Genomic DNA, 57,671 nt, shown 5'->3' with positions numbered 1-57,671 from the left:
CAGGCCGGTCTTCCTGCCGACGATCCTCGGCGACAAGGTCTCCGCGCTGACCATCGTCTACTCGGTTCTCGCCGCGCTGCTGCACCGGGACAGGACGGGCACCGGCCAGCACGTCGAGATCCCGATGACCGACACGCTCATCGCCTTCAACCTCGTCGAGCACCTGTCCGGCCATGTCTTCGAACCCCCGGTGGGATCCACCGGGTTCCCGCTGTCGATGGCCAAGGGTCACCGAGCCGTGCCCACCAGGGACGGTCTCGCCTGCGTCATCCCCTACGGCCCGCAGAACTTCCGCGACTTCTTCGCCGCCGCGGGCCGCCCCGACCTCGCCGAGGATCCGCGCGTCAACGGCGAGGCGATCGCCGACGCCGACGTCGACGGGCTCATGGATCTCGTCGAGGAGTGCTCGCCGTCCCTGACCACCGAGGAGTGGGAGCGGGTCTGCGCCGAGCACAGCATCCCGATGGCGTCGGTGCTGGAACTGGACCGGGCGGGCGAGGACCCGTACGTCCAGGAAGGGCACTTGCTCGACGTGGTCGAGCACCCGACGGAGGGCGCGATCCGTACGGTGGGCATCCCGCTGCGTTTCTCCGCCACTCCCGGCTCGATACGGCGGCTCGCCCCGCTGCCCGGCCAGCACACCGAAGAGGTCTTCGGCGAACTCGCCACCCAGCGCTGATCCAAGAACCGGCCGCAGAACGACGGAAGAGCGAAGGACCCCTCATGAACCATGCCGCGGAGGTGCGGACCGAGACGTTCGGTACGTCCCTGCTCATCACCATCGACCGGCCCGCAGCGCGCAACGCGGTCAACGCGGCCGTCGCCACCGGCCTGGCCGCCGCCCTGGACGAGTTGGAGACGGACCCGGCCCTGCGTGCCGGTGTCCTGACCGGCGCCCAGGGCACCTTCAGCGCCGGAATGGACCTCAAGGCCGCACTGGCCGGGGAATCGCCGGAGATCCCGGGTCGCGGGTTCGGCGGGCTGACCCAGGCCGAGACCACCAAGCCGCTGATCGCCGCGGTCGAGGGCTGGGCGATGGGAGGCGGCTTCGAACTGGCCCTGAGCTGCGACCTCATCGTGGCCGCGGAGGACGCCGCGTTCGGCCTGCCGGAGGCCAAGCGCGGTCTGATCGCGGCCGGCGGCGGGGTGATCCGGCTGCCCAAACGGATCCCGCACCACCTCGCCATGGAGCTGCTGCTCACCGGCGAGCCGATCTCCGGTGAGCGTGCCGGGGCGCTCGGCATCGCCAACCGGGTCGTGCCCGCAGGCGAAGCCACCGCGACGGCACTGCAGTTGGCCGAGCAGCTCGCGGCGAACGCTCCCCTCGCGCTCGCCGCCGTGAAGAAGATCGTCCGCGTCGCGGACGGAGCACCCGAGTCCCAGGCGTTCGCCGCGCAGGCGCGCGAGATGGCCGCGCTGACGGCCTCCGCTGACGTGCGGGAGGGCATGACCGCCTTCGCCGAGCGCCGTACCCCGGTCTGGCAGGGCAAGTAGGCCCCAGGAAGGCCCAGTAAGCCAGGTAGGCCAAGGAAGAAGAGATCATGAAGCTACGAGACGTGCCCCGGCACATCGCGACCCCGCTGGTGAACCCGGCGTACCCGCCTGTCGTGCCGCAGTTCACCAACCGTGAGTACCTCAACATCGTCTACCGCACCGACGCCGACGCCCTGCGCGCGGTGGTGCCCGAGCCGCTGGAGATCGACGAACCGCTGGTGCGCTTCGAGGTCATGCGGATGGGCGACGTCACCGGATACGGGCCCTACACCGAGGCCGGCCAGGCGATCGAGGTCCGCTACGAGGGCGAGCGGGGCGAGTACCTCCACGCCATGTATCTGGACAACTTCCCGGCCACCGCCTCCGGCCGCGAAGCCAGTGCGTACCCCAAGACCGTCGGTTCACCCGCCCTGTACGCGGACCACGGCGCGCTCGTCGGCGTCCTCGACTACGGCACCCTTCGCGTGGCGACCGCGACGATGGGCTACAAGCACTACGCCATGGACGCCCAAGAGGCGGAGGCGCAGATCGCAGTGCCGACGTACATGCTCAAGCTGGTCCCCGGGTTCGACGGCGCGCCGCAGGTGGCACAGCTGGTGCGGAGCGAGATCACCGATGTCGTGGTCAAGGAGGCCTGGACCGGCCCGGCACGGCTCCAGCTGTTCGCGCATGTGCTCGCTCCCCTGGCCGACCTGCCCGTGCGCGAGGTCGTCTCCGCGAGCCATGTCCTCACCGACCTCACGCTGTCCCCGGTCAAGCCCGTGCACGACTACCTCGCGCGCTGAAGCCACACACAAGACGCAGAAAGAAGTCCTCTCATGAGTGAGTCGTTCACCACCGCGGCCGTGGTCGGCGCCGGGACCATCGGGCTGTCATGGACCGCGCTCTTCGCCGCCCACGGTATGGACGTCCGGGTCACCGACCCGCGCCCGGACCTCGCCGAGGCGGTCGGCACGGCACTGGCCGAGTCGGCACCGCAGCTGGCGGGGCAGGGCCTGGATGTCCGGGACATGGCCGACCGGGTGCACCTGGCCTCCGACGTCACCGAGGCCGTACGAAACGCCGACATCGTCCAGGAGAACGGTCCGGAGAACCTCGGATTCAAACGGGAGCTGTTCGCCACCCTGGTGCGCGAGGCCCCTGCCCACGCACTTCTGCTGAGTTCGTCCTCGGCGATCCCCGCCACGGCGTTCACCACTGAACTCCAGTACGCCGGCCGCATCCTGATCGGCCACCCGTTCAACCCGCCGCACCTGGTGCCGCTGGTGGAAGTGGTGCCCGGCGAGCGCACGGACGAGGAATCCGTGGCCCGGGCCGTGGACTTCTACCGCTCCGTCGGCCGGATCCCGGTCGTGGAGCGCAAGGAGATTCCCGGCTTCGTCGGCAACCGCCTGCAGAACGCGCTGAGCCGCGAGGCCGTCTACCTGGTCGAGCAGGGCGTGATCTCCCCGGCCGAGCTGGACACCGTCGTGGTGAACTCGCTCGGGCTGCGCTGGTCGACGGTGGGACCGTTCCTCGGCGCACATCTGGGCGGAGGCCCCGGCGGCTACCGGCACATGGCCGAGCACATCGGCGCGTCGATGAAGGGCATGTGGGATTCGCTCGGCCAGCCCGAGCAGGGCCCCGAGCAGACCGAACGGCTGATCGCAGCCGTGGAGAGCGCGTACGGGTCCCGCTCCTACGCCGAACTCACCCAGGAGCGCGACCGCAAGCAGCTCGCCGTGCTGTCCGCTGTGGACCACACGTCCAAGGACGGCGAGGAGCCCCCGTCGTAACCGGCGCCTTTCGTCGAAGGCTCACCCGGGAGCCCGGCGCAGGACGGTGGCGCCGTGCCAGCGGCAGACGGACAGGGCGAGTTGGAGCTCGAAGGCGTTGTCCTCCACCAGGACCCCGTACTTCTCGACGGCCTGCTGGACGCGGTAGTGGACCGTGTTGCGATGCACCGTGAGCTGTTCGGCCGTCGCCGTATAGCTGCGGTTGGTGACGAGGAAGACCCGCAGAGTCTCGCGCAGGGACTGCCGCCAGGGATCGTCCACCGCCAGGCCACCGAGGGTGTCGGCGACGAAGTCGGCCAGCTCGGCGGGCTCGTCGGCCAGCAGGGCCACGGGCGCCACCTGAGCGAAGGAGACCGCCCGGGGCGCGGCGCCGCCCGCCGCCAGCGCGAGGGCCTTCGCCCGCGAAGCGCCGCGGATGCTGCGGCGGAAGCCGTCAAGTCCGGGGCGGGCGTTGCCGATGGCGACCCGCACCGGCAGCTTCGCGCGGTTCAGTTCCGCCGCCACCCCGTCGGGGTCCGCTGTCGTGCCGGCCTTCACCGGGAACCAGATGCGCACGTCCGTCTCGTCGGTGGGTACGAGCAGAGGCACGCCCTGCGCGTGGAAGGTCCGCTGCAGCAGGGAGCTCAGGCGCTCGAGGATCCCCATGGCCTCGACGGCGCCGACCGGCCGGCTGACCCACCCCTCCACGGCGAGGTGGGTCCCGGCCATGCGGTAGCCCAGGACGGTCTCGGCCTGGGCAACGTTGGGGGAGGGGCCGTGCAGAAGCTGGGTGACCCAGTGCTGGCGCAGCGCGCCGCGGCTGCTCACCCAGCGCTCGCGTTCGTCCTCATAGGCGCGGGCGACCTGTTCGGAGACCTGGTCGACGTACGCCGCGGAGAGGCCGATCAGCGCGATGACCGTGTCCGTGGCGTCCCGGCCCAGCAGCCGCCTGGTCTCGTCGAGGGCCATCTCCATGAACTGCGCCTGGCCCAGACGGTAGGCGCGCAGCAGGGCCGACAGGGGGACGTCGCGCTGCGCGAGGCGGCGGGCGTAGGAGATGGCGGACGGCGGCGCGTCCACGCTGCGCGGGTCGATGCCGTTGCTCAGAATGTGCAGGCCCGTGACCATGTTCTCGGTGATGCTCGCGTGGAGCAGGCTGTGCAGCCGCTCGTCGTGGTGGAGTACCGCGATCTCCTTCTCGGTGTCCACGACGAGCTTCGCGACGAACTCGTCGCGGTGGGGCAGGAGGGTCTGCGCCACCCGGGCTATCGGGTCCTGGGGAGTGCTCACCTCTGCGCTCCTCTCCCGCACGAGTCTCACCGGCTGAGAGACCGTAGCGCGGACCGCGCGGCGTTGTAACCGCACAGCCCGTGGGCTCCGGGACCGGGCGGGGTGGCCGCCGAGCACAGATAGACGCCGGGGATACCGGTGCTGTACGGGTCGAGGGCCGGCCGTGGGGGCAGCGCCGCCTGGAGCGCCGTCTTGGCTCCCGTGACGATGTCGCCTCCGACGTAGTTCGGGTTGTACCGGGGGAACTCCGTGGTCGAGCGGACGAACCGGCCGACGATCCTGTCCCGGAAGCCCGGCGCGAACCGTTCGATCTGGTCGAGCACGGCGTCCGTGGCGTCCCCGCGGTAGCCGTGCGGGACATGGGCGTACGCGTAGACCGGGTGGACGTCACCGGCCGAGCGCCCGGGGTCGGCCAGGTACTGCTGGCAGACCAGGACGAACGGGCGCTCCGGCATCCGGCCCCGGCTGATCTGCGCCTCCGTGTCGACGACCTCCTCCAGGGTGCCGCCGAGGTGCACGGTGCCGGCCAGGCGGCAGGCGTCGTTGGTCCACGGCACCCCGCCCTCGACGGCCAGGTCCACCTTGTAGGCCCCGGGGCCGTGCCGCCAGCGCGCGTAGGCCCGCCGGACGCGCCCGGGCAGCCGGTCCCCGGCGATGGAGACGACGGCGCCCGGGGCGAGGTCGAGCATGACGATCCGGGCCGGGGGCAGTTCGTCGAGGGAGCGCACCCGCACCCCCGTCTCGACGCTGCCGCCGAGCTCCTTGAGCTTCGCGGCCAGCGCGTCGGTGATCGCCCGGGAGCCGCCGCGGGCCACCGCCCAGCCGTACCGGTGCCCGGCCGCGATGAGCATGAGCCCGATGGCCGGGCTCATGGGGCGGGTCAGCGGGTGGAAGGCGTGCGCCGCCACCCCCGCGAACAGCGCGCGGGCCTCGTCGGTCCGCCAGCGGCGGGCGAGCAGGGTGGCCGGCGGGATCGACCGCAGGCCGAACCGGGCGAGCCGGAACGGGTGGCGGGGCACGTGCGCCAGAGGCCGCATGACGTCCTCGGCCAGCGCGTCGTAGCCGGAGGCCAGCGGGCCGAACAGGCGGCGCCAGGCCGGGCCGTCCGAACCGAGCCGGGCCTCGGTCTCCTCGATCGAGCGGACCATCACCCCGGCGGCGCCGGAGTCCAGCGGATGCGCCAGGTCGACCTCGGGGAACAGCCACTCCAGGCCGTACCTGTCCAGACCCAGGGAGTCCAGGAACGGCGATCCGACCGCCATGGGGTGCACTGCAGAGCAGTGGTCGTGCAGCACCCCGGGCACGGTCAACTCGCTGGTCCTGGTGCCGCCGCCGATCTCCTCGGCCGCTTCCAGGACGGTGACCGCCACCCCCTGCTCGGCCAGGGCGACGGCGGAGGCCAGCCCGTTGGGACCGGCCCCCACCACGATCGCGTCACTCATGCGCCGCCGCCACCTGCGCGCCCGCGGGCCGTGGGCCGCCGTCGACGGCGTGGACGGGGATCGTCGCATCGCCGTCGGCCAGCCAGGGCTGCCGGGCGACCATCTCCTTGACGTCCACAAGTCCCTCCTCGATCAGGCCGGTTGCGGCATCCATGATGCGGTAGTGCTGGTGCCGGCGCTGAATGGGCTGCGATTCCAGGACGATGACGCGCAGCTCGCCCTCCTGGAAACCGCAGCGTTCCTGGACGGCCTCCAGCAGCTGCTCGTTGTGGAGGTGGCCCTCGCCGAAGTTCCAGCCCAGCACTCCGCCCGCCACATACTCGCCGTCGCGCAGGTCGTACGCCTCCGTGTCGTCCAGGGCGCGGGGGAGCAGGCCGTTGAGCGCCCGGCCGTGGGTGTGCATCGAACGCCAGGCCATGCCCTTGTGCAGCATCAGATCGGCGAGGTCCTCGCCGTAGAGCGTGACGAGCTGGTCCTTGGCCATGCCGGCGGCCTTGGTGATGTGCGCGTTGAGCTTCTGCTCGGTCCCCTTGCGGAAGCACCAGGTGCTGGTCGGCCAGTTCCCGGCGTAGTAGCGCATCGACGGCAGGAACGACACCAGGTGCGGCTTGACGTTGCCCAGTGCCGGAACGGCGACGGCGCACACCAGCAACAGGGCGGCCAGGAGCGGGGACTCCAGCGAGGACACCCCGACTTCGGCGTAGTGGCCGAAGAGGAACACCGCCGAGAAGACGAAGAAGACATTCCACTCCAGCGGGACGCCCATGGGGAAGGTCGACAGGATGTGGAGGTGGAAGACGACCATGATCGTCAGCGCGGCGGTCGTGGTGAGGCCCCCGTGGGAGAACAGCAGCACCAGGGGCACCGTGTACTCGATGACCGTGCCCGAGTGGGCAGCGAAGGCCGACAGCTTGGAGGGGCGCAGGTCGTCCGGGAAGTCGCGGTACAACTTGCGCTTGATCCACTTGACCCGCTGCAGCGGACTGTTGCTGATCATGATGGCCACCACGAAGGGGAAGTGGCGGTTGAGCTTGGAGGTCGCCGCGCCCCACCACAGGGCCAGCATCACCAGCTTGAGCCCGACGATCATGTCGATGAACGGGAAGAAGAACACCAGCAGCGTCAGCCCGTAGTGCTCACCGCGGGCGGCGAGGAAGACGGTCTTGTCACGCAGCCCGAGCAGCGCCAGGGAGACGACCAGCGGAACCAGACGGACCGGTTCGATCAGACCCACGGCGTTCTCCCGGGGCACGGGCCCTGCGGTCCCCGGGGAGCAGAGCAGCCACACGGCCGAGGCGATGACGGCCGCGTACAGCGCCACGTCGACCGCCGTACGGCGCGTGCCCCGGGTGAGAGGCACCCTGCCGGGCCACGGGGGGAGCCGGACGGTGCCGGGCCGCAGCCAGTGCAGAAAGGCGCAGACCGGCGGTACGAAGCGCAGGGTCAGCGGTCCGGATCCGCAGCCGAGGCCGAGCACCTCGTACAGCAGTGTCCAGATCACGACCTTCTGGTAGACGATCGGTTCGGTCCACCAGGACGCGACGTCACCGAGCGATCCGAGCCCGGGGGTCGCCGCGGTGACGGCCAGGCCGCCCAGCACATAACCCAGGATCTTGAGGACGTAGAGGACGTACACCGCCCCCGGAGTGCCGAAGCCGTTCTCGGCCCAGTGCTGGGCCAGTGGGCGGATGCGCTGCAGATACGGCCGCGAGCGCCATTCCTTGAGGTCGAAGTCGGCCAGATTGGGCGTGATGAATCCCATGACGAACCTTCATTTCTCGCCCGAGGGCTGGAAGAAGAGGAGGCGGCTCAGGCGGCCGGGGACGCGGAGGAGGTCAGCACCGTCCGGAGAGCGGGCTTGTCGATCTTTCCCACGGGGTTCTTGGGCAGGGTCTCCCGTACGATGACGCGGTCGGGGAGCTTGAAGCGGGACAGCGAGCCGCGGCAGTGCCCGAGGAGGTCCTCCGTGGTGACGGCCGCGTCCGGACGCAGTGCGACGAAGGCCACGGGCACCTCTCCGAGCACCTCGTGCGCGTCCCCGACGACCGCGGCCTCGAACACCCCCGGGTGGCCGTAGAGCACCGACTCGATCTCCTTGGGGTAGATGTTCTCCCCACCGCGGATGATCAGGTCCTTGATGCGGTCGACGAGCACCAGATAGCCGTCCTCGTCGAATCGGCCGACGTCGCCGGTGTGGAGCCAGCCGTCGACGACCGTACGGGCGGTCTCCTCGGGCTTGTTGAGGTAGCCGCGCATCACATTGGGGCCGCGGAGAACGACTTCACCGATGGACCCCTGGGGCAGCAGCCGGCCCGAGGAATCCATGATGGCGACCTCCTGGCCCGGCATGGGCAGACCCACCGTTCCGGGTTTGCGCAGGCCATCGATGGGATTCACCGTTGACGCGCAGGTGCCCTCCGACAGGCCGTAGCCCTCCACGACCGGGATCCCGTAGCGGCTCTCGAACCGTTCGATGAGCTCGGCCGGCATCGGCGCGGCCCCGCACGCCGCGGAACGGACGGAAGAGGTGTCGGGCCGCTCCGACTCGGGAAGCGCTGCCAGCATCGCGTAGATCGCCGGTACGGCCGAGAAGCGGGTCGGCCGTACGGCCTCGATGGTCCGGAAGAACGTCTCGGCCTTGAAGCGGCCGGAGATGGTGACCCTGCCGCCCGCGAGCAGCGGCGACAGCACGCTGACGACGATGCCGTTGACGTGGAAGAGGGGGAGGATGAGCAGACTGTGGTCGTCTTCGCCGAGTTGCGACACCTCGATCATCATCGTCGACATCGCCGAGAGATTGGCGTGGGAGAGCATGACGCCCTTGGGCTTTCCGGTCGTGCCGCTCGTGTAGATCAGCAGGGCCAGCGCATCGCGTTCGTATGGTGTCGCATCGGGCCGGGCGTCGGCCTCGTCCACCTCGCCGGCCTCGCCCGCCTCGGCCGCGGGATTGAGGGGGCCTCCGGCTTCTGCGGCCCTGCGAAGATCGGCCGCATCGACCGTATCCGCGGTCAGAGCCGGGCAGCCGTCCTGGACGATGACGAGCTTGGCGGCGGCGTCGGCGAGCTGATACTCGGCCTCGGCGGCGGTCAGCGCCGGATTCACCGGGGTCACCGCCGCCCCCAGCCGCCACGCCGCGAAGAGCGTCACCACCAATTCGACGCGATTGGACAGCATCACCGCCACCACATCGCCGCTCCCGATCCCGCGCTCCCGCAAACACGCCGCGGTCGCCTTGACCCACGCCAGGAAGCCGGCATTGCCCAGGCGCACCGAATCGTCGGCGACGCTCGGGGCATCGGGGCTCTGCGCTGCACGTACATCGGGCAGCTCCGCAAAGTGCATGTCGTCCTCCACCACAGTCCGTTTGCCGCGCTGTGATGAGAGACGGTACGAACGCGCGGCGTCGCGGGCCCATGGGCGCGGGCGACGACTCCGGCGACACCGGTTGTGCGCGGAGCACAGCCGCGGCGCGCGACCTGGGGTCTGCGGTCGCCTCGCGTGTGCAGTGCCGGGCTGAGCACGGCGAGCGGGAGGGCCGACCGCACAGTCCCCAACGCGGCTGGATGGAAGGCGCGTTGAGGCAGGCCCGAGTATTCTGTTGCGCGTTCGGGCGCCTGCTGGGGGAGGGGGTTGCGTGACGGGCCGTATGCCGGTGGTGAGCATCGAGTACAGCGACTTCCCGGCGCTCCATCGTGCCGCCGACGCCAACTCCCTCAGCGGGCAGCGCAGGTACCTTCGTACGACGAGGCTGCAACTCGGCTCGCTGGTGGCCGCCGCGCTGTTCGGACTGTTCGCCTGGCGGGCGGGGAACACGGACGTGGCCGCCGTCCTGGCAGCCGTGGCCTTTGCGTCCGCCCTGGTCAGCGAGGTGTATCTGCTGAAGGAGCGGCCCGACAGACAGTGGTACACCGGGCGGGCCGTCGCCGAGTCCACGAAGACGCTGACCTGGCGGTATCTGGTCGGCGGCTCACCGCTCGGCAAGGAGGCAGCCGACCGGGGGCGCGTCGACGCGCTGCTCCTGGAGCGCTTCGCCCAGATCGAGGCCGACGTCCAGCCGCTCTGGCTCATCCCGGACCGGGGTACTCCGGAGCAGATCACCGCGGCGATGAGGCGGTTGCGGGAACTACCTCTCGACCAGCGCCGCGCGCTGTATCTGGAGCACCGCATCAACAGCCAGCGCGACTGGTACCGCCACAAGGCCCGCTGGAATGCCCGCGCCGCCACCCGGTGGTCGGTCACCCTCGCCGTGCTGGAACTGGTGGGAATGGCAGCGGGGATCGCCAGGGCCGCGGGCCTGGTCGAGGTGGATCTGCTGGGGCTCGCCGCGGCGCTGGCGGCGGCGGGCGCGGCCTGGGTGCAGACCAAACAGCATCAGAATCTGGCGACGGCGTACGCGGTGACGGGCCACGAGCTGTCCGCGATCGTCGCCCGTATGCCCGAGGAGCCGACGGAGGAGGCGTGGGCGTCCTTCGTCGCCGACGCGGAGGAGGCCATTTCCCGCGAACACACACTCTGGCGGGCCTCCCACGGTGGCTAGGGGCCGCGCGGCGTGAAGCAGCCCGTCGCCGGGCGACGGCCCCGTCCCGGCCGGGAGAAAGAGGGGGAACCGTGAACGACGAGCAGCAGGCGGACCCGGGCCCGGGAGGCACGACTCCGCCGCACGCCTACGACGCGTTCATCTCGTACAGCCACGCGGTCGACGGAAGCCTCGCTCCCGCACTCCAGCGCGGCCTGCACCGCTTGGCCCGGCCCTGGAACCGGCCGCGCGCTCTGCGGGTGTTCTATGACCAGTCCAGTCTGGCGGTCACCGAGGACCTCTGGGGGAGCATCGAGAAGGCGCTGCGTGAGTCGGCCCACTTCATCCTCATGGCGTCTCGCGAGTCGGCCGCCTCGGAGTGGGTGGGCAGGGAGGTAGCGTTCTGGCGTCGCGAGCGCGAGCCCGGCACCTTCCTGATCGTCCTGACCGGCGGAGCGATCCACTGGGACGACAGCACGGGCGACTTCGACTGGGATCGTACGAATGCTCTCCCGCAGGCGCTGCGGGGCTGGTTCGCGGCGGAACCACTGTGGACCGACCTCAGCTGGGCGCACACCGAAGCGCAGCTCTCCCTCCAGAATGCCCGGTTCCGCAGCGCGGTCGGTTCACTCGCCGCCCCGCTGCACGGTGTACCCAAGGACGAGCTGGACAGCGAGGACGTACGGCAGCGCAGGACGACCATCCGCATGTTGAGCGCGGGCGTGGTCGTGCTGGTGCTGGCGCTGATCGCCACGCTGATCACGGGCTATCAGGCGGAGCAGCAGCGCAAGGAGGCCGTCAGTCAGCGCCAGGAGGCCCGGCGGCAGCGCGAGGAGGCCGAACGCCAGCGGAAGGCAGCCGAGGAGCAGCGGGGCCTTGCCTCGCTCCGAGCGCTGTTGGCGGAGGCGGAGACCCTGCGCGACAGCGACCCGAGGAAGGCGCTGCAACTGGGCCTGGCGGCAGAGGCGCTGAGGCCGACGGACGAGACCCGGGGCGGTCTTGTCACGACACTGATGCGGACGCGGTACCGGGGCACCACCGCCCTCGGGCGGCTCGACACCCTCGGTGACACGGCGCTCAGCCGGGACGCAAGGCTCCTGGCGGCGCCCGACGAGGAAGAGACGCTCCAGCTGTGGGACTTGACGCGAGCAGACCGGGACTCGCCCGTGGCCCGCCTCGGGGCCACGACGGTTGACACGGGACAGGTGGAGTTCAGCCGGGACGGAAAGCTGCTGGCCGTTGCCGAGAGCAAGCACGGCGTACGGATGTGGGACGTGAGCACACCGAGCAGGCCGCGTGAACGCGCCGCGCTGCCGGGCCCGGCAGAGGTAACGGGCGTGGCCTTCGCCCCCGACGGGCACAGCCTGGTCACGGTGGGCGAGGAGGACAAGAACGGACGGCTGACCGTATGGGACATCCGCGACCCGGACCGGCCGCGCGATCGGGTCTCCCGCACGGGCCTCGAGGACGCCACAGATGCCGTACTCAGCCCGGATGGGCGCACGCTGGTGACGACATCGGGAACGGTACGGGCGAGCGAGGAACCGGTGGATAAGGACTCGATCACCCACCGCAGCGGACTCACGGTGTGGGACTTCCGGAATCCGCAGCTGCCGGCGAGGCTCGGCAGGATCGACAACTGGGACGCTGGCCCGGTCTTCAGCCCCGACAGCGGCACTTTCGCTGTTGGCCACCGAGGCAGCGCCACGCTGTGGCAGAACAGCCCCGGCAGGGCTCCGCGTCACCTGGCCACGCTCAACGGGGCGCGGTCCTCCGTCAATGCACTCGCGTTCAGCGGGGACGGAGCGACGCTGGCGTCCGGACACGAGGACGGCAGGGTCGTCCTGTGGGATACCGCCAAGCCCTCAGAGCCCAAGCAGAAGGCGCAGTTGGAGGGGCACACCGACTGGGTCGAGGAGATCGCCTTCCTGCCCCGCCGCGACCAACTGGTCACGCTCGATCTCGACGGAGCGGTCATGCGTTGGCGGCTGTCTGCGACAGTCCCGTCCCGGTTGGCAGAACTGCCCCCCGCGGGTTACGCGGTCAAGGCAACGGCGCTGAGTCCGGACGGCCGCACCGTCGCCATGGGCGGCGTCGATGAGCAGGTGACCTTGTGGGACATCACCGACCGACGCAAACCCGTCCGACTCGCCATCCTGAAAGGACACAGCAAGGCCGTCACCACCGTGGGGTTCAGCCATGACAGCGGCATGCTCGCCAGCGGCGGGGACGACGGACGGATCCTCCTGTGGGACGTCACCGACCGCCGCCATCCGTATCGCACAGCCACGCTGAAGCGGCCGACCTCCGTAGGCTCACTGGCTTTCGCGCCGCGCGGCAGGACCCTCGCCGCGACGGGCAACAAGTTTCTCTTCAGCGATTGGGGCGACGGCTGGACGCTCGTGTGGGACGCCGGCCATGACCCTCCGAAGCCGCGCGGCCGCCTCGACGGCGGCAATCTGTCGACCACCCTCTCCTACGGCCCCGACTCCACCCTGGTCATGTCGGGCACCGCGACCTCGTTGATCGGCGCCTCCGACACGCATCAAGTGAAAGGTGGCGGGGGAGTGCTCAGCCGCGACGGCACGATGCTGGCCACCAGCGGGAGCGTGCTCGAGGGGTCGGACGAGAGCGTGGTGCTGTGGGACGCGCGCTCGAAGACCCACCCCCGGAAGCTGGCTGCTTTCCAGGGCGCGGATTCCGTTCGTCAGCTTACGTTCGGCTTCCACCCGGAGGGCAGGCTGCTGGCAGTCGGCACGGAAGAGACAGCCGCAGTGTGGGACATCGGGCAGCCCAGCCGCGCCGTCCGCGCGCTGACGCTGCCCTCCGACACGGAAGTTGTCGACGCTTTCCACTTCACCAGGGACGGCCGCACCATGGTGGCCGGTGCCGGCGACGGGGCCGAGGTCTGGGACCTCGGCGTGCTCCCCGCCGTAGCCGCAGATCCCCACGGCATGGCCTGCGAGATCACGGGGAGCGGCCTGACACGCGAGCAGTGGAAGCACTACGCGCCCGGGATTCCGTACGAGCAGACCTGCCTGGAGAAGTGAAGCGGCGGCGGCTGAATCAGGTCTCCCTGACCGCCCGTCTGAAAGAGACGCCGCCGGGCCCCCGGCCCTCAGGATGCGGAGGCGGGGGTTCCCTCCTGTTCCGCCTCCACCTGCTGGTTCCACTCGCGCTTGGACGCCTGCCAGCCGTCCTCGTCGTGCCCCCGCCGCCAGTAGCCGGAGATCGACAGCCGCTCGCGCGGCACTTCCCGCTCGACCCGCAGCAGGCGGCGGATCTCCTTCACGAACCCGGCCTCGCCGTGCACGAACGCCTGCACTTCGCCCTGCGGGAAGTCCAGCGCCCGTACGGCCGCCACCAGGGCTTCGCCCACCGGCGCGCCGCCCCGGAACAGCCAGACGACCTCCGCGCCTGGCGGAACGGCCAGCTCCTGCTGCTCCTCCGGCCCGGCCACCTCCACGAAGGCGCGGACCTGCGAGCCGGCGGGAATGCGCTCCAGCGCGGCGGCGATGGCGGGCAGGGCGCTCTCGTCGCCCACGAGGAGGTGCCAGTCGGCGGCCGGGTCCGGCGCGTAGCCCCCGCCGGGGCCCGAGAAGAAGATCTCCTCGCCGGGCTTCACGCTCGCCGCCCACGGTCCCGCCACGCCCTCGTCGCCGTGGACCACGAAGTCAAGGGCCAGCTCGCGCGCCTCCGGGTCCCAGCTGCGCACCGTGTACGTCCTCATCCGGGGCCACTGGTCGCGCGGCAGGTCGCGGCGGACCGCCTCGATGTCGAACGGCTCGGGGTACGCCACGCCCTCGATCGGGAAGAGCAGTTTGACGTAGTGGTCGGTGTACTCGCCCGCGCCGAATCCGGTCAGGCCCTCGCCGCCCAGCACCACGCGCACCATGTGTGGCGTGAGCTGCTGCGTACGCACCACACGAGCGCGGTTGAGCTTCGGTGCCTTACGAGCCGGACGATCTGCCACGGCGGCCTCCCCTGCCTCACACCAACGTTGGTTAGGTAGACCTAACCTAACAGGATCAATGCTGGAGCGCGGTGAGAAGCCGCTGCAGTGAGCCGCCGAGCCCCCAGCGCTCGGCCAGCGCCAGCACGGCGTCGGGGTCGCGCGGCGTGCGCGGCAGCGCGGGGTCGAAGTCCGGAAGCGGTACGTCCGAGGCGACCCGTACGACCTTGGGCGCGACCGCGATGTAGTCCCGCGCCTCGTCAAGGCGCTTGCGCTGCGCCGGGCTGATCTTGGCCATCCGGTTGCTGAGCGCGGCCATGATCCCCGCCAGATCGCCGAACTCGGCGAGGAGCTTGGCGGCGGTCTTCTCGCCGATGCCCGGGACGCCGGGCAGTCCGTCGCTCGGGTCGCCGCGCAGCAGCGCCAGGTCCGCATACCCCGGCCCGTCCACGCCGTACTTCGCGCGCAGCCACGCCTCGTCGACGGGCTGGAGCGTCCCGACGCCCTTCACCGGGTAGAGCACGCGCACCCCGCGCCCGTCGTCCACCAGCTGGAAGAGGTCACGGTCCCCGGTGACGATGTCGACGGGTCCGGTGGCACGGCCGGTCAGTGTGCCGATCACGTCGTCCGCCTCGTACGCGGGCACGCCCACGCGCGCGATGCCCACCGCGTCCAGCACCGCCTCGATCACCGGCACCTGCGGGGAGAGCGTGTCCGGGACCTCCTCGATGTCGGAGCCCTCCGGCACCTCCTCCGCGACCCGGTGCGCCTTGTAGCTGGGGATCAGCTCGACCCGCCAGTGGGGGCGCCAGTCGGCGTCCATGCAGGCCACGAGGTCGTCGGGGCGGTGGTCCTGGACGAGCCGGGCGATGAAGTCCAGCAGTCCGCGCACCGCGTTGACCGGCGAGCCGTCCGGTGCCCTGACCGAGTCCGGCACGCCGAAGTACGCGCGGAAGTAGAGGGAGGCGGAGTCGAGGAGCATCAGGCGTCGGGTCACACTCCGCATGATGCCGTACCGGCCTTGAGCTGGCGGTGCGGGGCGCTGCCGTATCGCCTCGGAATGCTTTTTCCTGCTTCGGCCCACGGTGCGCGACGAGGAGCAGGCGCTCGCCGAGATGCTGCGGGATCACTGCTCGCTCTGGACGGTGGGCTTGAGGAACGCCGCGGCGCGCCCAACTCTTCCCACCCCGCCCGCCCTTTCAAGGGCGGGCGGGGTGGGAAAAGACGACCGGGCGCGCCGCGCCGGTCCCGGCGTCAGGCCGCGAGGGACGACCGCACCTCGCGGGCCGCGGCCGTCATGTTCTCCAGCGCCGCGTCCGCCTCCTCGGGCGAGCGGGTCTTCAGCCCGCAGTCGGGGTTGACCCACAACCGCTCCGGTCGCACTGCCCGGAGCGCCTGCCGCAGCAGATCCGCGATCTCCCCGGCGGACGGGACGCGCGGCGAGTGGATGTCGTACACACCCGGGCCCACCTCGCGCGGATAGCCCGCCTCCGCCAGCTCGCCCGCGATGCCCATCCGGGACCTCGCCGCCTCCAGGCTGATCACGTCCGCGTCCAGGGCCTCGATGGCGGGCAGGATTGCGCCGAACTCCGCGTAGCACATGTGCGTGTGCACCTGCGTGTCGGCCCGGACCCCGGCCGTGGTGAGCCGGAACGCCTCGGTGGCCCACGCCAGATACCCGGCCCGCGCGGACCGCCGCAGCGGCAGCAGCTCGCGCAGCGCGGGCTCGTCGACCTGCACCACCGCCGTGCCCGCCGCCTCCAGGTCGGCGACCTCGTCGCGCAGGGCGAGGGCCACCTGCCGGGCGGTCTCGGCGAGCGGCTGATCATCGCGTACGAAGGACCAGGCGAGCATGGTGACAGGACCTGTGAGCATGCCCTTGACCGGACGCTCCGTCAGGGACTGGGCGAAGCGCGTCCACTCCAGGGACATGGGCGCGGGCCGCGACACGTCCCCGGCGAGGATCGGCGGCCTGACATAGCGGGTGCCGTACGACTGGACCCAGCCGTGCCGGGTCGCCAGGAAGCCGTTCAGCTGCTCGGCGAAGAACTGCACCATGTCGTTGCGCTCGGGCTCGCCGTGCACCAGTACGTCCAGACCCGCCTTCTCCTGGAAGGCGATCACGTCCCGGATCTCCCGCTCGATGCGCTCCCGGTACTCGTCCTCGGTGAGGCGGCCGGTCCGCAGGCCCGCGCGGGCGGCTCGGAGTTCGGCGGTCTGCGGGAAGGAGCCGATCGTGGTCGTCGGCAGCGGAGGCAGGCCGAGCCGGGCGCGCTGGGCGGCGGCCCGTACCTCGTACGGCTGCGGGCGCCGGGTGTCCGCAGCCGTCACCGCCGCGCAGCGCTCCCGTACGGCCGCGTCGCGGGTGAGGGCGGAACCGGCACGCGAGGCGCGCGCGGCACGGGCAGCGGCGAGCTGCGGGGCCACCGCGTCCCGGCCGTCGTTCAGGGCGCGGGCGAGGACCGCGACCTCAGCCGTCTTCTGCCGCGCGAAGGACAGCCAGCGGGCGACCTGGGGGTCCAACTCCCGCTCGGCTGCCGCGTCCAGCGGCACATGCAGCAGCGAGCAGGAAGGCGCGGGGTCCACCCGCCCGGCCAGGCCCAGCAGCGTCGCGAGGGTGCCGAGTGCCTGCTCCAGATCGGCGGCCCAGACGTTGCGGCCGTCGACCACGCCCGCGATCAGGCGGCGGTCCTGCAGACCTCCTATGGCGGCGAGCGCGTCCACATTCGCCGCGGCCGGTCCGGTGAAGTCCAGGGCGAACCCCTCGACCGGGGAGTCCGCGAGCACCGGCAGCGCCTCGCCGAGCCCGTCGAAATACGAGGCGACGAGCAGCTTCGGCCGCGCGGGCACGGCGCCCAGGTCGCGGTAGGCCCGCGCGGTCGCGCTCAGCACCGCGCCCGGCTGGTCCTGGACGAGGACGGGCTCGTCCAGCTGCACCCACTCGGCCCCGGCCTCCCGCAGATCCGCGAGCAGCGACGCGTACACCGGCAGGAGCCGGTCCAGCAGAGTCAGCGGCTGGAAGCCCGGTGCGGCATCCGGGGCGGGCTTGGAGAGCAGCAGGAAGCTGACCGGCCCGAGCAGCACGGGGCGGGCGGTGAACCCCGCGTCCCGGGCCTCGGCGAATTCCCCCACCTGCTTGCGTGAGTCCGGGGCGAAGACGGTGTCCTGGCTCAACTCCGGTACGAGATAGTGGTAGTTGGTGTCGAACCACTTGGTCATCTCCAGCGGCTGCACATCCGCCGTGCCACGGGCCATGGCGAAGAAGGTGTCCAGCTCGCCGAGTCCGGCCGCGCGGTGCCGGGCCGGGACGGCGCCAACGGCCCATGCGGCGTCGAGGACGTGGTCGTAGAGCGAGAAATCGCCGGTGGGGATCTCGTCGATGCCCGCGTCGCGCAGCTCGCGCCGGACACCGGCGCGCAACGCGGCCGCCGTGCGCAGCAGTCCCTCCTGGGTGATGCGTCCTGCCCAGTAGCCCTCGACGGCCTTCTTCAGCTCCCGGTCGGGGCCCTGCCGGGGGTAGCCGTGCAGAGTCGCCCGCACGCGTGCGGTGTGCGGGGCCTGCGCGGTCTGCGGCGATGTCGCGGTCTGCGCTGTCTGTGCCGTCTGCGCGGTCTGTGAGTCGGTCACGGAACTCTCCTTCGCGAGTTCGTCAGCGACCTCGGGAAGGCGGAGCACGCGAAGACGGGAACGCTCGTACGTACGCCGTACGCCCCTGCCGCCGCCGACCCGCCCTCGAGGTCCCGGTTGGCCGCACCCCACGGCGGGGCACGGGCAGTGGCAGGTCTTCGGACTCGCGGGCGCGCCTGATGATCTTGCCAGGCACCTACTGGCCGTCGCTTCCCGGACGCCGGGCGTCCAGTGCGTAAGACGGCGGTCGTTCCCGCTCACCGCTGCGGGGCAGTTCCGGATTCCCACCGGATTCCCTCTTGCGACGCTCCCGCCTGGGGGGCGGGGCGAACCAGCTGCACGGCCAGCGTAACGCCTGTACGCAGATGATCAATGTGCCTGTGGACAACAGGATTCCGCGCCCCCAGGATTCCGCGCCCCGTGCGTAGGGTGATCGCATGCGCGTCGTATCGCTCGTGCCCTCCCTCACCGAGGCCGTGGCTGTCACCGCGCCCGGGCTGCTGGTCGGCGCCACTGCGTGGTGCAGCCACCCGGCGGGCCTCGACGTGGCACGGGTCAAGGGCACCAAGAACCCCGACGTGCCCGCGATCATCGGGCTCGCCCCCGACCTGGTGATCGCGAACGAGGAGGAGAACCGCGAGCCCGACCTGGCCGCGCTGCGCGACGCGGGGCTCGAGGTCCTCGTCACCGAAGTGCGCACGCTGGAGCAGGCGTTCGCCGAGCTGGTGCGGGTGCTGGTGCGCGGCTGCGGGCTGGCCCGGCCACGATGGCTGGACGAGGCGGAGGCCGCCTGGCAGGACGTGCGGCCGCCCGGGGACCGGCTGACGGCCGTCGTGCCGGTCTGGCGGCGGCCGTGGATGGTCCTCGGCCGCGACACCTTCGCGGGCGACCTCCTCGCGCGACTCGGCGTCGACAACATCTACGCCGGGCACGCCGACCGCTATCCGAAGATCCGGCTCGACGAACTCAACGCGGCGGGCGCGGACCTCGCCGTGCTGCCCGACGAGCCGTACGCCTTCGGGGCCGGCGACGGCCCCGAGGCCTTCCCCGGCCTGCCGTGCGCGCTCGTCAGCGGCCGCCATCTCACCTGGTACGGGCCGTCGTTGGCGCAGGCCCCGGACGTCATCGGCGCGGCGCTGCGAGCAGCCGGCCGCTGAGCGTGGCACGCAACGTGCGGAATCCGGCGACGGCCCAGGCCGCCACGAGCAGCGCGAAGAGCGCCGCGGCCGACCAGCCGTACGCGTCGAGGCCCGTGTGCCGGGCCAGCGCCTCGGCGCCCGTGACACAGGTGCCGACCGGGAACGTGAACGCCCACCACGTCATCGAGAACGGCATCCCGCGCCGCACTGCCCGTACGGTCAGCGCGGCGGCGAAGACGAGCCAGAGGAGGGCGAACCCCAGCACCGGCACGCCGTAGAGCACCGCGAACGCGCCCAGCGCCTCGGCGTACGGAGCCCGGACCGCGCCGCCGCGCGCCGCCTCCGCGAGCTGACCGGCCGCGGTCACCGACTGGCCGAGGGGCCCGAGCACGAGGAAGAGCGCCGGGGTGAGGGCGGGCGGCAGCGGGCCGTGGTGGAGCAGCCGGGCGACGATCAGGGGCAGGAGCAGGAGCGTGGCGAGCAGGCTCATGCCGAAGAGCGAGAAGCAGCCGAGCAGCATCGCCTCCCGCCACTGGCCCGCGGGCAGGTGCGGTACGAGCAGCGGGCCGAGCGCCGCGGGCACCATGGGCGCGACGACGGGCAGCAGCCACACGGGGGAGGCGTCGCCGGGCCCGATCCGGTGCCGGGTGACCATCAGATACGGGATCGCGGCCGCGGTGACCAGGCCGGCGGCCGTCCCCGCGGTGAACAGCGCGGCGGCCACGGCGAGGGCAGCGGGTCCGCCGATGAGATCGCGCCCCACGAGGAGCGTCGCGGCGCCGACCGCGGGGAACGCCATGGCCGGGCAGCCGTAGAAGGGCGCGATCGCGGGGTCGAGGAGATGGGCGCGGGCCCGGTCGCGGTGGCGTATCCAGTGCGCGGCGCGCGCGAGGAGCAGCGCGGCGAGCATGAGCGCGGCGAGCGCCCACACGGCGGTGATGACGGTGGTGAACACGGCGCTGGATACGGCCCGCAGGGCGGGCGGGGCGGGCAGGCCGGGGGAGCCGGGGGAGCCGGGGGAGCCGACCCGCAGACCGGCTCCGGCAGTGGCCACGATGGCGGTGCCCATGACGGTCGCGTACCAGTTGGGCCCGAGTTCGCGCACCGAGACCCGCGCCCGGCGCTCGGGGGCGGGCGCCGGCCCAGCGCCGGACAGGGGACGGGGGCGGGACTGCGCGAGGGTGGCCATGCGAGCACCCTCGCGGGCGCCCGGCCCGCCCACCAGGGACCACCGGGCTATGAGGGCATAACCTGGCTTTATGAGTAAGCGGCCCAGAGTCCCCGAGGACCCGCCCGAGCCGACTGCCGGGAAGCGGCGGCGCGAGGCCGCCGTACCCGGCGCGCCGCTCGCCCACCGGGTTCCCGACCTGGGCGCGCTGGAGTTGCTGCTCGCGGTCGCCCGGCTGGGCAGCTTGGGGCGCGCGGCCGGGGAGCTCGGGATCACACAGCCCGCCGCGAGCAGCCGTATCCGTTCCATGGAACGGCAGTTGGGCGTGGCGCTGGTGGACCGGTCCCCGCGCGGCTCCCGGCTCACCGACGCCGGTGTGCTCGTCACCGATTGGGCGCGCCGGATCGTCGACGCCGCCGAGGCCTTCGACGCCGGGGCACAGGCGCTGCGCGCCCGCCGCGACTCGCGGCTGCGGGTGGCAGCGAGCATGACCATCGCCGAGTACCTGCTGCCCGGCTGGCTGATCGCGCTGCGGTCACAGCGCCCCGGGACCGCCGTGTCGCTGCTCGCGGGGAACTCCGCCGCCGTCGCGCAGCGGCTCCTCTCCGACGACGCCGACCTCGGCTTCGTCGAGGGCCTCGACACGCTGCGGGGCCTCGACGGCGCCGTGATCGGACACGACCGGCTCGTCCTCGTCGCCGCCCCCGTCCACCGCTGGACCCGCCGCCGTAGTCCGGTCGGTGCGGACGAACTGGCCGCGACTCCGCTGATCCTGCGCGAGCGCGGCTCCGGCACCCGCCAGGTCCTCGACGCGGCTCTCGCCGCCCACGGCGGGCTCGCAGAACCCCTGCTGGAGCTGGCCTCGACCACGGCCGTGAAGGCCGCCGTGCTGAGCGGCGCCGGGCCGTCCGTCCTCAGCGAACTCGCCGTCGGCGAGGAGCTCGCCGCCCACCGGCTGGTCGAGATCGCCGTCGAGGGCGTCCCGCTGCGCCGCGATCTGCGCGCGGTCTGGCCCGCTGGCCGCCGCCCTGCGGGCCCGGCCCGCGACCTGCTGTCCCTCACGCGCCGGGCGCGCTGACGGCCGTACGGCTCCCCGCGGTGTCCCCCCCCCGCCCCGCCGCTCACCCCAGCTTTCTGCAGAGCAGCGCATCCGGTGTCTTCGACGATCCCACGCGCCCGGTGTACGCGACCCCGGCCGCGTACTCGTCGTCCGCGCACTGGCCCTTATAGCGGCCGTACGCGAAGTCGCCGCCCTTGGCCGCCGCCGGCCGGTCGTCGCCCCGGTCGAACCACACCGTCCGGCCGTTCGTGCCCAACGCCGTGCCCGCCTCCGCGCACAGGGCGGCGGAGACGGCGGCTCCGCGCACGCTGTAGCCGATGAGGAAGTGGCGGGCCGGGCACTGGAGTTTGGTGTACCCCGAGGCCCAGTCGCCGCCGCCCGGTTCGACGTACCGTTCGTCGCGGACGACCTCGTGCCCGCCCCCCGCGGGCCAGAGGCCGCGGGCGCCTGCGTCCGTGCACAGCCCACGGTTCCCGGTGTGGCTGAGCCCGGCGAGCCGCTGCCCGTCCGGGCACGCCGCCTTGCGCGCGCCGGAGTCCCAGTCCGGCAGCGCGCGCATCCGCAGCGACTGGACGAAGTCCCCGTGGTCGGGGCTCAGCATGGACCAGCGGTCGACCGGTTCGACCTCGCCGGTCTTTCCCCGGGAGTTGATCAGCCGGAGCCAGGCGGAGGCGCGCCAGTCGTCACCGTCGAACAGGCCCATGCGCTCACCCGCCGCGTTCCAGTGCAGCAGGGCCCAGCCGTTGCCCTTGCGGTTCTCGTGCCAGCCGACGAGCGGCCAGTACGCGAAGTCGGCGTCGGTCTCGACGAGATAGTCGACGAAGTTGCGGAACCAGGCCCGCTGCTTCTCGCCGGTCTCCTCCCGCCCGCCGGCCCCGAACTCGCTGATCCACACGGGGGCGGTGAAGTGCCGGTCGCGCACGGACGTGACGTAGAAGGCCTGCCGGTGCAGCACGTCGTACAGCTCGGCGCTGCTGAAGTCCCGGTAGCGGGGGTCGGAGGTCTCTCCGGCGCCGGTGGCGCCGCTGTGGTTCGGTCCCGTGTAGTCGTAGAAGTGGGCCGAGTACACGAGCTTGCCGGATGTGACCAGGGTGTGCGAGAGCCGCTGGACGGGCTCGAGGGTGGGGCGCCCGTGGGCGAGTCCGTCGACGGGGATGCCGGTCCAGTTGATGCCTTCGACGATGACGAGGAGGTCCGGGTTGCCCTCCTGGAGGATGCGGTCGCCGAGCCGCTGGGAGGCGGCGAACCAGTCGTGCCGGTCGCCCAGGCCCCAGTTGGGGTCGTCCCATACGGAGCGGCGCACCTCGTTGTAGAGGTCGGCGCCGGCCACGCGCGCGTTGTGCCGGTAGCGGCGCACCATGAACAGCCAGTCGCTCTCCCAGGTCGCGTCGCTCTGGCTCGCGTTCCAGCGCTCGTTGCCGTCCACGCCGCAGCACCAGCGCGAAGTGTTGGTGTGGTTGTTCAGGATCACCGCGAGGCCCGCGTCCGTCAGCGCCTTGACTGCGGCGTCGTAGACCTGGAGGGGGGTCTTGCCCCGGAGCTCCGGGTTGGCCGCCACCGCGGCGTCGGGGACCGGCCGCCGGTCGTGCACCATCTCGTTGGAGAAGGGCAGCCGGACGCTGTTCAGTCCCAGCTCGCGGAATCCGGCCACGATCTCACCGACCGGGGCCCGGTCCAGGCCGAGCGGCATACGGTCGGACTTCTCGCCCGCGTGGTTGCGGGCCGGGTCGTCGGGGCTGCCGGAGCCGGTCCACGTGCCGCTCGCGCCGTGCCAGTTCCCGGACTGAGCTTGAACCGGTGGCCGTCGGCGTCGACGATGTAGCGCCCTCTGGTGCTCAACGGGGGCGTCCAGGCCTCAGCGGGCCGTACGGCGGAAGAACCTCCGGAGGGACTGTCGGGGGGAGTGTCGGAGGAGCTTCCGGAGGGCCGGGCGGCGTGCGCGGCCGGCGGCTCGGCCCCGGCGCGCGGAACGGCCGCAGCCCCCACCAGAAGGCCCAGTACGGCGGCGGCCAGCGCCGACCTGATGACGGACTTTGTCACGGCCACCCGTTTCCCTCGCACCGGGGAGGGTCAGGGCCCCGGTGAGTTGGCATGTGTGTGCGCCTGGCATGTACGCGCCATGATGCGGTGCCCGGGCGAGGATGAACAGGGGCAACCGGCCGGAGTCTGACCTCAACCGGAACTCACAGCGACTGAGCCGCCGCCACCAGCGCCTCCATCAGCCGCAGGTCCTCGCCCGCCTCCGGGTGCCACTGCACGGCCAGGACGAAGCCACTTCCATCGCTGAGTTCCACCGCCTCCAGCGTGCCGTCCTCCGCGTGCGCGGAGGCCAGCAGCCCGCGCCCGAGCCGGTCGACCGCCTGGTGGTGGTACGTCGGCACGGCCATCGCCTCCGGCAGCACCTCGCTGAGCCGCGTCCCGGGCACCGGCTTGACCTCGTGGTGCTCGAACACCCCGGGCGGCCCGCAGTGCCCGTCGTGCCCGACCGACTCCGGCAGGTGCTGCATGAGCGTTCCGCCGAGGACGACGTTGAGCAACTGCATCCCGCGGCAGATCCCGAGCAGCGGCGTGCCGGTCGCGAGCGCCGCCTCGATCAGGGCGAGTTCCCAGGCGTCCCGCTCCCGGTAGGCAGGCCCGGTCTGCGGGTGCGGCTCGGCCCCGTACCGTTCGGGCTCCACGTCCGGGCCGCCCGAGATGACGAGCCCGTCGACCAGCGCCACCGCCGCCCTGGCCTGCTCCGGGTCGTCCGGTGGCAGCAGCGTGGCCAGACCACCCGCGTGCTGTACGAGGCGGTGGTACCCGGCGGGCAGCACAGCCGCCGGCAGATCCCAGACCCCCCAGCGCACCGAGGGCTCCAGGTACGTACTCAGGCCGATCACGGGTTTGGCCACGCTGCTTCCCCTGTCCAACGGTCGTCCGTCCGGTCGCCCCTCAGAATTCCAGTTCGTGCTCGATGGCGGCCAGTTCTTCGGGTGTGCCCTGGACTTTCGGGCCGGTGAACCACTTGCGGGCCGACACCAGCCACCAGGTACCGGCGAAGCCGAGGACGATGACGACGGCGAGGGGGGTGTAGTTGAAGGTGGCCGCCGTGACCGGGCTGGTCGTCGGCAGCATGAAGAGCACGGAGATGACCACCGTCCACGCGACGGCGATGACGCCGACGGGCCTGCTCCAGCGGCCGAGGTGCCACGGGCCGCGCTGGAACCGCTCGCCCTGCAGCAGGCGGAGGAACGTGGGCAGGACGTAAGCGATGTACAGGCCGATCACGGCGATCGAGGTGACGGCCGCGTACGCCGTGGCGTTCCACAGGTACGGCAGGCCCAGCAGGAAGGCGCCCCCGGCGGCCAGCCAGACCGCGTTGGTCGGGGTCTTGGTCCGCTTGTTGATGCGGTGCCACACCCGCGAGCCCGGCAGGGCGCCGTCCCGGGAGAAGGCGTAGATCATCCGTGAGTTGGCCGTGACCGACGACATGCCGCAGAAGAACTGGGCGCCGATCGCGATGAGCAGGAGCAGCTTGCCGCCGGTGACGCCGAGCGCGTCGATGAAGATCTGCGCCGGCGGGACGCCGGTCGCGCTGCTCAGCGCGCCGTCGTAGTCCTGGATGGCGAAGGTGATGCCGACCAGCAGAATCCAGCCGGCGACCAGGGAGACGAGGATCGACATCACGATGCCCCGCGGGCCGGCCTTGGCCGCGTCGTGCGTCTCCTCGGTCATGTGCGCCGAGGCGTCGTAGCCCGTGAAGGTGTACTGCGCGAGCAGCAGGCCCAGCAGTCCGACGTAGAGGCCGGAGTGCCAGCCGGTGTTGTTGACGAAGTGCGTGAAGACGAAGGAGGCGGACTGGTGCTCCGACGGCACGACGACCAGTGTGCCCACGATGACCAGCACGCCCACCACGTGCCACCACACGCTGACGTTGCCGAGGAGGGAGATCAGCTTCACGCCGAAGGTGTTCAGCAGGCCATGCGCCACCAGCACCAGACCGAACAGCATGATCGTGTGCTCCGGGGTGGCGGCGAAGCCGAACTGCAGATCCAGCAGCGCGTTCAGGAAGAACGCCGCTCCGAAGTCGATGCCCGCGGTCACCGCCACCTGGCCGAGGAAGTTGAACCAGCCGGTGAACCACGACCACGCCGGGCCGTGTCTGGGGGCCAGCTTCGCCGCCCAGTAGTACAGGCCGCCCGCTGTCGGGTAGCTGGAGCAGACCTCGGCCATGGCCAGGCCCACGAACAGCGTCATGATGCCGACCAGCGGCCAGCCCCAGGTGATCAGGGCCGGTCCTCCGGTGTTCATCCCGAAGCCGTACAGCGTCAGGCAGCCGGAGAGGACCGAGATGATGGTGAAAGAGATGGCGAAGTTGGAGAACGCCGACATCGAACGGGCGAGTTCCTGGGCGTACCCGAGCTCGTGCAGACGTTGTTCGTCGCCTGACGGCCGATGTTCCTGCTCCGGCTCCGTCGCGTGTTTGTCGATGGACACAGACGCCTCCTCAGGCTGGGGCCTGCCTGGAATTAAAGGTTTGAGGCGATACCATTGCCCCGGGGTGCGGCCGTACGCAAGGGGCATGCGTTAAACACCGGTTACGAAACGGCCTCGGCTGCCGGGACGGTGCTCGGGAACGGACCCGTCCGCACGCTCACGTCAGGAAGCCACGCAGCAGCGCCGCCGTACCCGCGCAGTGCTCCCGCATCACCTCGCGCGCCGCGTCCGCGTCCCCCTCGAGCACCGCCCCGACCAGCGCGGTGTGCTGCTGCTGCGAGTGCTCCAGATTGCGCACCAGCAGCGGTATGCAGTTCAGCAGGTCGTTGACGGTGGCGCGGACGGCCGCGTACTGGGCGGCGAGCGAGGGCGATCCCGACAGATCGGCCAGGGTGAGGTGGAGCAGCGTGTCCAGCCGCCGGTAGTCGGAGAGCGGTGCCTCGTGCGTCGCGTCCAGCGCGGCCCGCAGCCGGTCCGCCTGCTCCTCCGGCAGCCCGTGCGCCGCGCACAGACCGGCCGCGCCCACCTCCAGGACCTCCCGGAACCGCAGGGTGTCCTCGAGGTCGACCTTCTCGATCCGCCGCCGCAGCTCGTCCTCGGCCCCGCCGCCCCTGGTCTCGCCGCCCGGCCGCTGGAGGACGAATGTGCCCCCGTACCGGCCGCGCCTGCTCTCCACCAGGCCCTCGTCCTGGAGTACCCGCAGTACCTCGCGCAGCGTCACCCGGCTCACCCCCAGCCGTTCCGCCAGTTCGCGCTCCGCCGGCAGCCGCTCGCCGTACGGGACCAGGCCGAGCCGCAGCACCTGGAGTATCTGCTCCAGCGCCTCCTCGAACCCGTTGCCCGCGCGCACCGGCCGCAGCACCGGCGCCAGCCGGTCCGCCGCGGAGCGCACCTCCTGCATGTCGCCCATCGAAGCCCTTCCCAATCAATGGTCTACAGGACTACCTTATGGCCTCCCGGCTGCACCGACAGGAGGCATTCCCGTGGCAGACCGCACACCCCCGCTCTCCGTCGACGAGCTCCGGCGACTCGTCGGCGCCGGGGAGATCGACACCGTCGTCCTCGCCTTCACCGACATGCAGGGAAGGCTCCAGGGCAAGCGGTTCGCCGCCCGCTTCTTCCTGGACGACGTCCTGGACCATGGCACCGAAGGCTGCAACTACCTCCTCGCCGTGGACGCCGACATGAACACCGTCGACGGCTACGCCATGTCCTCCTGGGAGCGCGGTTACGGCGACTTCGCCATGCACGGCGACACCGCCACCCTGCGCTGCACCCCCTGGAACCCCGGTACCGCCCTCCTCACCGCCGACCTGGCCTGGCACGACGGCGCCCCGGTCGCCGCTTCGCCCCGCCAGGTGCTGCGCCGCCAGCTCGACCGCCTCGCCGAGCACGGCTGGACCGCGTACGCGGGCACGGAGCTGGAGTTCATGGTCTTCAAGGACACCTACGAGGACGCCTGGGCCCGCGGCTACCGCGGCATGAACCCGGCCAACCTCTACAACGTCGACTACTCCGTCCTCGGCACCGGCCGCGTCGAGCCCCTGCTGCGCCGCATCCGCAACGAGATGGGCGCCGCGGGCATGATCGTGGAATCCGCGAAGGGGGAGTGCAACCTCGGCCAGCACGAGATCGCCTTCCGCTACGCCGACGCCCTCACCACCTGCGACCAGCACTCCATCTACAAGACCGGCGCCAAGGAGATCGCCTCGCAGGAGGGCATGGCGCTCACCTTCATGGCCAAGTACGACGAGCGCGAGGGCAACTCCTGCCATATCCACCTCTCGCTGCGCGACGACTTCGGCGAGCCCGTGCTCGCCGACGACCAGGGCCCGTACGGCATGTCGAAGACCATGCGGCACTTCCTCGCCGGACAGCTCGCCGCCATGCGCGACTTCACGCTCTTCTACGCACCGAACATCAACTCCTACAAGCGGTTCCGGCCCGGCTCCTTCGCCCCGACCGCCGTCGCGTGGGGACCCGACAACCGCACCTGCGCTCTGCGCGTCATCGGCCACGGGCACTCCCACCGCCTGGAGAACCGCCTCCCGGGCGGCGACGTCAACCCGTATCTGGCGGTGGCGGCCATGGTCGCGGCGGGTCTGTACGGCATCGAGCAGGAGCTGGAGCTCCCTGAGGCGTGTACCGGCAACGCCTACAAGGGTGACGCCGAGCACGTGCCCGCGACGCTCCGCGAGGCCGCCGAGCTGTGGGCCGCGAGCCCGATCGCCCGGGCCGCCTTCGGCGACAAGGTGGTGGAGCACTACCTCAACATGGCCCGCATCGAGCAGGAGGCGTACGACACCGCCGTCACGGACTGGGAGCGCTTCCGCTCCTTCGAGCGGATGTAGCCGGTTGTGTGCATTCGTTCCGCGGGCGGAACGGGTGGGCACAACCGGCCACCGGCGTGCAGCCGCGTATGAAACGGGAACCCCAGGGTGCCGTGGGCGGCGGAGCGAACCACAGGAGAGACCTTGCACGAGCTTCACGTCATCAACCCGGCGACCGAGGAGCCGGTCGCCACCATCGCGGCCGCGACCCCGCAGGACGTCGACGCCGCAGTCACCCGCGCCGCGCAGGCCCAGCGCGGCTGGGCGGCCCTGCCGCCCGGCGACCGGGCCCGCCAGCTGCGCCGTTTCGCGTCCGCCGTCGACGACCACCTCGAGGAGCTGGCCAGGCTGGAAGTCCGCGAGGCGGGCCACCCCATCGGCAACGCCCGCTGGGAAGCGGGCAACGCCCGCGACCTGCTCGACTACGCGGCCGGGGGAGTCGAGCGCCTGAATGGCCGTCAGATCCCGGTGGCGGGCGGCCTGAACGTCACCTTCCACGAACCCCTCGGCGTCGTCGCCGTCATCGCCCCGTGGAACTTCCCCATGCCGATCGCCGCATGGGGCACGGCCCCGGCCCTCGCCGCCGGAAACGCGGTGATCCTCAAGCCCGCCGAGACGACCCCGCTCACCGCCCTGCGGCTGGCCGGACTCGCCCTGGAGGCCGGGCTTCCCGAGGGCCTGTTCCAGGTCCTCCCCGGCGAGGGCCCCGTCGCGGGCAACACCCTCGTCGAGCACCCGGGCGTCGCCAAGGTCGTCTTCACCGGCTCCACCGCCGTCGGCAAGCAGATCATGGCCAAGTGCGCGGCGAGCGTGAAGCGGGTAACCCTCGAACTCGGCGGCAAGAGCCCCAACATCGTCTTCGCGGACGCCGACGTCGAGCAGGCCGCGGCCGCCGCCCCCGGTTCCTTCCTCGACAACACGGGACAGGACTGCTGCGCCCGCACCCGCATCCTCGTCCAGCGCAGCGTCCACGACCGGTTCATGGAGCTGCTGGAGCCCGCGGTGAAGGCCTTCACGGTCGGCGATCCGGCCGACCCCGCCACGCAGATGGGCCCGCTCATCTCCGCGGCCCAGCTGGAGCGCGTACGGTCCTACGTCCCCGAGAGCGCCCCTGCCGCGATCCGCGGTGAAGCCCCGGCGGGCAAGGGCTTCTGGTACCCGGCGACCGTCCTCGCCCCCGGCTCGCCCGACGCCCCCGTGGCCGTCGAGGAGATCTTCGGCCCGGTCGCGGTGGTCCTGCCCTTCGAGGACGAGGCCGACGCCGTACGACTCGCCAACGCCACCCCGTACGGCCTGTCCGGCTCCCTCTGGACCCGCGACGTGGGCCGGGCCATCCGCGTATCCCGCGCCGTGGCCGCGGGCAACCTGTCGGTCAACTCGCACAGCAGCGTGCGCTACTGGACCCCCTTCGGGGGCTTCGGCGAGTCCGGGCTCGGCCGTGAGCTGGGCCCCGGCGCGCTCACCGCCTTCACCGAGACCAAGAACGTGTTCATCAGCACCGAGGAGAGCAAGTGACCGAGCAGACGACCCGTCCCTTGCCTACGGCAGGGGGAACCCCAGTGTGCCGCCGCCTGGTCGGCCGCACCGCCGTGATCACCGGCGCGGGCAGCGGCATCGGCCTGGCCACCGCCCGTCGCTTCGCCTCCGAGGGCGCGAGCGTCGTGTGCGCCGACATCGACGAGACCGCGGGCAAGGCGGCCGCCGCCGAGACCGGCGGGCTCTTCGTCCCCGTCGACGTCACCGACTCCGAGCAGGTCGAGGCGCTGTTCAAGTCCGCGTACGACACGTACGGCTCGGTCGACATCGCCTTCAACAACGCCGGCATCTCACCGCCCGACGACGACTCGATCCTCGAGACGGGACTGGACGCCTGGAAGCGGGTGCAGGAGGTCAACCTCACCTCCGTCTACCTGTGCTGCAAGCACGTCATCCCCTACATGCAGCGCCAGGGCAAGGGCTCCATCGTCAACACCGCCTCCTTCGTGGCGAGGATGGGCGCCGCGACCTCCCAGATCAGCTACACCGCATCCAAGGGCGGGGTGCTGGCCATGTCGCGCGAGCTGGGCGTGCAGTTCGCTCGCGAGGGCATCCGGGTCAACGCCCTTTGCCCTGGCCCGGTCAATACCCCACTCCTCAAGGAGCTGTTCGCGAAGGACCCGGAGCGGGCGGCGCGCCGCCTGGTGCACGTGCCCGCGGGCCGGTTCGCCGAGCCCGAGGAGATCGCCGCGGCGGTGGCCTTCCTCGCCAGCGACGACTCGTCCTTCGTCAACGCGGCCGAGTTCCTCGTGGACGGCGGCATCGCGGGCGCGTACGTGACCCCGCTCTAGGCCTCTGGCGAGCCGAAGTGCCCGCGGCCCGGTGTGGAAGGGGCGCGTCCGCATTGCCGGACCCGGTGTACGGAGTAGAGGGCTCCCCTTAAGGTGACCGCGTGAGCATGACGACCCCGCCCGGCTGGTACACAGACCCCGGGCATACAGGCCAGGGCCCCACCCTGGAGCGGTGGTGGGACGGTTCCACGTGGACCGACTACACCCGCGAACCACAAGGCGCGGTGGCATCCCAGATACCGCCGCAGCACGAGGGCTTCGGCCCGCCGCAGCCGGCCGGCCCCCTGCTGTCGCCCGGCCCCGCCCTGCAGGGATACACCCCGTTCCCACCCGCGGGCAGTTCGCGCGGCAAGCCGTACGTGATCGGAGGCGCCGCCGCGGTCCTCGTCGCCGCACTCGTCGGCGGCATCGTCCTGCTGAGCGGCGACGGTGACGGCGACGGCGGCGGCGCGGACCAGGCCGGGGCGAATCCGACCGCAAGTGCCCGGACCCCGGGTCCCGGCGACGGCGGCGCGAACGGAGGCGGTGGAGGCAACTCCGTCCCCGACCCGGGCCCCAGCGGGGCTACGGACACCGCGCCCGACGTCGTCAACGGCATCTCGCTGCCCGTTCTCGACGGCTGGGAGGCGGGTCGCGTCGGATCGGGCGGCGCGGCCATCACCATCGGCCCGTACCCGTGCCCCGGCCTGCCGGACACGACGTGCGTGCGCGGCGGCGTCTTCAGCAGACCGGCCGCGGGCTACGACGCGAAGTCCGCCGAAGGCGTCGCCAAAGAGGACATCTCCAAGAACGCCCAGGCCTCCTATGGCAAGGACCCGAAGACCGGCAAGGAGATGTACGGCGGGGTCACGTCGAGCAGGGAGATGAAGTCCGTGGCCGTCACCGTCGCGGGCCGGAAGGGCTACCTGGTCCGCTGGAAGGTCGTCACGAAGAAGGGCGACGACGGCTACGTCCAGTCCCTGGTCTTCCCCTCGCCGAACGACGAACAGCGGCTCGTCCTGGTCCGCTTCGGCTTCGACGCGACCAAGGAAGCTCCGCCGCTCACCGACATGGACAGGATCACGCAGGGCATCAAGGCGCTGGCGCCGGGCAGCGGCGGCACGGGCGGCGCGGCCTGAGGCTTGAGACTCGAGCGAGCCGGCTCGGAGCAGCAGGGCACCACTCGTTCCCGCGAGCCGGCAGGGCCGAAGCGCTCAGAGGAAGGTGCGGCCCTCGCCCCGGTACGTCGGCGCCGTGCCGACGATCCGGTCGCCCTCGACGAGCTGCAGCTCGTCGAAGCGCTCGCACAGCTCACCCGCCTTCGCGTGCCGGAACCACACCTTGTCGGCGATGAGCAGGTCGTCCGCGGCCGTGCCCAGCAGCGGCGTCTGCACCTCGCCCGCGCCCTCCTGCGGGTCGTAGCGCAGCCCCTCCGGGAGGTACGGCTGCGGCAGCCGGTCCGCACCGGCGGCGCCCGACGCCGGATAGCCGCCGCCCAGCACCGTGACCACCCCGACGCCCGGCCGCCGGACCACGGGCTGGGCGAACAGCGCGGCCGGGCGGCCCGTGAACGACGTGTAGTTGTCGAAGAGCCGCGGCACGAACAGCCCGGACCCCGCGGCGATCTCGGTCACCGCGTCCTCCGCCGCGGTGTGTTGCACACTGCCGGTGCCGCCGCCGTTGACGAACTCCAGGTCCGGAACCACGGCCCGTACGGCACGCACCGCCTCCGCGCGCCGCGCCGAGAGCTCCTTCTTCGCCGCCGCCTGTATCAGCCGGATCGCGCGGGAGCGCAGCGGCCGCCCGGCGACCGCGTCGCCGACGCCCGCCACATGCCCCTCGTACGCCATGATGCCGACCACCCGGAAACCCGGGCGGCGCGCGATCGACCGGGCGAGATCGGCGAGTTGGGCGGGCGTGCGCAGCGGGGAGCGGCGCGCGCCGATGCGCACTCGGCCGCCCAGCAGCTGCAGCGAGGTGTCCAGCTCCAGGCAGACCCGGACCTCCTCGGCGCCTCCGGTGGCGCGACGCGCGGCGTCGATGAGGTCCAGCTGCGCCGCGTCGTCCACGACGACGGAGACCGCGCCCGCCAGCTTCGGATCACCGGTCAGCTCGGCGAACCGCTCGCGGTCCGCGGACGGGTACGCCAGCAGCACGTCGTCGAACCCCGAGCGGGCCAGCCACAGCGACTCCGCCAGCGTGAACGACATGATCCCCGCGAAACCGTCGCGCTCCAGGACCCGCTCGAGCAGCGCACGGCAGCGCACCGACTTGCTCGCGACCCGGACCGGCTTGCCCCGGGCGCGCCGTACGAGATCGTCGGCGTTGGCGTCGAACGCGGCCAGGTCGACGAGGGCGAGTGGCGCGTCGAGGTGTGCGGTCGCCCGGTCGTAGCGGGCGCGGTCGGCCGCGGGGCCTGCAGCGGGGGCTGGCATGAGCACACCTTGCCAGAATGCTGTTACCGCTGGGTAGAGGCAGGGTCGGGGCAAACCGGCCATGTGTCCGAGCGGGTTGCCGCCCGGCCCTCACCAGCCCGTAGAGTGACGCGAACGCCACGACTCGCCCGGGTCGTCGGCGGGATTGTCCACATACCAACCGGCCTGCCCCGAAAGGCGATCGGCGGCACGGCGAGCATAGGCGAGGGGGGCGGATGAGCGCCGAATCGCCGCGCGCGGCCTCGCCCCGCTCCTCCGACCTGCCTCCGGCCCCGGGCAACGCGCCGGCGCCGTCGGGCGCGGCAGCTGGCTCCGCGCCGGGCGCGGCGCCTGGATCCGTGCCGGGCGCGGCGCCGACGTCCGAACCGTGGGGCGCGGGCCCCGGTTCGGCGGAGGCGGCACCTGCGTCCACGTCGTCCGGGGCCGCGTCCGCGCCATCAGGCGCCGCGCCAACGGCCGCTCGGGCGGGCTCAGCGCGTGTATCCGTGCCGCCGCCTCCGGCGCACCCTCCGATGCCCCGGCAGCAGCCGGCGGCCGCAGGCCGCCCCGCCCCGCCCCGACCCGCTACGGCGCCCGGCGCCGATGACGGTACGCAGGCCCGGGCGTGGTACCAGGCGGCCCCTCCCGCGTCGCCGCCCCCGGCCCGCGCCCCCGGGCGACCTGACGGGATGCCACCCCAACCCGCTGCCGCTCCCGCCGTGCCGGCCGCCCCCGCCGGACCTCCGCCGGGCGCCTCCGACATCCCCGGCGCCCGCCGTGGCCAGGCCAATACGCCGGAGCCGCCGGGCGCTTCACCTGCGCCGGGCCCTTCACCTGCGCCGGGCGCTTCGCCCGCGCCGGAACGGTCGCCCGCGACCTCCCGCCCCGGCAGCCCGCCGCAGCCCCGGCGCCCCTGGGGGCCGAGCGAGGCCGCCGCTCCGGCCGATTCGTCGGCGCCGCCGCGGCCCGTCCGCCGGGAGGGCTCCGACGTCCCGGGCTCGGACGAGGGCGCCAACACGGGCCCTGACGCGAGCCCTGACGCGGTCGGCAGCGCCGACATTGCCCCCGGCCCGCCGGGACGCACCCCGGCCGCGGAGCCCGACCGCCCGGATCAGGCTCAGCCGGCCTCGTCCTCACCGAACTCGCCGTCCTCCTCGACGGGCTCGACCTCTGCGACTGCGGGCTCGGCGGGCCGTCCGGAGACCGCACCGCAGGACCGGCTCGCCTGGGGTCCGCCCGCGGCTCCTGCCGCGGGCCCCGAGGCGACAGCGCGTCCAGCTCACTCCGAGGGCCCGGGCGTCTGGGGCACGGGTGAGGTGCCGACCGCCTCAGGCGCCGCCTCCGAAGCCCCCGCGCGGGGTCAGGGCGGCGCGCCCTGGTACGGGGGCACAACCGGTCAACTGCCCCCGCCCTGGGACGTCCCGCAGGCGGGCCCGCAGCTGTGGGGGCACCCGTACCCCGCAAATCCGGCCGCGCGCCTGCGTCCGCCGGTCCGCGCGGCCGCCATCGCGGCGTGCCTCGTGCTCGGGCTCGGGCTCCTCGGCGGGGCGGCCGCCGGGAGCTGGCTCACCGGGGGCGGAGAGGACCAGCCCGCAGCGGGCGAGGCGTTCCACGAGGCCGGGGACCTGTGGCACAGCCTTCCCGTGGATCGGATCTTCCCGCGCACCGTGCGCGGCGAGGGCGCGGGCCCCGGCGGCGCCGACCGCATCTGGACGCGTGTCGCGGTCGCCCCGGACAGCACCTGCAAGGGCGCCTTCGACCCGCTGCTCGCCAAGGCCCTGTCGCCCGCGGGCTGCAAGAGGCTGCTGCGCGCCACGTACGTCGATGCGACCTCGAGCAGCCTGACCACCGTCGGGCTGGTGATCACCAAGGCGGACGCCGGGAGGATGCGCGCGCTGCGCCACCGCTTCACCTCCGAGGACCTCGGCGAACGCGGAGACCTGATGCCCAGGCCGTACGCGGCGAAGGGCACCGCAGCGGCTGGCTTCGGCGACGCGCAGCGTGCGAGTTGGGTGGTGCGCGTGCTGACGGACGTCCCGGCCGTCGTCTACGCCGTCACCGGCTTCGCCGACGCCCGCAAGGTTCCCGACCCGCAGCCCGCGCAGGAGGCGGCGGCCGCCGGTGCGACGTCGGCCCCGGGCCAGGCGGGGCTGGGCCACGATGCCCGCGGACTCGCGGACCGCATCGAGCGCGGCTTCCGCAAGGCCGCCGCCGCGGCAACGGAGGCCCCCTCATGACCCCGCCCGAGCCCACCGCGCCCGAGCCCACCGCACCCGAGCCCCGCACTCCGGACGCACCCGCTCGGCTCCGTAGACCCTCGGCGCCCCACGACGCCGCCCCACCCGAGGATGTGCCCGCCACCCCCGCCATCCCCGGCACCCCGGAACCCCCCGCGGGCCGCCCGCGCCGCGCCGCCCGCTCCGGAGCGAAGGCCACCGCCGTCGCCGCCGCGGCCGCGCTGCTCGCGCTGGGGCCCGCCGCGCCCGCGCAGGGCGATGTCATACGGGCCCAGGAGTGGGCGCTCGAGGCGCTCCGCGCCCAGGACGCCTGGCAGACGACGAAGGGCGACGGTGTGACCGTCGCCGTGCTGGACACCGGGGTCGACGACCGGCACCCGGACCTCGAGGGCCACGTGCTCGCCACCAAGGACCTGGTCGGGTTCGGCGCGAGCCGCGGCGACCGCTCGTGGGCACGGCACGGCACGGCCATGGCCGGGATCATCGCGGGCCACGGGCACGGCCCGGGCCGCGAGGACGGCGTACTCGGCGTCGCCCCCGAAGCCAGGATCCTGCCGGTCCGGGTGATCCTCGAGGACAGCGACCCGGCCCGGAAGAAGGCCCGCGGCTCCCGCGCCGGGGCGCTCGCCCAGGGGATCCGCTGGGCCGCCGACCACGGCGCCGACGTGATCAACCTCTCGCTCGGCGACGACAGCAAGTCGGCACACCCCGAGGCCCAGGAAGACGCGGCCGTCCAGTACGCCCTGCGCAAGGGCGCCGTCGTGGTCGCCTCCGCGGGCAACGGAGGCGAGGACGGCGACCGCGTCTCGTACCCGGCCGCCTATCCCGGCGTGATCGCCGTGACCGCCGTCGACCGCTACGGCTCGCGCGCGCCCTTCTCCACCCGCCGCTGGTACGCCACCGTCTGCGCCCCCGGCGTCGACGTGGTGATCGCCGACCCCGACCGCCGCTACTACGAGGGGTGGGGCACCAGCGCGGCCGCCGCCTTCGTCTCGGGCGCCGTCGCGCTCGTCCGCTCGGCGCACCCCGAACTGAGCCCCGCTCAGGTCAAGGAGCTCCTCGCCGACACCGCGCGGAACTCCCCGGAGGGCGGGCGCAGCGACGACCGCGGCGCGGGCCTGGTGGACCCGGCGGCGGCGATCAAGGCCGGAGCGAAGCTGAAGCCGCGCGCGCAGCAGCCGGTCCCGGCGCAGTACGGGCAGCGCTACTTCGGGCCCGGACCCGACCGGACGCGTCAGGAGGAAGACGGCGTCGGCTGGCCGGCCGCCGTGGCCGGGACGGCTGGGGCGGCGCTTCTGGTCGCGGCTTTCGCGCTCTGGCACGCCGCCAGGCGTCCGCAACCCCCGGTCCTCTGACGGCAGGCGGCGCGCAGCCCGGCCGCCCGGTGGCGGCCCGGCCGGGCGAACCCGCTCGCAGCCCGGCGGATACCCTCGACGCGTGGCGCTCAAGAACATCCCGGACTCCGGCTTCTCCGACGACGACGGCTCCGCCGACCCCCGCCTGGCCGCAGCGCTCGCCGCGTACGCCGATGACCGTGCCGCCGAGCCGCAGGTGCTGTCGGCACTGCCCTGCGCCCGGCTTCTCGTGCCGGTGGTCGCCGTCCTCGGAGAGGCGGAGACCGGCCCGGACGGCCTGCGCCGCGAGAAGACGAGCGACATGGCCGTTCCGACGCTGAAGGGCCCCGGGGGCCGCCGGGCGCTGCCCGCCTTCACCTCCACCGAGACGCTGGCCCGCTGGGATCCGGAGGCCCGGCCCGTGGCCGTACCGCTGCACCAGGCGCTGCAGGCGGCCGCCCATGAGCGGGCCGACACGGTCGTCCTCGACCTCGCGGGCCCCGTGCCCTACCAGCTGACAGGCCCCGCCCTGCTCGCCGTCGCCGAGGGCCGGCAGTCCACGGATCCGCTGGCCGACCCGGCCGTCGCAGAGGCGGTACGGACGGTGGTGGCGCACGAGTCCGCCGTGCTGCGGGCCCACTTCACGCCGGGCGGTGAGGCCGACGGCACCCTGGCCCTGGCGCTCGCGCCCGGCGCCCCGGCTCGCGAGGTGGCGCAGCGGGTGGCCACGGCGCTGGCCACCGACGAGGTGCTGCGGGCACGGCTGGTGCGCGGCCTCGACATGGCGCTGGTGCCCCCGGAGACCGCGATCCCCGGCGAACCGCTCTTCGTCCGAGCCCAGCAGGCGTAATGTCCGCACTCGCCCCACAATGCAAAGAAACTGAGTGATCTTTGCGAGGTGGGCGAGATGGAGACGACGGCACCCACGGTGGGCCTCCCGGGCGGGGTCGATACGCGCACGGTCGTATCCGAGTTCCTCGGGACCCTGCTGCTCGTGTTCTTCGGGGTCGGCTCCGCCGTCCTGGGCGCCGAGTACATCGGCACCGTCGGCATCGGGCTGGCCTTCGGTTTCGCGCTGCTCGCGCTCGCCTACGCCCTCGGCCCGATCTCGGGCTGCCACCTCAACCCCGCGGTCACGCTGGGCATGCTGATGGCCAAGCGCCTCAGCGTCCGCAGGGCGGTGGAGTACTGGATCGCGCAGCTGCTCGGCGCCATCGTAGGCGCCGCCCTGCTGCTGATGGTGGCCAAGCAGGTGCCGGGGCTCGAGGTCACCGGCGCCTTCGGCACCAACGGCTACGGCTACCGCTCCGCCCTGGGGATCAACATCTTCGGCGCGTTCGTCGCCGAGATCCTGCTGACCTTCCTGCTGGTCTACGTCTATCTGGCGGTGACGCGCAACCTCGTGCTCATCGGCTTCGCCGCCCTGCCGGTCGGTCTGACGCTCGGTCTGGTGCAGCTGGTCGGCATTCCGCTCACGGGCACTTCGGTCAACCCGGTCCGCAGCCTGGGCCCCGCGATCTTCGCGGGTTCGGCGCCCATGGCGCAGGTGTGGCTGTTCCTGATCGCACCGCTGGTCGGCGGAGTGCTCGCCGCGCTCGTACACGCCGTCACGCACGGCGGTGAGACGCTCGGCATCACCCGGCCGGCCGCGGGCGCCCCGCCGGAGGAGAACGCGGAGGCCGGGGCAGCGCCCCCGCCCCCGGAGGCGGGCCGCTCGTAGCGACCAACCAGATCAACCAGATCAACCGGAATGACCGGCAAGACCGGCAAGACCGGCAAGACCGGCAAGACCGGCAAGACCCAGCGACCGGAAACGACCGTGACGGTCAGCCGTACACCGGCCCCGTGAACTTCTCGCCCGGGCCCTCTCCCGGCTCGTCCGGCACCGCGGACGCCTCGCGGAAGGCCAACTGCAGCGACTTCAGCCCGTCCCGCAGCGGCGACGCGTGATACGAACCGACCTCCGTCGCGCTCGCCGTGACCAGACCGGCCAGCGCTGTGATCAGCTTCCGCGCCTCGTCCAGGTCCTTGTGCTGCTCGCCCTCCTCGGCGAGCCCCAGGTTGACCGCGGCGGCACTCATCAGGTGTACGGCCACGGTCGTGATCACCTCGACGGCGGGCACGTCCGCGATGTCGCGGGTCATCGTGTCGAAGTCGGGGGCCTGCCCCTCGGGCTGGGGAGTCGGCTGCTGCGGGGTGGCGTCGCTCATGCTCAGGACTTCTTTCGACTGGACGGCAGCCCCCACCCTATGGCCCCGCGCCCCCTGCGCACGTGGGTGGTGGGGTCTCCGGACGCTGGTATGCTTGACAAACGACCGGCCGGACACGCCAGTGCCCGGCCCGCAAGTGGAGGCTCCGATCTCCCACCTGGCCGGCCCTCGGGCCGGCGGGTCACCGGTCAGGCGGTGCCCATCGTCCCGTAAGGGCGATGGAAGCCGCTCGATGCGCCCCGCGGAACAGCGCGGCGGTGCTCCCGGTTGTGAGGAGCCCCGCCTGTGACCGTTCGGGGCGTTTTTCGCGTCCTGCGGGCGGGGTCGACGACAGACAACGTAACGCGGCTGTCCGCCAGGCATTCGCGTGGTGCAACCGAGGAGGCCCCATCAGCGCCGAGCCCCGCATCAACGACCGGATCCGAGTCCCCGAGGTGCGACTTGTCGGTCCCAGTGGCGAGCAGGTCGGCATCGTGCCGCTTGCCAAGGCACTGGAGCTTGCGCAGGAGTACGACCTCGACCTGGTCGAGGTCGCGGCGAACGCCCGTCCGCCCGTGTGCAAGCTCATGGACTACGGGAAGTTCAAGTACGAGTCGGCCATGAAGGCCCGTGAGGCGCGCAAGAACCAGGCGCACACGGTCATCAAGGAGATGAAGCTCCGGCCGAAGATCGACCCGCACGACTACGACACCAAGAAGGGTCACGTAGTCCGGTTCCTCAAGCAGGGCGACAAGGTCAAGATCACGATCATGTTCCGCGGCCGCGAGCAGAGCCGTCCCGAGCTGGGATACCGGCTGCTGCAGAGGCTCGCGGAGGACGTCCAGGAGCTCGGCTTCGTGGAGTCGAACCCGAAGCAGGACGGCCGAAACATGATCATGGTTCTCGGTCCGCACAAGAAGAAGACCGAGGCGATGGCCGAAGCCCGCGAGGCGGCCGCCGCCCGCAAGGCGGAGCGCCAGGGCGTTGCCCACATGGACCAGTCTCCGGGGCACCACTCCACGGAGCAGCCCGCCGAGGAGCCTTCCGAGGCGTGATCCTGGGTTCTCCGGGATCGCCGGGGTCCCCGCCCCGGATACCAACCGAAACAACTGACGCTCCCGTATGCCGGTTTCCCCGGCGCGCGGGAGCGCCACCGACGAGGAGAGAACGGCGCTATGCCGAAGAACAAGACGCACAGCGGTGCCAGGAAGCGCTTCAAGGTCACCGGCTCCGGCAAGGTCCTGCGCGAGCGCGCCGGCAAGCGCCACCTGCTCGAGCGCAAGTCGTCCCGTCTGACGCGTCGCCTCACCGGCAACGCCGAGATGGCCCCGGCCGACGCCAAGAAGATCAAGAAGCTTCTCGGCAAGTGACGTCGAGCGCCCCGGCCCGCCCCGGGGCGGCCGTCTGAGACCGGGACCCATTCGATCCGGGCCGTGTGAGGCACCGCGGCCCCGTACAAGGAGTTAACAAGTGGCACGCGTCAAGCGGGCAGTCAACGCCCACAAGAAGCGCCGGGCGATCCTCGAGCAGGCCAGCGGCTACCGCGGGCAGCGCTCTCGCCTGTACCGCAAGGCGAAGGAGCAGGTCACCCACTCCCTCGTCTACAACTACAACGACCGCAAGAAGCGCAAGGGCGACTTCCGTCAGTTGTGGATTCAGCGGATCAACGCCGCTGCCCGCGCCAACGGCATCACCTACAACCGCTTCATCCAGGGCCTGAAGGCCGCCAACGTCGAGGTGGACCGCAAGATCCTGGCCGAGCTCGCGGTCAACGACGCGACCGCGTTCGCGGCGCTGGTCGAGGTGGCGCAGAAGGCGCTGCCGAGCGACGTCAACGCGCCGAAGGCCGCCTGAGCCGCAGCCGAGAGCGTGACCGGACCCGCAGGCCCCCTCCCGGGCCTGCGGGTCCGGTCGTGTCAGCGGCCCGGCCGCGCGGCAGCCGCTGCACGACCGGACGGCTACCGGCGGCGGACAGCCTGCCCGTGACACCGGCCGCATGATGGCCGTAACCCTCGAACCGACCCCGGAAGTGAGTGCACCAGCATGGCGGCCCCCGAGCTCATCTCCCCGCGGTCCCAGCGCGTGGCCGCGGCCCGGCGGCTGGCCCGGCGCAACTTCCGCGGCAAGGAACGCCGGTTCCTCGCCGAGGGGCCGCAGGCGGTGCGGGAGGCGGTCGGGCACCGCAGCGACGGCGAGCCCACCCTGATCGAGCTCTTCGCCACCGTCGAGGCCGCCGAGCGGTACGAGGGCATCGTCGCCGAGGCCCGTGCCGAGGGCGCCCGGGTGCACCTCGCGGCCGACTCCGTGATCGACGAGCTCTCGCAGACCGTCACCCCCCAGGGCCTGGTCGGCGTCTGCCGCTTCCTCGACCGGCCCTTCGACGAGATCCTCCAGGCCCGGCCGAAGCTGGTCGCCGTCCTCGCCCATGTCCGCGACCCCGGCAACGCCGGGACCGTGCTGCGCTGCGCGGACGCCGCGGGCGCCGACGCCATCGTCCTCACCGACGCCTCCGTCGACGTCTACAACCCCAAGTCCGTACGGGCCTCCGTCGGCAGCCTCTTCCACCTCCCGCTCGCCGTCGGCGTACCCGTCGAGCAGGTGGTGGCGGGCCTGAAGGGCGCGGGTGTACGGATCGTGGCCGCCGACGGCGCCGGCCTGCGCGATCTGGACACCGAGCTCGACGAGGGCGTCCTCGGCCGCCCCACCGCCTGGATCTTCGGCAACGAGGCGTGGGGCCTGCCGGAGGAGACCCGCGCCCTCGCGGACGAGGTGGTGCGTGTTCCTCTTCACGGAAAGGCCGAGAGCCTGAACCTCGCGACGGCCGCGGCCGTATGCCTCTACGCGTCGGCTCGCGCGCAGCGTGCTTCCGGAGGGTGCCGTTCCGTCACCCAGAGCTAGTAATGTTGCCGCCCGGGGCCCTAGCGGGGGGTGGGGGGTATGGACGTGGGAACTTCGGACCAGTGCACGGAGGATGGCAGTGCGCTGGACACCCGCGCCGTCCCGGAGCGGGGCCTCGCCGGTCACGGCCTGCATCCGGACGAGCTGCCCGACGGCCTCGTCGTCGCGGACGAGACCGGCCGGGTCGTCTGCTTCAATGCCGCGGCCGCCCGGATCACCGCCCGCCGCGCCGAGGAGATGATCGGCCTGTCCGTGGAGCGGGCACTGCCGCTCGAGGACCTCGAAGGCCGCCGCTGGTGGACCGTCACCGACCCGTACGGCGGCCTCGCCATCCGCGCCGGGCAGCCGGAGCGCAATCTGCTGCTCCCCGGGGGCCGCGAGGTGCTGGTTTCCGCCCGCTATGTCCGCAGGCGGCCCACCGGCCCCGTGTACCGGCTGGTGGTCTCGCTGCGCGGCACCGAGGCGCGCCGCCGCACCGAGCGCAGCCACGCCGAGCTGATCGCCACCGTCGCCCACGAGCTGCGCTCCCCGCTCACCTCCGTCAAAGGCTTCACCGCGACCCTGCTCGCCAAGTGGGAGCGGTTCACGGACGACCAGAAGAAGCTGATGCTGGAGACCGTCGACGCCGACGCCAACCGCGTCACCCGGCTCATCGCCGAGCTGCTCGACATCTCCCGGATCGACTCCGGCCGCCTGGAGGTCCGCCGCCAGCCCGTCGACATGGTGGCGGCCGTGACGCGCCATGTGGCCGGGCTGACCAGCACGGGCCACAACCCCGAGCGCTTCTTCATCCACGTGCCGGACCCGCTGCCCGATCTGTGGGCCGACCCCGACAAGATCGACCAGGTGCTCGGCAACCTGCTGGAAAACGCGGTGCGCCACGGCGAGGGAAAGGTCACCATTGAGGTGACACCCACGCCCACCCGTACGGACACGGAAGGAACGGCCGTCACCGTGAGAGACGAGGGCCCCGGCATCCCCGAGGAGTCGATGGACCGCGTCTTCACCCGCTTCTGGCGGGGCAGCAAGCGCGGCGGCACCGGCCTGGGGCTGTACATCGTCAAGGGCATCGTGGAGGCGCACGGCGGCACGATCGAGGTCGGCAGGGCCCCCGGCGGCGGCGCCCAGTTCCGATTTACGTTGCCCGTGGGCGCCCCGGCCTTCCTGGCCTGAGCGCCCGCGGGCTCATGAGGCCTCCCGCGCCCCGTAGACTCGACCTTTGGCACCTTTGGCAGCCTCGGCCGCCCTGCCACCGAGCGCGGGCCGCGCCAGCTATCGGAAACACGGGAAGAGATGTCGGCACCCAATAAGTCGTACGACCCTGTCGAGGTCGAGGCACTGAAACCGGAAGAGATCGCCCGCATGCGGGACGAGGCGCTCGCCGCCATCGCCGCAGCCCGCGACCTCGAGGCCCTGCGCGAGGTGAAGGTCGCCCACGCCGGCGACCGCTCGCCGCTCGCCCTGGCCAACCGCGAGATCGGCGCGCTGCCCCCGCATGCCAAGGCCGACGCGGGCAAGCGCGTCGGCGGCGCCCGCGCGGAGGTCGGCCGCGCCCTCAAGGCGCGTCAGGAGGAGCTGGAGGAAGAGCGCGACGCGCGCGTGCTGGTCGAGGAGGCGGTGGACGTCACGCTGCCGTACGACCGCACGCCGGCCGGCGCCCGGCACCCGCTGACGACGCTGATGGAGCGCATCGAGGACGTCTTCGTCGCGATGGGCTACGAGGTCGCCGAGGGGCCCGAGGCCGAGGCCGAGTGGTTCAACTTCGACGCGCTGAACTTCCCGCCGGACCACCCGGCTCGCGCCATGCAGGACACCTTCTTCGTCCAGGGCCCTACTGGTGCCGATAGCGGCTCCGCCGCGGGTGACGCCGACTCCGGAGTCGTGCTGCGCACCCACACCTCCCCGGTGCAGATCCGCGCGATGCTCGACCGCGAGCCGCCCGTCTACGTGATCTGCCCCGGGCGGGTGTTCCGTACGGACGAGCTGGACGCCACCCACACGCCGGTCTTCCACCAGGTCGAGCTGCTCGCCGTCGACGAGGGCCTGACCATGGCCGACCTCAAGGGCACGCTCGACCACATGGTCCAGGCGCTCTTCGGCGAGGGCATGAGCACCCGGCTGCGGCCGAACTACTTCCCCTTCACCGAGCCGTCCGCCGAGATGGACATGCAGTGCTACGTCTGCCGCGGCGCCTCGGTCGGCAACCCGGACCGCCCCTGCCGCACGTGCAGCAGCGAGGGCTGGATCGAGCTGGGCGGCTGCGGCATGGTCAACCCGCGCGTGCTGATCGCCTGCGGCGTCGACCCGGAGAAGTACAGCGGATTCGCCTTCGGGTTCGGCATCGAGCGGATGCTGATGTTCCGCCACAACGTCGAGGACATGCGAGACATGGTCGAGGGTGACGTGCGCTTCACCCGGCCTTTCGGGATGGAGATCTGATGCGGGTCCCGCTTTCCTGGCTGCGGGAGTACGTCGACCTGCCGGCCGGTGAGACCGGTCGTGACGTACAGGCCAAGCTCATTGCCGCAGGGCTCGAGGTCGAGACGGTCGAGCAGCTCGGCGCCGGCCTCAAAGGCCCCCTGGTGGTCGGCAAGGTCCTCGCCATCGAGGAGCTGACGGAGTTCAAGAAGCCGATCCGCTGGTGCCAGGTGGACGTCGGCACCGCCAACGGGACCGGCGAGCCGCAGAACCTCATCTGCGGCGCCCGGAACTTCGCGGTCGGCGACAAGGTCGTCGTGGTCCTCCCCGGCGCCGTACTGCCCGGCGACTTCCACATCTCCGCGCGCAAGACGTACGGCAAGACCTCCGAGGGCATGATCTGCTCGGCCGCCGAGCTGGGCATGTCCGAGGACCACGACGGCATCATCGTGCTCCCGCCCGAGTACGAGGTCGGCACCGACGCCATCGAGCTGCTGGAGCTGAACGACGAGGTCCTCGACATCGCCGTCACCCCCGACCGCGGCTACTGCCTGTCCATGCGCGGGGTCGCGCGCGAGGCCGCCATCGCGTACGGGCTGCCGCTGCGCGACCCGGCGCTGCTGGACGTGCCCGCGCCCAACTCGTACGGCTACCGCGTCAAGGTCGAGGACCCGCAGGGCTGCGACCGCTTCATCGCCCGTACGGTCACGGGGCTCGACCCCGAGGTGCGCTCCCCGATCTGGCTGCAGCGGCGGCTGCAGAAGGCCGGGATGCGGCCGGTCTCGCTCGCCGTCGACATCACCAACTACGTGATGCTGGAGCTCGGGCAGCCGCTGCACGCGTACGACCGGTCCCGGATCGACGGGCCGATCGGCGTGCGCCGCGCTATCCAGGGCGAGAAGTTCACCACCCTCGACGGCGCCCACCGGGCCCTCGACTCCGAGGACCTGGTGATCACCGACAACTCCGGGCCCATCGGGCTCGCGGGCGTCATGGGCGGCGCGAACACCGAGATCGCGGAGCCGGTGACCGACCCCGAGACGGGCGCAGTGACATCAGCCGCTGACGCGGCGGGCAAGGGAACCACCGAGGTGGTCATCGAGGCCGCGCACTTCGACCCGGTCGCGATCGCCCGCACATCCCGCCGCCACAAGCTCTCCTCCGAGGCGTCCAGGCGTTTCGAGCGCGGCGTCGACCCGGAGGCCGCGTCCGCGGCGGCGCAGCGGACCGTGGACCTGCTGGTGCTGCTCGCGGGCGGCACCGCCGAGGCCGGGGTCACCGAGGTCGTCACCCCGTCCGGGCCGCGCACGGTCGGTATCCGTGCCGACCACCCGGACCGCGTCGCGGGCGTCGCGTACGGCCGTGAGACTGTGGTCCGCCGCCTCCAGCAGGTCGGCTGCGACGTCTACGGGCAGGACGAGTTGATCGTCACGGTGCCCAGCTGGCGGCCCGACCTCCGCGACCCCAACGACCTCGCCGAGGAGGTCATCCGGCTCGAGGGCTACGAGAACCTGCCGTCGACCCTGCCCCGGCCGCCCGCCGGCCGCGGCCTGACCGAGCGCCAGCGGCTGCACCGCAGGGCCGGGCGCGCGCTGGCCGGAGCCGGCTACGTCGAGGCGCTGAACTACCCGTTCATCAGCGAGGAGGTCTTCGACCAGCTCGGCCTCGACCCGGAGGACACCTGCCGCCGCGTGGTCAAGCTCGTCAATCCGCTGTCGGACGAGGAGCCCGCGCTGCGCACCGCGCTGCTGCCCGGCCTGCTCGGCGCGCTGCGCCGCAACCACGGGCGCGGCACGCACGACCTCGCGCTCTTCGAGACCGGGATCGTCTTCCTCGCCGGTGAGGAACCGGGGAGGGCGGCGATCCTGCCGGTCGACCGGCGCCCCACGGACGAGCGGATCGCCGAGCTGGACGCGGCGCTGCCCGCCCAGCCGCGGCACGTGGCCGTCGTCCTCGCGGGCGCCCGCGAGCAGGCGGGCTGGTGGGGCGGGGGCCGCCCGGCCGATTGGGCTGACGCGGTCGAGGCGGCCCGTACGGTCGCTCGCGAGGCCGGCGCGGAACTGATCGTGCGCCAGGGCCAGTACGGGCCCTGGCACCCGGGCCGATGCGCCGGGCTCCACGTGGTCATCGACGGCGAGGAGGAGCTCCTCGGCTTCGCCGGGGAGCTGCACCCGCGCGTGGTCAAGACGCTGGGCCTGCCGGAGCGCACGTGCGCGATGGAGCTCGACCTGGACCGCCTGGAGCGGGCCGTCACCGGTCCTCTGGAGGCGCCGCGCGTCTCCACCTTCCCGGTGGCCACCCAGGACGTCGCGCTCGTCGTGGACGCCTCCGTGCCGACTGCCGACGTGGAGGCCGCGCTGCGCGCGGGTGCGGGCGAACTGCTCGAGTCGCTGCGGCTGTTCGACGTCTTCACCGGCGAGCAGATCGGCGAGGGCAAGAAGTCGCTGGCCTACGCGCTGCGCTTCCGGGCGCCCGACCGCACGCTCACGGCGGAGGAGGCCTCCGCGGCGCGCGACGCGGCGGTGGCGGCGGCCGCGGAGCGAGCGGGCGCCACCCTCCGCGGGTCGTCGTAACGGCCCGTACCCCGCGCCGAGGATTCGAAGGGGCGCCCCCGGTTGCCGGGGGCGCCCTTTCGAGGCTTCCGGCCGCCTGCCGCCGGGCCGTGCCCCGCGCCCGTGCGGCGCGGGCGAGCCGGGCGCGCGGCCCGTGCGGATGCGGGGCCGCGCCGCACGGGCCGGCGCCGGGCGACACGTACGCCCTCGGTGGGTGGTGGTACAGGTTCGGGCCTGTGCGCCCTTTGGGTCGGGATCACACGATCGTGTGAGATCTCGACGGACGGTGGTCATCCGGGTGCTGACGGTCGCCAGAATCGATCCGGCCGCAAGGCCGCCGCGCGTCGTGACCGTGGACCCCGCCGATCCGGCTGGGCGCCTGACAGGGAGGCCGTCGGCATGATCCGTACCAGGGCGTGCCGGGGCGCGCGTTCCGGCCTATCGCGTGCCGGTCGGTGGTTCGTGTTCGCCCTCCCCGGTCTCTGGGTGCTGGCCGTCGTCGCCTGGGAGCTGGCCCACCCCGCCGGTACCCAGCTCGTCCAGCTCCTCGCTGCGGCGCCCGCCATCGCCTGTGCGGGCAGCGGCCGCCGCCAGTGCGTGCTGTTCGGCGGGGTCTGCGCCCTCTTCGCGCTCCTACCGCTCAGCGCCGTCGAGGTGCAACAGGACCTCGTCACCCGTCTCGGCACCTGCTGTGCGATCGTCGCCGTCGTCGGGGCCGGATATCTCACGACCGGCCGGAGGCTGCGCCTGCTCCGCGAGCTGGAGCGGGCCCGGGAGGTCGCGGCCGCGACGCAGCGGGTGCTGCTCCGCCCGCTGCCGCAGAAGCTCGACGGCCTGGCCCTCGCCGCCGGGCACCTCTCCGCGACCCGCGGAGCCTCGGTGGGCGGCGACCTCTACGAGGCGCTCGCCACCCGGTACGGCGTGCGGGTCGTGATCGGGGACGTGCGCGGCCACGGCCTCGCCGCGATCGGCGCCGTCGCCGCGCTCCTCGGCAGCTTCCGGGAGGCGGCGCACGACGAGCCGGAACTCGCCGGCGTGCTGCGCCGGTTGGAGCGGGCCATGCACCGCCATCTGCGGGAACGCTCGGAGGAGGAGTACCCGGCGGCGGGCGGCGCGGGTTCGCCACCGGCGGAGCCCGGCGCAGAGCCGGACAGCCCGCTGGCGGAGGAGTTCGCGACGGTGCTCGTGCTCGAGGTACGCGAGTGCGGGAACACGGTCGCCCTCAACTGCGGTCATCCGTGGCCGTATCTGCTGACCGGCGAAGCGGCGGGCGGAGTGCGGGCCGTGCAGGTCGCGGACGCCGAGCCGCTGCCGCCGCTCGGGCCCTTCCCGCTGCCCGCGGACCTCCGCGTGGTGGACTGCGCGCCCCTGAGACCCGGTCAGGCCTTCTGTCTGCACACGGACGGGGTCGAGGAGGCGCGCGACGCCGCGGGGGAGTTCTTCCCACTGCCGCGCGAACTGGCGGCGGCCGCGCAGGCGGGCGACAGCTCCTGCGACGGCTCGGGCGCGGGCACCGACAGCACCGGTAGCGGGTGCACCGGCAGCAGCGGCGGCACCGGCAGCAGTGACACCGTCAGCACCGGGAGCAGCACCGGGAGCAGCGCCGCCGGTCCCTGCCCCGGACCCGTCCCGGGCACCGGCCCCGGCATCGTGCCCCGGACGGTGGTCGAGGGGGTGCACGCCGCGCTGCTGCGGCACACCGGCGGACGGCTCGAGGACGACACGGCGCTGGTCGTGCTGCGCAACGACCGGCACCGGGTGCCCGTACCGCCGGCCGTCGCGCATGCCTGCCGCGCCCGGACTCTCCACTCCGCCGCCGACTGACCGCCCCCGCCGCGCCGCCCTCGTCCGGGGGCACGGGATGGGAACCGCCACGCCTGCCGTACAGGCCACCCGGACAGGCGTACGTGGCGTGAAGGTCGAGCCCCGCTGTGTTGGGCTGAGGACGCCGGCCGGCGGGTCAGCCCGCGCGCTTCTCAGCTCCCTCGGTTCACACCCCACGACGGCGGTGAGCGCGGCCATCACCATGCGCGGCCTGTCAGATCCCGGACCACTGGTTCCTGTGACGTACCGCGCCCCTGTGACGGGCCGTGGGCCCAAGGAGCCCGAGCATAAGGAGCAAGAACCGCATGGCAGTCATCACGGACCCCACGGCGCTCGACGGACAGGCCCAACCGTCCCAGGTGTTCGAACTCGAGGACCTGCTCGAGCGGAAGGAGATGGAGGAGCTCGAGGAGGCCGCGTCCGCCGAGCCGGAAGGCGGTGAACAGGCCGTCCAGCTCCAGACGAGAGTGGCGCAGCTGGAGGCGCACGCCGCGCTCAGGGCCGCGGCGCAACCCTTGCGGCGCCTGGTGCGTGGCCGCTACCGCAGCGCAGGCGCCGGGATCCAGCTGGAGCTCCGGGTCGACGTGGACGGCTTCCGGCCGACCATGCGGGTGAGCGGCGACTTCTTCCAGAGCAGCGGAGCCACCGCCAGCTATGCCGGGTCCTTCGTCGTCGAGGCCCCGACGATCTCCTCCGCGCTCGGAGTGGTGAAGGTGGAAGGGCAGGGGAGGTTCAGCTTCCCGGTCGGCTCGCGGCACGTACGGGTGACCATTCCCCGCGGGACCGGCTTCCCGCCCCGGCCGGGTGTCGCCACCGTGCAGTTCTCGGCGGGGGGTGCGGCGCCCAGCGCGACGTATCTCTGTTCCTTCGTCTCACCGCACTTCCGCAGCGTCCAGCTCGAGCAGGACTCCGTAGCCGGGGCCGTCCCGTTCATCTCCTACGACACCGGCTCCCTGCCGCAGCCGCCGTCGAGCCCCGTGCGCACGCTCACCGTGCCGAAGGCCTATGAGGAGGCGGGCATCGAGATGCAGGTGGCGGGGGCTCCCAACGTCATTTCCGCCGGTGCCGCAGGGCCCGACGCCAAGTGGGACGACTCCGAGCTGCACAACGCGATGGTCAACCACTTCAGCCTCTGGAGGGACGCGCCGCTGTGGCAGGTGTGGCTGCTGGTGGCCAGCTCCTATGTGCAGGATGGCGTCCGGGGGATCATGTTCGACGCGGGCGGAGCCTTCCAGCGGCAGGGCTGTGCGGTCTTCCATGACGCGATCAGGGGCATGGACCCGGCCAGTCAGCGGGCACAGCTGCGCACCTATGTCCACGAGCTCGGCCACGCCTTCAACCTGCTGCACTCCTGGCAGAAGAACTTCGCCGATCCCCCTCAACCCCTGGGCTCCAACGGGGGTTTCGGCGACCTGTCGTGGATGAACTACGCGTGGCGGTTCCAGCCGCCGCCCCCGGCGCCGGGCGGAGAGCCCGCCTACTGGGCCGCCTTCCCGTTCCAGTTCACCGACAGCGAGCTGGTCCACCTGAGGCACGGCTTCTACCGCGATGTGGCCATGGGAGGAAACCCCTTCGGGGTCGGTGCGGCCGAGATCGACGCCGACCTCTTCGGCGATCCCGTCGTGAACAACTCCGGCCTGGCCCTGGAGCTGCGCTCGCCGGGTGGCTTCCGGTTCGGGGAGCCCGTCGTCGTCGAACTCAAGCTGTCCACCACCGATCTGAACGGACGGGACACGCACGGGCGGCTCGACCCGAAGGACGGCTTCGTCAACATCGCCATCTGCGCCCCCTCGGGCGAGATCAAGACCTACCGGCCGCCGTTGACGCGCTGTGTCGACGACGGCGCACAGGTCCGGCTCGACAGTGAGCGCCCGGCGATCTACGAGAGCTCGTACATCGGCTACGGCAAGGACGGCCTGTACTTCCAGCAGCCCGGCCGGTACCAGCTGCGCGCCCAGTACGTCGCATCGGACGGCTCCCGGGTGCTGTCCCAGGTCCACCACCTCACCATCCGCTCGCCCCGTACCGAAGAGGACGAGCAGGTGGCCGAGCTGATGATGGGCGACGACCAGGGCATGCTCTTCTCCCTCCTCGGCTCCCAGAGCGAGATGCTGGCATCGGGGGACCGGGCGCTGAACGAAGTGCTCGACCGGTACGCGGGCCACCCCCTCGCCGTCTACCCGCGCCTGGTCAGGGGCGCCAACGCCTCCCGGGACTTCAAGTACCTGGGCAGGGACAAGACCCTGGGCGTGAAGCCCGCCGATCCCCGCGAGAGCATCCAGCAGCTGAACGCGGTCGTGGACGCCTCGCTGCAGGACCGGGGCGTCGACAACATCACCCTGGGCTGGGTGATGAAGCGCCGCGCCCGTATGGAGGCCAAGGCGGGCGACATCGAGCGGGCCCGGCAGACGGCGGACGACATGGTCTCCATCTTCCGGCGCAGGACACAGAACCCCTCGGTCCTGCGGAACATCGAGGCCCAGGCGCAGCAGATCAAGGAGACGGTGGCCCGTGAGAGCCGGTAGCGGCCCGGCCACGGCCCGGCAGTAGTCGCATGCCGGCCCGTCCCGCTGTCGGGAGCGGCGGCCCCGTGGCCGCCGCTCTCGACCTCGTACTGCGCGCACCCGAGGGGCCGCATGCCCTGGGTACCGCCCTTCCCGTCGAGGTGGAGCTGCGCAACGTCGGCGACAAGGAGGTGTGGGTCGTCGGCGTGCTCGACGGCTCGGAGGAAGGCGTGCGCTTCCCCCACTACCGCCCGACGATCACGCGCGGCGGCATCGTGGTGCAGCCGCGCCTGCAGAAGGAGGACCCGCACGTCGGCCCGCTGCGCCCCGAGGACTTCCGGCGGCTCGCCCCGGGCGAGGGCTTCGACCCGACCGTGCCCGCGGGCGGGTCCCACTACCTGCCCCTGGCCACCTTCGCCTCCTTCCGCCCCACCCAGCCGGGCCGTTATCGGTACGGGCTCACGCTCGCCACCGGCAGCGAGAGTCCCCAGCAGTGGCTCGGAGGCTTCGGGCAGAGGGAGAGCGAGCGGGAGACGCTTCTGGATCTGGTGGGCCGGGTCCCCCGGGGAACCGTGACGGCACGGCCCGTCGAGATCGAGTTCGCCTGAGCCCGGAACACCCGCTCCGGCTGCGCTCCCAACGCCGCCATGCCTCCCCGCCGCGCCCCGCATCGCCGTGCCGCCACGCGTTTCCCGGAGTGCCGCACGCCCGATGTCCCTCCCGATTGGTAGACCTATGAGTGATTTCGATCGGATCGAGGAGAGGGCAGGCATGGTCAAAGCGACGACCGGACACGGCAGTTCCCTCACCGCCGACGGCTTCCGGCAGGCGGTTCCCGGAGCCGAGCTGCTCGCCGTCATCGGGCCGGCAGGACCCGCCCGTACGGCCCTGCTGACGGCCCTCGCACGGCGCCCGTGGCTGCGCGGCGGGGGCACCCATCGCCCGCGCGCCCGGATCGCCGTCGTACGCGATCACGGGCCGGGAGCCCCGGATCCGCACGCCCGTGTCGAGGACCTCCTGGCGGCGGCCCGCGGTGTGCACCGGCCCGGGAGCCACGGGCAGGAGCCGCCCCAGGAGGACGGCCGCCGGGACGCGGTCGGCGGGGCGCTGGCCGCGGCGGGCCTGGCGCTGGCCGAGGGAGCAGGACGCGGCCGTGCGCCCGGCGTGCTGCAGCGGCGCGTCCGCTACGAAGTCCTGTCCCGCGCCGACCAGTTGCTGTTCGCCCTCGCGCTCGCCCTGGCCGACGAGCCCGCCTCCGTGCTCGTCGACGCGGCGGACGACGGCCTCGACGCCACCGCCCGGCACCGCGTCTGGTCCCGGCTGCGCCGGATCGCCGAGTCCGGGACCACCGTCGTCGCCGCCTGCGATTCGGCCGAGGCGGCCGGAATCCACGCGCATCGCACGGTGCTTCTGCCGTCCGGCAGTGGCGCGGGGGGCGCGGTCGGCGCAGCCCAGCACGTGCGCGGCTGAAAACCCGTACACCGGTGCGAAGTTCACACCCCGTGTGCGTTCCGCTCCACTACCCTGACCCCACCGAGCGCACCGGGAGGGCAGCATGGAGCCCAACACCTTGCTCGACGCCGTACTCGACGAAGCAGGCATCTCCCACGCGGGGCTGGCCGCCCACATCAACGAGGCGGGCCGCGCCCGGGGCATGAAGCTGCGCTACGAGCACACCGCCGTCGCCCGCTGGCTGAAGGGGCAGCGGCCCCGCGGCAGGGTGCCCGACCTGATATGCGAGGTCCTCGGCGAGCGGCTGCACCGGGCGCTGACGCTCGACGACGTCGGCCTCGGCACCCCCGGCACCGGCCCCATGCCGACCACGCCGCTGTCCGGCTTCGTCGAGCGGGCCACCGCCCTGTGGCGGTCCGACGAGCAGCAGCGCCCGCACATCGTGGCGGCGCCCGCGCTCACCGGCACCCCGGCCGTCATCCCCGTGTGGGAGTGGGAGAACCCGCCCGAGGACTCGGACGTCTCCCGGGACGGCCAGACCCGCGTCAGCATGGCGGACATCGAGATGCTGCGGGCCGCTCGCGCCCATTACGAGCAGATGTACCGGAAGGCGGGCGGCATCGCGACCCGGGCCCGCATCGTCCGCTTCCTCAACTCCGAGACGGCGCCGCTGCTCCGCGGTAGCTACCCCGACGCCACGGGCCGCCAGCTGCACCGGGCGACCGGCGGTCTGGTGGCCGTCGCGGGCATCTGTGCGTACGACTCGGACGCACACGGCCTGGCGCAGCGCTACTTTCACCAGGCACTGAGGCTGGCCAAGGCGAGCGGCGACCGCGGGCTCGGCGCGTATGTGATCGCGCTGCTCGTCAACCAGTCCCTGTTCATGCGCGAATACCGCCAGGCGGTGGCCTTCGCCGAGGCGGCGCTGCGCGCAGCGGGGCCGCACATCACCCCGGCCCTGGCCGCCGACCTGTACGCGATGCAGGCCAAGGCGTACGCCCGGCTCGGCGATGGGACGAGCGCGCTGTCCTGCATCCGGCGCGCCGAGGCGGCGGCCGAGCGCATCCGCCGCGGACAGGAGCCCGCGGAGACGGGCTATGTGCAGCCGGGTCTGGTCAACGTCCAGGTGGCGGAGGCGCTGCTGAGCCTCGGCGACCTGGGGGCGGCCCGTGAACACGCGGCGGCGGCCGTCGGCTCCCCGGCCCACGACCGGGGCCGGGTGCACCGGCTGGCCATGCTCACCCATGTCGAACTGCGCCAGGGCGACGCGGACCGGGCCGTGGCCACCGCGGTGGAGATGACGGAAACGGCCCGCGGCATGGAGTCCCAGCGCCTCAGGGACCGCCTTCGCGCCGTGCGGGAACACCTCGTCGCGAGCAAGTGCGCGGCAACTGCCGAAGCCGCCGAACTGATCGACGGGGCGCTGCGCGTCCCGCTGTGACCCTTTCCCTGTTCCAGGACGTAGCGATGTCGCCATCTACCCGGCGGAGGGTGGCCTGCGCGTGCGATGGAAGAACCTCAGGGAGCAGACGGTGTACGAGAACCGCTGGTTCCGGGTCAACCTTGCGGATGTCGAACTCCCCGACGGCAGGCACCTCGACCACTTCGTGATCCGGCTCCGGCCCGTCGCCGTGGCCACCGCGGTCAACGACGCCAACGAGGTGCTCCTGCTCTGGCGGCACCGCTTCATCACCGACACCTGGGGCTGGGAGCTCGCGGCCGGCGTCGTCGAGGACGGCGAGGACGTGGCGGCCGCCGCGGCGCGCGAGATGGAGGAGGAGACCGGGTGGCGCCCCGGCGCGCTGCGCCATCTGCTGTCCGTCGAGCCGTCCAACGGGCTCACCGACGCCCGGCACCACATCTACTGGGCGGACGAGGCCTCGTACGTCGGCCATCCCGAGGACGACTTCGAGTCGGACCGGCGGCAGTGGGTGCCGCTGAAGCTGGTGCCCGACATGATCACGCGCGGGGAGGTCCCGGCCGCGAACATGGCGGCGGCGCTGCTGCTCCTGCACCACATCCGGCTCGGCTAAGCGGCCCTGGGGAAGTAGTCATAACGCCCCACGCCGCCTGGCACGGCACCTCGCTGCGTTGTCGGAGTCGTCCGAGTAGGCCCACTACGAGGACGATCCTCCGCCTTGCGATGCACCGCACCAGACGACGCGGGACGTCACGCCTACTTCCCCAGGGCCGCTTAGCAGGGGCCACCGTGGTCGTCCGCGGCGGACACCCGCCGCGCACCCCGTGTGAACGCCGCACCCCAGCTCCCTTGGCGCACACGCTGCCATGCCGCGGCGCTGAGCGGTTGAATCGTCACCGCGAGTGAGAAGGGAGCCCTCTCGGGAACAGGGTCCCGGGCCCTCTTCCCCCGGGCCCGGAGCCCACCGCCCCGTTCGCCCGGTCATGGCGAGCGGGGCGGCTGTCGGCTCCCGGCCCGCCGCAGGCGCCGCGGCTACTCGTACGGGTAGAAGCCCGAGCCGGTCTTGCGGCCCAGACGCCCCGCGTCGACCATCCGCAGCAGCAGCGGCGGAGCGGCGTACAGCGGCTCCTTGAACTCCTCGTACATCGACTGGGCCACCGAAGCCACCGTGTCCAGGCCGATCAGGTCGGAGAGCTTCAGCGGGCCCATCGGGTGGGCGCAGCCCAGCTCCATGCCGTTGTCGATGTCCTCGCGGCTCGCGATGCCCGACTCGAACATCCGGATCGCGGAGAGCAGATACGGGATGAGGAGCGCGTTGACGACGAACCCCGAGCGGTCCTGGGCGCGGATCGCGTGCTTGCCGAGGACGTCGGTGACGAGCTTCTCGGCCCGCATGATCGTCTCGTCGGCGGTGGTCAGCGCCGGGATCAGCTCGACCAGCCGCTGCACGGGCGCCGGGTTGAAGAAGTGGATGCCGATGACCTGGTCGGGCCGGGAGGTGGCCACCGCCAGCTTGACCAGCGGGATGGAGGAGGTGTTGGAGGCCAGTATGGCGTCCTGCCGGGTGACGACCTGGTCGAGGATCTGGAAGATCTCGGTCTTGACCTGCTCGTTCTCGACGACGGCCTCGATGACCACGTCCCGGTCGGCGAACTCGCCCAGGTCGGTGGTGAAGCTCAGCCGCGCCAGCGTCGCGTCCCGCTCCTCCTCGGTGATCTTGCCGCGCTCCGCGGCCTTGCCGAGGGAGTTCGTCAGGCGGGTGCGGCCGATCTCCAGGGCCTCGCCGGTGGTCTCGGCGACCATGACCTCCAGGCCGGAGCGGGCGCAGACCTCCGCGATGCCCGCGCCCATCTGGCCGCAGCCCACCACTCCGACGCGTTCGATGTCGGTCACATCGTGCCTTTCGCTGATCTTCGTCTTCTTCAGACCAGACGTTACTCCGCGCGGTTCTGTCCCGAAGCCGCCGGGGCGGGCATGCTGAGGCCGTAGGGCGGGACTTACCCGGTACCGAGGGGGCGAGTCATGAGGCGTATCTCACGAAGAGGGTTCGCGGTGGGAGCGGCAGGGGCGGCCGGGGCGCTGTCCGGGCTGCCGGCGGCGGGCGACGCGAACACGTACGCCCCGGCGCAGGCCACGGACGAGGCGCTGGGCGTCATCCGCCGTCCGGAGCGGCAGTTCCGCGGCATGTGGCTGGCGACCGTCGCCAACCGCGACTGGCCCTCGCGGGCCGGGCTCCCCGCGGACCGGCAGCAGGCCGAGCTGATCGGATTCCTCGACACGGCCGTGCAGCGGCGGCTGAACGCCGTGATCTTTCAGGTGCGGCCGACGGCGGACGCGCTGTGGCCCTCGGCGTACGAGCCCTGGTCGCAGTACCTCACGGGCGAGCAGGGCAAGGACCCGGGCTGGGACCCGCTCGGCTTCGCGGTGCGCGAGGCCCACCGGCGCGGCCTGGAACTGCACGCCTGGTTCAACCCGTACCGGATCGCGAACCACACCGACCCCTCGCGGCTGGTCCCCGCACACCCCGCGCGCGTGCACCCGGAGTGGGTGGTCCCGTACGGCGGCAAGCTGTACTACAACCCCGGGCTGCCCGAGGTCCGGCACTTCGTCCAGGACGCGATGCTGGACGCGGTGCGGCGGTACGCCATCGACGCCGTGCACTGGGACGACTACTTCTACCCGTATCCGGTCGCCGGCCAGGTCTTCGACGACGACGCGGCCTGGGAGCGGTACGGCTCCTGCTTCGCCGACCGGGCCGCGTGGCGCCGCGACAACACCGACCGCCTCGTGTGCGAGACCGCGGCCCGGATCAAGAAGATCAAGCCCCGGATGCGCTTCGGCATAAGTCCCTTCGGCGTCTGGCGCAACCACGCCACCGACCCGGAGGGGTCCGACACCCAGGCCGGGGTGCAGACCTACGACGACCTGTACGCCGACACCCGCGGCTGGGTCCGCCAGCGCTGGATCGACTACGTCGTGCCGCAGGTGTACTGGAACATCGGCTTCGCCGTCGCCGACTACGCGAAGCTCGTGCCCTGGTGGTCCCAGGTCGTCGACGGCACCGGAGTGGATCTCTTCATCGGCGAGGCGCTCTACAAGGCGGGCGACCCGGCGCAACCCGCCGCCTGGCAGGACCCGGCCGAGCTGTCCCGGCATCTGACTTTCGACAAGAACTGGCCGCAGGTGCGCGGCAACGCCTTCTTCTCGGCAAAGGAAGTGGCCGCCGACCGCATCGGGGCGATGGCCCGTGTGGTCGCCGACCACTATCCGACGCCGGTGCGCCCGCCGCGCTGAGCGCGCGGGGGCGTCACCGGTCAGTGACCGGGGCTGGTCTGACCCGGGTGCCGTACGACCGCGTCGGGGCCCGGGGAGACCACGCACTCTTTGCCGTCGTCCTCGAAGCGGACCCGGTACGGCGGCTCGCCGTGGTCCCCCATGACTTCGACGATCTTGGCTTTCCTGTCGTGGTGCCCGACGGTCCTGCCGTGCACGAGCAGCGTGTCGCCTTCTTTGGCTTCCATCTGCGGTGACCTCCCGCTCGGGGGTGCTGCGCCTCTTATCCCAGAGTGCCCGTGTTCGTAAGTCTATTGCGAGAGCCCTTACGTGCACCCCGTCGCGGAGCCGTTCAGGTGCCAAGCGGCCCTGAGGAAGCAGGCGCAACGCCCCACGCCGCCGCAGTGACATCAGCCGACTCCGTCGGCGGGCGGCACCTCGCTGCGTTGCCGGAGTCGTCCGAGTAGGCCCTCCCCTAGACGATTAGTTCCGATGTGGCTCAGTGGTCGTAGGCGATCAGCGAGCGGGTGACGGGTGCGCCGATGGTGCGGTTGTGCCAGATCGCGCAGGTCATCGCCAGGATCCGCTGAGCCACGCGGACA

The 57,671-nt window shown here is 72.4% G+C and carries 45 protein-coding genes, 2 pseudogenes and 1 riboswitch (1 of these 48 running past the window's edge); of the genes and pseudogenes, 30 read left to right on the top strand and 17 right to left on the bottom strand.

What is annotated here, in order from left to right; translation table 11 throughout:
• The 4 genes in view from ACTWQC_RS31480 to ACTWQC_RS31465 are tightly spaced (at most 47 nt apart) and all read left to right on the top strand, a layout consistent with a single transcriptional unit that may run on beyond the window.
• Positions 1-679, top strand: the 3' portion of a protein-coding gene (locus ACTWQC_RS31480) for a CaiB/BaiF CoA transferase family protein (RefSeq protein WP_443319257.1). The gene continues 491 nt to the left of window position 1, outside the view; only the last 679 of its 1,170 coding nucleotides appear in the window; the start codon falls outside the window, past its left edge; its stop codon occupies positions 677-679.
• A 44-nt stretch (positions 680-723) separates the two neighbouring features.
• Positions 724-1,494, top strand: coding sequence for a crotonase/enoyl-CoA hydratase family protein (locus ACTWQC_RS31475; RefSeq protein ID WP_443319248.1), 771 nt, complete (start codon positions 724-726; stop codon positions 1,492-1,494).
• Positions 1,495-1,541: 47 nt separating this feature from the next.
• Complete coding sequence (locus ACTWQC_RS31470; protein WP_443319247.1) at positions 1,542-2,279, top strand: acetoacetate decarboxylase; 738 nt, start codon at positions 1,542-1,544, stop codon at positions 2,277-2,279.
• Positions 2,280-2,312: 33 nt separating this feature from the next.
• Entirely contained in the window at positions 2,313-3,269 is a 957-nt protein-coding gene (locus tag ACTWQC_RS31465; protein ID WP_443319246.1) for a 3-hydroxyacyl-CoA dehydrogenase NAD-binding domain-containing protein, read from the top strand.
• Positions 3,270-3,290: 21 nt separating this feature from the next.
• Here the strand turns inward: ACTWQC_RS31465 and ACTWQC_RS31460 are convergent, their stop codons facing one another.
• From ACTWQC_RS31460 to ACTWQC_RS31445, 4 genes are read right to left on the bottom strand one after another with little or no spacing between them, the layout of a single operon-like run.
• Positions 3,291-4,538, bottom strand: coding sequence for a PucR family transcriptional regulator (locus ACTWQC_RS31460; RefSeq protein WP_443319245.1), 1,248 nt, complete (start codon positions 4,536-4,538; stop codon positions 3,291-3,293).
• Positions 4,539-4,564: 26 nt separating this feature from the next.
• Positions 4,565-5,980, bottom strand: coding sequence for a phytoene desaturase family protein (locus ACTWQC_RS31455; RefSeq protein ID WP_443319244.1), 1,416 nt, complete (start codon positions 5,978-5,980; stop codon positions 4,565-4,567).
• Positions 5,973-7,742 carry a DUF3556 domain-containing protein gene (locus ACTWQC_RS31450; protein ID WP_443319242.1) on the bottom strand — a complete coding sequence of 590 codons (1,770 nt, stop codon included), beginning with the start codon at positions 7,740-7,742 and terminating at the stop codon, positions 5,973-5,975. Before ACTWQC_RS31450 ends, ACTWQC_RS31455 begins: the two co-directional genes overlap by 8 nt.
• A gap of 47 nt (positions 7,743-7,789) precedes the next feature.
• A complete protein-coding gene (locus tag ACTWQC_RS31445) occupies positions 7,790-9,322 on the bottom strand; it encodes a class I adenylate-forming enzyme family protein (RefSeq protein WP_443319241.1) in 1,533 nt (510 codons plus the stop codon).
• Between the two features lie 292 nt (positions 9,323-9,614).
• On the opposite strand from ACTWQC_RS31445, the gene ACTWQC_RS31440 reads away from it, so the two are divergent.
• Together ACTWQC_RS31440 and ACTWQC_RS31435 are read left to right on the top strand one after the other, a co-directional pair.
• A complete protein-coding gene (locus tag ACTWQC_RS31440; RefSeq protein WP_443319240.1) occupies positions 9,615-10,517 on the top strand; it encodes a DUF4231 domain-containing protein in 903 nt (300 codons plus the stop codon).
• Between the two features lie 71 nt (positions 10,518-10,588).
• Positions 10,589-13,546 carry a TIR domain-containing protein gene (locus tag ACTWQC_RS31435; protein ID WP_443319239.1) on the top strand — a complete coding sequence of 986 codons (2,958 nt, stop codon included), beginning with the start codon at positions 10,589-10,591 and terminating at the stop codon, positions 13,544-13,546.
• Between the two features lie 68 nt (positions 13,547-13,614).
• Here the strand turns inward: ACTWQC_RS31435 and ACTWQC_RS31430 are convergent, their stop codons facing one another.
• The 3 genes from ACTWQC_RS31430 to metE all read right to left on the bottom strand — a co-directional run bounded on the left by ACTWQC_RS31430 (position 13,615) and on the right by metE (position 17,988).
• Positions 13,615-14,469: a siderophore-interacting protein gene (locus ACTWQC_RS31430; RefSeq protein ID WP_443319238.1), complete on the bottom strand. Its 855-nt coding sequence runs from the start codon at positions 14,467-14,469 to the stop codon at positions 13,615-13,617.
• Positions 14,470-14,524: 55 nt separating this feature from the next.
• Complete coding sequence (locus tag ACTWQC_RS31425; protein ID WP_443319256.1) at positions 14,525-15,430, bottom strand: 5'-3' exonuclease; 906 nt, start codon at positions 15,428-15,430, stop codon at positions 14,525-14,527.
• A gap of 272 nt (positions 15,431-15,702) precedes the next feature.
• Positions 15,703-17,988, bottom strand: coding sequence for a 5-methyltetrahydropteroyltriglutamate--homocysteine S-methyltransferase (metE, locus tag ACTWQC_RS31420; RefSeq protein WP_443319255.1), 2,286 nt, complete (start codon positions 17,986-17,988; stop codon positions 15,703-15,705).
• Between the two features lie 219 nt (positions 17,989-18,207).
• Positions 18,208-18,427, bottom strand: a riboswitch (cobalamin riboswitch).
• 85 nt (positions 18,428-18,512) lie between these two features.
• Here metE and ACTWQC_RS31415 point away from each other — a divergent pair.
• Positions 18,513-19,232, top strand: coding sequence for a helical backbone metal receptor (locus tag ACTWQC_RS31415; RefSeq protein WP_443319237.1), 720 nt, complete (start codon positions 18,513-18,515; stop codon positions 19,230-19,232).
• Here the strand turns inward: ACTWQC_RS31415 and ACTWQC_RS31410 are convergent.
• Positions 19,198-20,403, bottom strand: a complete 1,206-nt coding sequence (locus ACTWQC_RS31410; protein WP_443319236.1) for a TDT family transporter — start codon at positions 20,401-20,403, stop codon at positions 19,198-19,200. The two genes, ACTWQC_RS31415 and ACTWQC_RS31410, sit on opposite strands and share 35 nt — an antisense overlap.
• 70 nt (positions 20,404-20,473) lie before the next feature.
• Between ACTWQC_RS31410 and ACTWQC_RS31405 the strand changes: the two genes are divergently transcribed.
• Positions 20,474-21,460 (top strand): LysR family transcriptional regulator, encoded by a 987-nt coding sequence (locus tag ACTWQC_RS31405; RefSeq protein WP_443319235.1) that lies wholly within the window; start codon positions 20,474-20,476, stop codon positions 21,458-21,460.
• A gap of 43 nt (positions 21,461-21,503) precedes the next feature.
• On the opposite strand, the pseudogene ACTWQC_RS31400 reads toward ACTWQC_RS31405, so the two are convergent.
• The 4 genes and pseudogenes from ACTWQC_RS31400 to ACTWQC_RS31385 form a co-directional block, all read right to left on the bottom strand.
• Positions 21,504-23,431, bottom strand: a pseudogene (locus ACTWQC_RS31400) (glycoside hydrolase family 5 protein).
• A gap of 194 nt (positions 23,432-23,625) precedes the next feature.
• A complete protein-coding gene (locus tag ACTWQC_RS31395; protein ID WP_443319234.1) occupies positions 23,626-24,333 on the bottom strand; it encodes a gamma-glutamyl-gamma-aminobutyrate hydrolase family protein in 708 nt (235 codons plus the stop codon).
• A 40-nt stretch (positions 24,334-24,373) separates the two neighbouring features.
• The gene (locus ACTWQC_RS31390; RefSeq protein WP_443319254.1) at positions 24,374-25,813 is read right to left on the bottom strand and encodes an amino acid permease; all 1,440 of its coding nucleotides are present in this window, start codon (positions 25,811-25,813) and stop codon (positions 24,374-24,376) included.
• Between the two features lie 262 nt (positions 25,814-26,075).
• Positions 26,076-26,828: a FadR/GntR family transcriptional regulator gene (locus tag ACTWQC_RS31385; RefSeq protein ID WP_443319233.1), complete on the bottom strand. Its 753-nt coding sequence runs from the start codon at positions 26,826-26,828 to the stop codon at positions 26,076-26,078.
• Between the two features lie 73 nt (positions 26,829-26,901).
• On the opposite strand from ACTWQC_RS31385, the gene ACTWQC_RS31380 reads away from it, so the two are divergent.
• The 4 genes from ACTWQC_RS31380 to ACTWQC_RS31365 all read left to right on the top strand — a co-directional run bounded on the left by ACTWQC_RS31380 (position 26,902) and on the right by ACTWQC_RS31365 (position 31,693).
• Entirely contained in the window at positions 26,902-28,269 is a 1,368-nt protein-coding gene (locus ACTWQC_RS31380) for a glutamine synthetase family protein (RefSeq protein ID WP_443319232.1), read from the top strand.
• A 123-nt stretch (positions 28,270-28,392) separates the two neighbouring features.
• Positions 28,393-29,763: an aldehyde dehydrogenase family protein gene (locus tag ACTWQC_RS31375; protein WP_443319231.1), complete on the top strand. Its 1,371-nt coding sequence runs from the start codon at positions 28,393-28,395 to the stop codon at positions 29,761-29,763.
• The gene (locus ACTWQC_RS31370) at positions 29,760-30,575 is read left to right on the top strand and encodes a 3-oxoacyl-ACP reductase (RefSeq protein WP_443319230.1); all 816 of its coding nucleotides are present in this window, start codon (positions 29,760-29,762) and stop codon (positions 30,573-30,575) included. The genes ACTWQC_RS31375 and ACTWQC_RS31370 overlap by 4 nt, the downstream gene beginning before the upstream one ends.
• Before the next feature lie 107 nt (positions 30,576-30,682).
• Positions 30,683-31,693, top strand: a complete 1,011-nt coding sequence (locus tag ACTWQC_RS31365; RefSeq protein WP_443319253.1) for a DUF2510 domain-containing protein — start codon at positions 30,683-30,685, stop codon at positions 31,691-31,693.
• A gap of 75 nt (positions 31,694-31,768) precedes the next feature.
• Here ACTWQC_RS31365 and ACTWQC_RS31360 read toward each other — a convergent pair whose 3' ends face one another.
• On the bottom strand, positions 31,769-32,989 hold the full coding sequence (locus ACTWQC_RS31360) for an amino acid deaminase/aldolase (protein ID WP_443319229.1): 1,221 nt from the start codon (positions 32,987-32,989) through the stop codon (positions 31,769-31,771).
• Between the two features lie 1,295 nt (positions 32,990-34,284).
• On the opposite strand from ACTWQC_RS31360, the gene ACTWQC_RS31355 reads away from it, so the two are divergent.
• From ACTWQC_RS31355 to ACTWQC_RS31340, 4 genes are all read left to right on the top strand, one after another.
• On the top strand, positions 34,285-35,205 hold the full coding sequence (locus tag ACTWQC_RS31355; RefSeq protein WP_443319228.1) for a hypothetical protein: 921 nt from the start codon (positions 34,285-34,287) through the stop codon (positions 35,203-35,205).
• Entirely contained in the window at positions 35,202-36,560 is a 1,359-nt protein-coding gene (gene mycP, locus ACTWQC_RS31350; protein WP_443319227.1) for a type VII secretion-associated serine protease mycosin, read from the top strand. The genes ACTWQC_RS31355 and mycP overlap by 4 nt, the downstream gene beginning before the upstream one ends.
• Positions 36,561-36,642: 82 nt before the next feature.
• Positions 36,643-37,389, top strand: coding sequence for an SseB family protein (locus ACTWQC_RS31345; protein ID WP_443319226.1), 747 nt, complete (start codon positions 36,643-36,645; stop codon positions 37,387-37,389).
• Positions 37,390-37,446: 57 nt separating this feature from the next.
• Positions 37,447-38,259: an MIP family channel protein gene (locus tag ACTWQC_RS31340; protein ID WP_443319225.1), complete on the top strand. Its 813-nt coding sequence runs from the start codon at positions 37,447-37,449 to the stop codon at positions 38,257-38,259.
• A gap of 106 nt (positions 38,260-38,365) precedes the next feature.
• Here ACTWQC_RS31340 and ACTWQC_RS31335 read toward each other — a convergent pair whose 3' ends face one another.
• Entirely contained in the window at positions 38,366-38,749 is a 384-nt protein-coding gene (locus ACTWQC_RS31335) for a DUF1844 domain-containing protein (protein WP_443319224.1), read from the bottom strand.
• Between the two features lie 389 nt (positions 38,750-39,138).
• Between ACTWQC_RS31335 and infC the strand changes: the two genes are divergently transcribed.
• The 13 genes from infC (at position 39,139) to ACTWQC_RS31270 (ending at position 54,409) form a co-directional block, all read left to right on the top strand.
• Positions 39,139-39,783, top strand: coding sequence for a translation initiation factor IF-3 (gene infC / locus ACTWQC_RS31330; RefSeq protein ID WP_443319251.1), 645 nt, complete (start codon positions 39,139-39,141; stop codon positions 39,781-39,783).
• Between the two features lie 120 nt (positions 39,784-39,903).
• Entirely contained in the window at positions 39,904-40,098 is a 195-nt protein-coding gene (rpmI, locus tag ACTWQC_RS31325; RefSeq protein ID WP_443319223.1) for a 50S ribosomal protein L35, read from the top strand.
• Between the two features lie 100 nt (positions 40,099-40,198).
• Positions 40,199-40,582 (top strand): 50S ribosomal protein L20, encoded by a 384-nt coding sequence (rplT, locus tag ACTWQC_RS31320; protein WP_065002829.1) that lies wholly within the window; start codon positions 40,199-40,201, stop codon positions 40,580-40,582.
• 189 nt (positions 40,583-40,771) lie between these two features.
• Positions 40,772-41,626: a TrmH family RNA methyltransferase gene (locus tag ACTWQC_RS31315; protein WP_443319222.1), complete on the top strand. Its 855-nt coding sequence runs from the start codon at positions 40,772-40,774 to the stop codon at positions 41,624-41,626.
• 39 nt (positions 41,627-41,665) lie between these two features.
• On the top strand, positions 41,666-42,799 hold the full coding sequence (locus ACTWQC_RS31310) for a sensor histidine kinase (RefSeq protein WP_443319221.1): 1,134 nt from the start codon (positions 41,666-41,668) through the stop codon (positions 42,797-42,799).
• Between the two features lie 120 nt (positions 42,800-42,919).
• The gene (gene pheS, locus ACTWQC_RS31305; RefSeq protein ID WP_443319220.1) at positions 42,920-44,065 is read left to right on the top strand and encodes a phenylalanine--tRNA ligase subunit alpha; all 1,146 of its coding nucleotides are present in this window, start codon (positions 42,920-42,922) and stop codon (positions 44,063-44,065) included.
• A complete protein-coding gene (locus ACTWQC_RS31300) occupies positions 44,065-46,617 on the top strand; it encodes a phenylalanine--tRNA ligase subunit beta (protein WP_443319219.1) in 2,553 nt (850 codons plus the stop codon). Before pheS ends, ACTWQC_RS31300 begins: the two co-directional genes overlap by 1 nt.
• Before the next feature lie 378 nt (positions 46,618-46,995).
• Positions 46,996-48,420: a PP2C family protein-serine/threonine phosphatase gene (locus ACTWQC_RS31295; RefSeq protein ID WP_443319218.1), complete on the top strand. Its 1,425-nt coding sequence runs from the start codon at positions 46,996-46,998 to the stop codon at positions 48,418-48,420.
• A 305-nt stretch (positions 48,421-48,725) separates the two neighbouring features.
• A complete protein-coding gene (locus ACTWQC_RS31290) occupies positions 48,726-50,945 on the top strand; it encodes a hypothetical protein (protein ID WP_443319217.1) in 2,220 nt (739 codons plus the stop codon).
• 65 nt (positions 50,946-51,010) lie between these two features.
• On the top strand, positions 51,011-51,532 hold the full coding sequence (locus ACTWQC_RS31285; RefSeq protein ID WP_443319216.1) for a hypothetical protein: 522 nt from the start codon (positions 51,011-51,013) through the stop codon (positions 51,530-51,532).
• Between the two features lie 163 nt (positions 51,533-51,695).
• Complete coding sequence (locus ACTWQC_RS31280; RefSeq protein WP_443319215.1) at positions 51,696-52,394, top strand: hypothetical protein; 699 nt, start codon at positions 51,696-51,698, stop codon at positions 52,392-52,394.
• 85 nt (positions 52,395-52,479) lie between these two features.
• Positions 52,480-53,817 carry a transcriptional regulator gene (locus ACTWQC_RS31275; protein WP_443319214.1) on the top strand — a complete coding sequence of 446 codons (1,338 nt, stop codon included), beginning with the start codon at positions 52,480-52,482 and terminating at the stop codon, positions 53,815-53,817.
• A gap of 61 nt (positions 53,818-53,878) precedes the next feature.
• Positions 53,879-54,409 carry an NUDIX domain-containing protein gene (locus ACTWQC_RS31270; protein ID WP_443319213.1) on the top strand — a complete coding sequence of 177 codons (531 nt, stop codon included), beginning with the start codon at positions 53,879-53,881 and terminating at the stop codon, positions 54,407-54,409.
• Between the two features lie 419 nt (positions 54,410-54,828).
• On the opposite strand, the gene ACTWQC_RS31265 is transcribed toward ACTWQC_RS31270, so the two are convergent.
• A complete protein-coding gene (locus ACTWQC_RS31265) occupies positions 54,829-55,689 on the bottom strand; it encodes a 3-hydroxybutyryl-CoA dehydrogenase (RefSeq protein WP_443319212.1) in 861 nt (286 codons plus the stop codon).
• A gap of 129 nt (positions 55,690-55,818) precedes the next feature.
• Between ACTWQC_RS31265 and ACTWQC_RS31260 the strand changes: the two genes are divergently transcribed.
• Complete coding sequence (locus tag ACTWQC_RS31260; RefSeq protein WP_443319211.1) at positions 55,819-57,090, top strand: glycoside hydrolase family 10 protein; 1,272 nt, start codon at positions 55,819-55,821, stop codon at positions 57,088-57,090.
• Between the two features lie 20 nt (positions 57,091-57,110).
• Here ACTWQC_RS31260 and ACTWQC_RS31255 read toward each other — a convergent pair whose 3' ends face one another.
• Together ACTWQC_RS31255 and ACTWQC_RS31250 are read right to left on the bottom strand one after the other, a co-directional pair.
• The gene (locus ACTWQC_RS31255) at positions 57,111-57,317 is read right to left on the bottom strand and encodes a DUF1918 domain-containing protein (RefSeq protein WP_443319210.1); all 207 of its coding nucleotides are present in this window, start codon (positions 57,315-57,317) and stop codon (positions 57,111-57,113) included.
• A 251-nt stretch (positions 57,318-57,568) separates the two neighbouring features.
• Positions 57,569-57,671: pseudogene (locus ACTWQC_RS31250) on the bottom strand (IS982 family transposase); the annotation flags it as partial.

It is taken from the genome of Streptomyces sp. 8N616, from assembly GCF_052246385.1.
In the GTDB taxonomy this organism is placed as follows: Bacteria; Actinomycetota; Actinomycetes; order Streptomycetales; family Streptomycetaceae; genus Streptomyces.
Note: the sequence above shows the minus strand (reverse complement) of the source record. Positions and strands in the feature narration are given on the sequence as shown.

Bases quoted from the DNA above. Each gene is read 5' to 3' on its own strand.
- ACTWQC_RS31475 (WP_443319248.1), top strand. From the start codon at position 724: ATGAACCATGCCGCGGAGGTGCGGACCGAGACGTTCGGTACGTCCCTG.
- ACTWQC_RS31470 (WP_443319247.1), top strand. From the start codon at position 1,542: ATGAAGCTACGAGACGTGCCCCGGCACATCGCGACCCCGCTGGTGAAC.
- ACTWQC_RS31465 (WP_443319246.1), top strand. From the start codon at position 2,313: ATGAGTGAGTCGTTCACCACCGCGGCCGTGGTCGGCGCCGGGACCATC.
- ACTWQC_RS31455 (WP_443319244.1), bottom strand. From the start codon at position 5,980: ATGAGTGACGCGATCGTGGTGGGGGCCGGTCCCAACGGGCTGGCCTCC.
- ACTWQC_RS31450 (WP_443319242.1), bottom strand. From the start codon at position 7,742: ATGGGATTCATCACGCCCAATCTGGCCGACTTCGACCTCAAGGAATGG.
- ACTWQC_RS31445 (WP_443319241.1), bottom strand. From the start codon at position 9,322: ATGCACTTTGCGGAGCTGCCCGATGTACGTGCAGCGCAGAGCCCCGAT.
- ACTWQC_RS31425 (WP_443319256.1), bottom strand. From the start codon at position 15,430: ATGCTCCTCGACTCCGCCTCCCTCTACTTCCGCGCGTACTTCGGCGTG.
- ACTWQC_RS31415 (WP_443319237.1), top strand. From the start codon at position 18,513: ATGCGCGTCGTATCGCTCGTGCCCTCCCTCACCGAGGCCGTGGCTGTC.
- ACTWQC_RS31410 (WP_443319236.1), bottom strand. From the start codon at position 20,403: ATGGCCACCCTCGCGCAGTCCCGCCCCCGTCCCCTGTCCGGCGCTGGG.
- ACTWQC_RS31405 (WP_443319235.1), top strand. From the start codon at position 20,474: ATGAGTAAGCGGCCCAGAGTCCCCGAGGACCCGCCCGAGCCGACTGCC.
- ACTWQC_RS31390 (WP_443319254.1), bottom strand. From the start codon at position 25,813: ATGTCGGCGTTCTCCAACTTCGCCATCTCTTTCACCATCATCTCGGTC.
- ACTWQC_RS31385 (WP_443319233.1), bottom strand. From the start codon at position 26,828: ATGGGCGACATGCAGGAGGTGCGCTCCGCGGCGGACCGGCTGGCGCCG.
- ACTWQC_RS31365 (WP_443319253.1), top strand. From the start codon at position 30,683: ATGACGACCCCGCCCGGCTGGTACACAGACCCCGGGCATACAGGCCAG.
- ACTWQC_RS31360 (WP_443319229.1), bottom strand. From the start codon at position 32,989: ATGCCAGCCCCCGCTGCAGGCCCCGCGGCCGACCGCGCCCGCTACGAC.
- mycP (WP_443319227.1), top strand. From the start codon at position 35,202: ATGACCCCGCCCGAGCCCACCGCGCCCGAGCCCACCGCACCCGAGCCC.
- ACTWQC_RS31340 (WP_443319225.1), top strand. From the start codon at position 37,447: ATGGAGACGACGGCACCCACGGTGGGCCTCCCGGGCGGGGTCGATACG.
- ACTWQC_RS31335 (WP_443319224.1), bottom strand. From the start codon at position 38,749: ATGAGCGACGCCACCCCGCAGCAGCCGACTCCCCAGCCCGAGGGGCAG.
- rpmI (WP_443319223.1), top strand. From the start codon at position 39,904: ATGCCGAAGAACAAGACGCACAGCGGTGCCAGGAAGCGCTTCAAGGTC.
- ACTWQC_RS31315 (WP_443319222.1), top strand. From the start codon at position 40,772: ATGGCGGCCCCCGAGCTCATCTCCCCGCGGTCCCAGCGCGTGGCCGCG.
- ACTWQC_RS31310 (WP_443319221.1), top strand. From the start codon at position 41,666: ATGGACGTGGGAACTTCGGACCAGTGCACGGAGGATGGCAGTGCGCTG.
- pheS (WP_443319220.1), top strand. From the start codon at position 42,920: ATGTCGGCACCCAATAAGTCGTACGACCCTGTCGAGGTCGAGGCACTG.
- ACTWQC_RS31300 (WP_443319219.1), top strand. From the start codon at position 44,065: ATGCGGGTCCCGCTTTCCTGGCTGCGGGAGTACGTCGACCTGCCGGCC.
- ACTWQC_RS31295 (WP_443319218.1), top strand. From the start codon at position 46,996: ATGATCCGTACCAGGGCGTGCCGGGGCGCGCGTTCCGGCCTATCGCGT.
- ACTWQC_RS31290 (WP_443319217.1), top strand. From the start codon at position 48,726: ATGGCAGTCATCACGGACCCCACGGCGCTCGACGGACAGGCCCAACCG.
- ACTWQC_RS31280 (WP_443319215.1), top strand. From the start codon at position 51,696: ATGGTCAAAGCGACGACCGGACACGGCAGTTCCCTCACCGCCGACGGC.
- ACTWQC_RS31275 (WP_443319214.1), top strand. From the start codon at position 52,480: ATGGAGCCCAACACCTTGCTCGACGCCGTACTCGACGAAGCAGGCATC.
- ACTWQC_RS31260 (WP_443319211.1), top strand. From the start codon at position 55,819: ATGAGGCGTATCTCACGAAGAGGGTTCGCGGTGGGAGCGGCAGGGGCG.
- ACTWQC_RS31255 (WP_443319210.1), bottom strand. From the start codon at position 57,317: ATGGAAGCCAAAGAAGGCGACACGCTGCTCGTGCACGGCAGGACCGTC.